General features: G+C 63.9%; 48 protein-coding genes and 1 tRNA gene (2 of these 49 cut by a window edge). 17 read left to right on the top strand and 32 right to left on the bottom strand.

Translation table 11 applies throughout. The annotated features are described in order from the left end of the window. From KVT37_RS10595 to KVT37_RS10585, 3 genes are all read left to right on the top strand, one after another. Window positions 1-1,006, top strand: partial view of a sodium:proton antiporter gene (locus tag KVT37_RS10595; RefSeq protein ID WP_217572440.1) — the 3' portion only. Its footprint begins 548 nt before the window's first position; the window shows 1,006 of its 1,554 coding nt (coding positions 549-1,554); its start codon lies beyond the left edge, outside the window; the stop codon is at window positions 1,004-1,006. A gap of 111 nt (window positions 1,007-1,117) precedes the next feature. Continuing rightward, a complete protein-coding gene (locus KVT37_RS10590) occupies window positions 1,118-2,035 on the top strand; it encodes an endonuclease/exonuclease/phosphatase family protein (RefSeq protein ID WP_217572438.1) in 918 nt (305 codons plus the stop codon). A gap of 7 nt (window positions 2,036-2,042) precedes the next feature. Next, entirely contained in the window at window positions 2,043-2,888 is an 846-nt protein-coding gene (locus KVT37_RS10585) for an EamA family transporter (protein WP_217572436.1), read from the top strand. A 77-nt stretch (window positions 2,889-2,965) separates the two neighbouring features. Here KVT37_RS10585 and KVT37_RS10580 read toward each other — a convergent pair whose 3' ends face one another. From KVT37_RS10580 to KVT37_RS10515, 14 genes are all read right to left on the bottom strand, one after another. Beyond that, a complete protein-coding gene (locus KVT37_RS10580) occupies window positions 2,966-4,213 on the bottom strand; it encodes an MFS transporter (protein WP_217572434.1) in 1,248 nt (415 codons plus the stop codon). A 93-nt stretch (window positions 4,214-4,306) separates the two neighbouring features. Beyond that, window positions 4,307-4,624 carry a Dabb family protein gene (locus KVT37_RS10575; protein WP_217572432.1) on the bottom strand — a complete coding sequence of 106 codons (318 nt, stop codon included), beginning with the start codon at window positions 4,622-4,624 and terminating at the stop codon, window positions 4,307-4,309. Between the two features lie 10 nt (window positions 4,625-4,634). After that, the gene (locus tag KVT37_RS10570; RefSeq protein ID WP_217572430.1) at window positions 4,635-6,263 is read right to left on the bottom strand and encodes a GMC family oxidoreductase; all 1,629 of its coding nucleotides are present in this window, start codon (window positions 6,261-6,263) and stop codon (window positions 4,635-4,637) included. A gap of 6 nt (window positions 6,264-6,269) precedes the next feature. Then, the gene (locus tag KVT37_RS10565) at window positions 6,270-7,031 is read right to left on the bottom strand and encodes a 3-ketoacyl-ACP reductase (protein ID WP_217572428.1); all 762 of its coding nucleotides are present in this window, start codon (window positions 7,029-7,031) and stop codon (window positions 6,270-6,272) included. A gap of 199 nt (window positions 7,032-7,230) precedes the next feature. Then, the gene (locus tag KVT37_RS10560) at window positions 7,231-8,733 is read right to left on the bottom strand and encodes an FAD-dependent oxidoreductase (protein ID WP_217572426.1); all 1,503 of its coding nucleotides are present in this window, start codon (window positions 8,731-8,733) and stop codon (window positions 7,231-7,233) included. A gap of 5 nt (window positions 8,734-8,738) precedes the next feature. Then, entirely contained in the window at window positions 8,739-9,854 is a 1,116-nt protein-coding gene (locus KVT37_RS10555; RefSeq protein WP_217572425.1) for an ABC transporter ATP-binding protein, read from the bottom strand. Between the two features lie 21 nt (window positions 9,855-9,875). Further along, window positions 9,876-10,820, bottom strand: coding sequence for a carbohydrate ABC transporter permease (locus tag KVT37_RS10550; protein ID WP_217572424.1), 945 nt, complete (start codon window positions 10,818-10,820; stop codon window positions 9,876-9,878). Beyond that, on the bottom strand, window positions 10,817-11,776 hold the full coding sequence (locus tag KVT37_RS10545; RefSeq protein ID WP_217572422.1) for a carbohydrate ABC transporter permease: 960 nt from the start codon (window positions 11,774-11,776) through the stop codon (window positions 10,817-10,819). Before KVT37_RS10545 ends, KVT37_RS10550 begins: the two co-directional genes overlap by 4 nt. Window positions 11,777-11,906: 130 nt before the next feature. Then, complete coding sequence (locus tag KVT37_RS10540) at window positions 11,907-13,160, bottom strand: ABC transporter substrate-binding protein (RefSeq protein ID WP_217572420.1); 1,254 nt, start codon at window positions 13,158-13,160, stop codon at window positions 11,907-11,909. A 58-nt stretch (window positions 13,161-13,218) separates the two neighbouring features. Further along, a complete protein-coding gene (locus KVT37_RS10535; RefSeq protein WP_217572598.1) occupies window positions 13,219-14,730 on the bottom strand; it encodes an aldehyde dehydrogenase family protein in 1,512 nt (503 codons plus the stop codon). 10 nt (window positions 14,731-14,740) lie between these two features. Beyond that, window positions 14,741-15,517, bottom strand: a complete 777-nt coding sequence (locus tag KVT37_RS10530; protein ID WP_217572418.1) for an enoyl-CoA hydratase/isomerase family protein — start codon at window positions 15,515-15,517, stop codon at window positions 14,741-14,743. After that, the gene (locus KVT37_RS10525) at window positions 15,510-17,111 is read right to left on the bottom strand and encodes an acyl CoA:acetate/3-ketoacid CoA transferase (RefSeq protein WP_217572416.1); all 1,602 of its coding nucleotides are present in this window, start codon (window positions 17,109-17,111) and stop codon (window positions 15,510-15,512) included. Before KVT37_RS10525 ends, KVT37_RS10530 begins: the two co-directional genes overlap by 8 nt. Next, window positions 17,108-18,124: a Gfo/Idh/MocA family protein gene (locus KVT37_RS10520; RefSeq protein WP_217572414.1), complete on the bottom strand. Its 1,017-nt coding sequence runs from the start codon at window positions 18,122-18,124 to the stop codon at window positions 17,108-17,110. Before KVT37_RS10520 ends, KVT37_RS10525 begins: the two co-directional genes overlap by 4 nt. Then, complete coding sequence (locus KVT37_RS10515) at window positions 18,121-19,164, bottom strand: LacI family DNA-binding transcriptional regulator (protein WP_217572412.1); 1,044 nt, start codon at window positions 19,162-19,164, stop codon at window positions 18,121-18,123. The genes KVT37_RS10520 and KVT37_RS10515 overlap by 4 nt, the downstream gene beginning before the upstream one ends. Window positions 19,165-19,407: 243 nt before the next feature. Between KVT37_RS10515 and KVT37_RS10510 the strand changes: the two genes are divergently transcribed. The 5 genes from KVT37_RS10510 (at window position 19,408) to KVT37_RS10490 (ending at window position 25,653) form a co-directional block, all read left to right on the top strand. Next, complete coding sequence (locus tag KVT37_RS10510; RefSeq protein ID WP_217572410.1) at window positions 19,408-20,562, top strand: dihydrodipicolinate synthase family protein; 1,155 nt, start codon at window positions 19,408-19,410, stop codon at window positions 20,560-20,562. A gap of 74 nt (window positions 20,563-20,636) precedes the next feature. Next, window positions 20,637-21,707, top strand: a complete 1,071-nt coding sequence (gene gmd / locus KVT37_RS10505; RefSeq protein ID WP_217572408.1) for a GDP-mannose 4,6-dehydratase — start codon at window positions 20,637-20,639, stop codon at window positions 21,705-21,707. A gap of 10 nt (window positions 21,708-21,717) precedes the next feature. Next, the gene (locus KVT37_RS10500; RefSeq protein WP_217572407.1) at window positions 21,718-22,686 is read left to right on the top strand and encodes a GDP-L-fucose synthase; all 969 of its coding nucleotides are present in this window, start codon (window positions 21,718-21,720) and stop codon (window positions 22,684-22,686) included. Continuing rightward, window positions 22,673-24,109, top strand: coding sequence for a hypothetical protein (locus KVT37_RS10495; RefSeq protein ID WP_254633920.1), 1,437 nt, complete (start codon window positions 22,673-22,675; stop codon window positions 24,107-24,109). Before KVT37_RS10500 ends, KVT37_RS10495 begins: the two co-directional genes overlap by 14 nt. Window positions 24,110-24,231: 122 nt before the next feature. Beyond that, window positions 24,232-25,653 carry a hypothetical protein gene (locus KVT37_RS10490; protein ID WP_217572405.1) on the top strand — a complete coding sequence of 474 codons (1,422 nt, stop codon included), beginning with the start codon at window positions 24,232-24,234 and terminating at the stop codon, window positions 25,651-25,653. Between the two features lie 4 nt (window positions 25,654-25,657). Here the strand turns inward: KVT37_RS10490 and KVT37_RS10485 are convergent, their stop codons facing one another. Then, on the bottom strand, window positions 25,658-27,937 hold the full coding sequence (locus tag KVT37_RS10485) for an alginate lyase family protein (RefSeq protein WP_217572403.1): 2,280 nt from the start codon (window positions 27,935-27,937) through the stop codon (window positions 25,658-25,660). A gap of 234 nt (window positions 27,938-28,171) precedes the next feature. Between KVT37_RS10485 and KVT37_RS10480 the strand changes: the two genes are divergently transcribed. Beyond that, window positions 28,172-28,279, top strand: a complete 108-nt coding sequence (locus KVT37_RS10480) for a hypothetical protein (RefSeq protein ID WP_308642601.1) — start codon at window positions 28,172-28,174, stop codon at window positions 28,277-28,279. A gap of 13 nt (window positions 28,280-28,292) precedes the next feature. Then, the gene (locus KVT37_RS10475; protein ID WP_217572401.1) at window positions 28,293-28,586 is read left to right on the top strand and encodes a DUF1330 domain-containing protein; all 294 of its coding nucleotides are present in this window, start codon (window positions 28,293-28,295) and stop codon (window positions 28,584-28,586) included. A gap of 61 nt (window positions 28,587-28,647) precedes the next feature. On the opposite strand, the gene KVT37_RS10470 is transcribed toward KVT37_RS10475, so the two are convergent. Both KVT37_RS10470 and cpdR read right to left on the bottom strand, forming a co-directional pair. After that, a tRNA-Val gene (locus tag KVT37_RS10470) sits at window positions 28,648-28,722 on the bottom strand. Between the two features lie 117 nt (window positions 28,723-28,839). Continuing rightward, the gene (gene cpdR / locus KVT37_RS10465) at window positions 28,840-29,202 is read right to left on the bottom strand and encodes a cell cycle two-component system response regulator CpdR (protein ID WP_006199474.1); all 363 of its coding nucleotides are present in this window, start codon (window positions 29,200-29,202) and stop codon (window positions 28,840-28,842) included. Between the two features lie 149 nt (window positions 29,203-29,351). On the opposite strand from cpdR, the gene KVT37_RS10460 reads away from it, so the two are divergent. Both KVT37_RS10460 and hisN read left to right on the top strand, forming a co-directional pair. After that, a complete protein-coding gene (locus KVT37_RS10460) occupies window positions 29,352-30,308 on the top strand; it encodes an N-formylglutamate amidohydrolase (protein ID WP_217572399.1) in 957 nt (318 codons plus the stop codon). A gap of 356 nt (window positions 30,309-30,664) precedes the next feature. Continuing rightward, window positions 30,665-31,438 (top strand): histidinol-phosphatase, encoded by a 774-nt coding sequence (hisN, locus tag KVT37_RS10455; RefSeq protein ID WP_217572397.1) that lies wholly within the window; start codon window positions 30,665-30,667, stop codon window positions 31,436-31,438. Here hisN and KVT37_RS10450 read toward each other — a convergent pair whose 3' ends face one another. Next, window positions 31,439-32,392, bottom strand: coding sequence for an alpha/beta fold hydrolase (locus KVT37_RS10450; protein ID WP_217572395.1), 954 nt, complete (start codon window positions 32,390-32,392; stop codon window positions 31,439-31,441). It lies immediately after the preceding gene. Window positions 32,393-32,905: 513 nt separating this feature from the next. Between KVT37_RS10450 and KVT37_RS10445 the strand changes: the two genes are divergently transcribed. Further along, window positions 32,906-33,373, top strand: coding sequence for an Hsp20 family protein (locus KVT37_RS10445; protein ID WP_042639398.1), 468 nt, complete (start codon window positions 32,906-32,908; stop codon window positions 33,371-33,373). Window positions 33,374-33,523: 150 nt separating this feature from the next. On the opposite strand, the gene KVT37_RS10440 is transcribed toward KVT37_RS10445, so the two are convergent. Together KVT37_RS10440 and KVT37_RS10435 are read right to left on the bottom strand one after the other, a co-directional pair. Next, the gene (locus tag KVT37_RS10440) at window positions 33,524-34,417 is read right to left on the bottom strand and encodes an MBL fold metallo-hydrolase (protein ID WP_217572393.1); all 894 of its coding nucleotides are present in this window, start codon (window positions 34,415-34,417) and stop codon (window positions 33,524-33,526) included. 25 nt (window positions 34,418-34,442) lie between these two features. Further along, window positions 34,443-35,492, bottom strand: a complete 1,050-nt coding sequence (locus KVT37_RS10435; protein ID WP_217572391.1) for a low specificity L-threonine aldolase — start codon at window positions 35,490-35,492, stop codon at window positions 34,443-34,445. Window positions 35,493-35,982: 490 nt separating this feature from the next. Here KVT37_RS10435 and gltB point away from each other — a divergent pair, with 490 nt between their 5' ends. Further along, window positions 35,983-40,719 (top strand): glutamate synthase large subunit, encoded by a 4,737-nt coding sequence (gltB, locus tag KVT37_RS10430; protein ID WP_217572389.1) that lies wholly within the window; start codon window positions 35,983-35,985, stop codon window positions 40,717-40,719. Window positions 40,720-40,861: 142 nt separating this feature from the next. Next, complete coding sequence (locus KVT37_RS10425; RefSeq protein WP_217572387.1) at window positions 40,862-42,316, top strand: glutamate synthase subunit beta; 1,455 nt, start codon at window positions 40,862-40,864, stop codon at window positions 42,314-42,316. A 19-nt stretch (window positions 42,317-42,335) separates the two neighbouring features. On the opposite strand, the gene KVT37_RS10420 is transcribed toward KVT37_RS10425, so the two are convergent. The 3 genes from KVT37_RS10420 to KVT37_RS10410 form a co-directional block, all read right to left on the bottom strand. Further along, entirely contained in the window at window positions 42,336-42,743 is a 408-nt protein-coding gene (locus tag KVT37_RS10420) for an MAPEG family protein (RefSeq protein ID WP_254633918.1), read from the bottom strand. Between the two features lie 87 nt (window positions 42,744-42,830). Then, window positions 42,831-44,051, bottom strand: coding sequence for a DUF459 domain-containing protein (locus tag KVT37_RS10415; protein WP_217572384.1), 1,221 nt, complete (start codon window positions 44,049-44,051; stop codon window positions 42,831-42,833). 103 nt (window positions 44,052-44,154) lie between these two features. After that, complete coding sequence (locus KVT37_RS10410) at window positions 44,155-45,375, bottom strand: lytic murein transglycosylase (RefSeq protein WP_217572590.1); 1,221 nt, start codon at window positions 45,373-45,375, stop codon at window positions 44,155-44,157. Between the two features lie 255 nt (window positions 45,376-45,630). On the opposite strand from KVT37_RS10410, the gene galU reads away from it, so the two are divergent. Then, on the top strand, window positions 45,631-46,536 hold the full coding sequence (gene galU, locus KVT37_RS10405; RefSeq protein WP_217572382.1) for a UTP--glucose-1-phosphate uridylyltransferase GalU: 906 nt from the start codon (window positions 45,631-45,633) through the stop codon (window positions 46,534-46,536). A gap of 32 nt (window positions 46,537-46,568) precedes the next feature. Here the strand turns inward: galU and KVT37_RS10400 are convergent, their stop codons facing one another. Continuing rightward, window positions 46,569-48,374, bottom strand: a complete 1,806-nt coding sequence (locus tag KVT37_RS10400) for an outer membrane beta-barrel protein (RefSeq protein WP_217572380.1) — start codon at window positions 48,372-48,374, stop codon at window positions 46,569-46,571. Between the two features lie 160 nt (window positions 48,375-48,534). On the opposite strand from KVT37_RS10400, the gene KVT37_RS10395 reads away from it, so the two are divergent. Then, window positions 48,535-49,536, top strand: a complete 1,002-nt coding sequence (locus KVT37_RS10395) for an SIS domain-containing protein (RefSeq protein WP_217572378.1) — start codon at window positions 48,535-48,537, stop codon at window positions 49,534-49,536. Between the two features lie 50 nt (window positions 49,537-49,586). Here KVT37_RS10395 and KVT37_RS10390 read toward each other — a convergent pair whose 3' ends face one another. The 8 genes from KVT37_RS10390 to KVT37_RS10355 form a co-directional block, all read right to left on the bottom strand. Then, window positions 49,587-50,051 (bottom strand): NfeD family protein, encoded by a 465-nt coding sequence (locus tag KVT37_RS10390; protein WP_217572376.1) that lies wholly within the window; start codon window positions 50,049-50,051, stop codon window positions 49,587-49,589. Between the two features lie 26 nt (window positions 50,052-50,077). Further along, complete coding sequence (locus tag KVT37_RS10385) at window positions 50,078-51,028, bottom strand: SPFH domain-containing protein (protein ID WP_217572374.1); 951 nt, start codon at window positions 51,026-51,028, stop codon at window positions 50,078-50,080. Between the two features lie 135 nt (window positions 51,029-51,163). Beyond that, window positions 51,164-52,228, bottom strand: a complete 1,065-nt coding sequence (gene hemH / locus KVT37_RS10380) for a ferrochelatase (RefSeq protein ID WP_217572372.1) — start codon at window positions 52,226-52,228, stop codon at window positions 51,164-51,166. 146 nt (window positions 52,229-52,374) lie between these two features. After that, window positions 52,375-54,462, bottom strand: a complete 2,088-nt coding sequence (locus tag KVT37_RS10375) for a bifunctional UDP-sugar hydrolase/5'-nucleotidase (protein ID WP_217572370.1) — start codon at window positions 54,460-54,462, stop codon at window positions 52,375-52,377. Between the two features lie 248 nt (window positions 54,463-54,710). Then, window positions 54,711-55,169, bottom strand: coding sequence for a hypothetical protein (locus KVT37_RS10370; protein ID WP_217572368.1), 459 nt, complete (start codon window positions 55,167-55,169; stop codon window positions 54,711-54,713). Between the two features lie 254 nt (window positions 55,170-55,423). Then, window positions 55,424-55,798, bottom strand: a complete 375-nt coding sequence (locus KVT37_RS10365; protein WP_217572366.1) for a hypothetical protein — start codon at window positions 55,796-55,798, stop codon at window positions 55,424-55,426. Window positions 55,799-55,986: 188 nt separating this feature from the next. Beyond that, window positions 55,987-57,432 carry a homospermidine synthase gene (locus KVT37_RS10360; protein WP_217572364.1) on the bottom strand — a complete coding sequence of 482 codons (1,446 nt, stop codon included), beginning with the start codon at window positions 57,430-57,432 and terminating at the stop codon, window positions 55,987-55,989. A gap of 132 nt (window positions 57,433-57,564) precedes the next feature. Continuing rightward, on the bottom strand, window positions 57,565-57,671 hold the 3' portion of the coding sequence (locus tag KVT37_RS10355) for a DUF3445 domain-containing protein (protein ID WP_217572362.1). It continues 823 nt past the right edge of the window; the window shows 107 of its 930 coding nt (coding positions 824-930); the start codon falls outside the window, past its right edge; its stop codon occupies window positions 57,565-57,567.

Raw genomic sequence — 57,671 nt, 5'->3', positions numbered from 1 at the left:
GACGATCGGCAGCGTCGTCGGCGGCTATCTGTTCGGCCGCCTCTCGCTGATCGCGCTCGAGCGCATCGAAGATGCGGCAAGCAGCACCGTGGTGCAGTTCGCCGGGACCTTCGCGGTGTGGATCATTGCCGACAAGCTCGGCCTCTCCGCCATCATCACCATCGTCGTCTACGCGATCACCATCGCGCGCCGCGCGCCGCGCCGCATGACGGCCAGACGCCGCGTCAGCACCTATTCGGTCTGGGAGTCGGCGGTGTTCGTGCTCAACGTTCTGGCTTTCGTTCTGATGGGCCTGCAGGCGCGGTCGATCGTCGGCCGGCTCTCCGGTGACGGACAGGGCGAGGCCTTTCTCTTCGCCGCGACGGTTCTTGCCGTCGTCATCGTGGCGCGCATCGTCTGGGTGGCGGGCTATGTCGCGGTCATACGCTGGTTTGCCCGCTACGCCAGCGAGGAAGAAAGGCGCGATGGCCCGACATTTCCCGGCGCGGTGCTGGTCGGCTGGTGTGGCATGCGCGGACTGGTGACGCTGGTCGCGGCGATTGCCTTACCTGCCAACTTTCCCGGTCGTGACCCGATCGTGCTTGCTGCCTTCGCCGTGGTGCTGGGCACGCTGGTGCTGCAAGGCATGAGCCTGAAGCCGCTGCTGCGCTGGCTCGACTTCCCGCGCGATACCACGGTCGACGGTGAGGTGGCCCAGGCGCGCGTCGCCATCATGCAGGCGGCGCTCGACGTGCTCAGCCGCAAGACGTCGGCGGCTGCTGCCGTGGTGCGCGAGCAGTATGAGGCGCAGCGCAAAGTCGCGGAAAACCCCGAGGATGCTCAAGCCGCGACCGAATACGACCGGCTTCGCCTCTATGCCATCAACCGCCAGCGCGACACGCTGGAGGAACTGCGCCGCAACGGCACGATCGGCGACGAAGCCTACCACCGGCTGGAAGAAGAGATCGACTGGGCGGAACTGGCCGCGTCGCCCGCCGGCAGCTACCAGCCGCTGACGACCTATTAGCGAGTGTCGGCTCGCCTGCCTTCGACTGGACTATTCCGCTTGCCCTCGCGGTCCATTGCAACGCTGACGGCGGAGCGCTACTGCGATCACCAAAAGTGAGCCGGTTAATCAATGAAGCTGATCAGCTACAACATCCAGTATGGCTATGGCAGCGACGGGCGCTACGATCTCACCCGCGCCGCCAGGCTGGTGGACGGCGCCGACATCATCGCGCTGCAGGAGGTCGAGCGGCATTGGCAGCGCAGCAATGAAGACGACCAGCCGGAGATCCTGTCCAGGCTGCTGCCCGACTATTACTGGGCCTATGGCCCGGCCTTCGACATGGATGCCAGTGGGACGCGCGACGGGCGTGTCGTCAACCGCCGGCGCCAGTTCGGCACGATGATCCTGTCGAGGCTGCCGATCGTCTGGTCGCGCCTGCACACGCTGCCGCTGCGGCGTACGAAGAGGCCGCTCAACACCCGCAACGCCGCGCTCGAATGCATGATCCGCACACCGGCCGGACCGGTGCGGGTGCTTTCGTTGCACCTGGCGCATATCGCGGCCGAGGAGCGGCTGGAGCAGATCGACTATCTCATTGCGGAGCATCGCCGCGCGCCGTCGGACGGCGGCCCCTGGAGCGGCGTCGACGACGAACCGCAGCGCAACTGGTCGAACGGCCAGCCGGAACCGGAGAACCCGCTGGCGGCGATCTGGTTGGGCGACTTCAATTGCGAGCCGGGCAGTGCCGAACACCGGCGCATCGTCGGCTCGACGCCCTATCATCGCGGCGCCGCCTATATCGACGGCTTCGTCGACGCCGCCGCCGTCGCGAGGGAGCCGGCTGTCGACTTCCACACACACGAAAAGATCATCGACGGCAAATTGGCAAAACGCCGGCTCGACCATTGCTTCGTCGGCGGCATGCTGGCCGATCGCGTGCGCTCGCTCAGTGCCGATATCGGCGAGGTCGCCTCGGATCATTTCCCGCTGAGGGTCGATATCGATCTGGAAACACCGGGTCTCGACTCAGGCCTTGCTGGCAGATGAACCGGGCATGACGCTTTTCGTCTTCCTTGCCGTGCTTGCCGCGGCCGCCATGCATGCGATCTGGAACGCGCTGGTCAAGGTGCATCTCGATCGCTTCCTGTCGATCACGCTGATGACGCTCGGCATGGGATTTGCGGCACTTTTCGCGCTACCTTTCGTCGAGGTGCCGAGGGCCGAAGTCTGGCCCTACATCATCGCCTCGGTGATCTTCCACATGGGTTACAGGACCTTCCTGATCGGGGCCTACAAGGCCGGCGATTTCGCCCAGACCTATCCGCTGGCGCGCGGCACCGCGCCGCTGCTGGCGGCGCTCGGCGGTATGGTCGTCGTTGGAGAAGTGCCGGCGCCGCTTGCCATTGTCGGCATCATGCTTCTGTCAGCGGGCACACTGGTGATGTCGTTTCGCGGCGGCGTCCATCTCGAACGTTTCAATCTCCGCGCGGTCAGTTTCGCGCTCGGCACCTCGATCTTCATCGCCAGCTACACGCTCTCCGACGGCAGCGGCGCCCGGCTGGCGGCCACCGCGCAAAGTTACGCGGCCTGGCTGTTCGTCTGCGACGCGGCGTGGGCGCTGGTGCTGTGCATCGTCTTCCGCGGACCGCAGTCGCTGCCCGTGCTGGCGCGCGACTGGAAGGCGGGGCTGTTCACCGGCGTGCTCAGCGGTGCCGCCTACTGGATCGTCATGTGGGCAATGACCAAGGCGCCGATCGCCTCGGTCGCGTCGCTGCGCGAGACCTCGATCCTGTTCGCCATGATGATCTCGGTCTTCGCGCTGGGTGAGAAGATGACGGGCTGGCGCGGCGCCGCCGCGCTCAGCATTGTCGCCGGTGTCGTAGCGCTCAGACTCGGATAGAGCGGTTCACCGTTTCACGGAAACGGCAAACCGCACTATGTCTTTTGTTTTGACGCAATTCCGGACGGAAAGCCGCTTCACACTTTTCCTGGAAATGCTTCGACTTCGTGGTCCAAGACCGTCATCACCTGGCCGCGCTTTTCGGGGCTGAAGCGGATGACGATGATGATGCAGACGGCGACCACGCCGGCAAACAGCGCCAGCGCGTAGCCATAGCTGCTGCCGGGTGCCTCGGCGATGCCCGCCTGGTAAGGACCGCCATAGGACGCCGCCAGATTGCCGGCCTGGTAGATGAAGCCGGGCAGGGTCGCGCGCACAGCGCCCGGCGAGAGCTCGTTGAGGTGCACAGGGATGACACCCCAGGCGCCCTGCACCGCGATCTGCATGACGAAGGCGCCGAGCGCCAGCATGAAGGGCGTGGTCGAATAGGCCCATAGCGGGAGCGCCGGCAGCGCGATCAGGCAGGCCAGCGTGATGGCGTTGATGCGACCGATCTTCTCCGACAACGCCCCGAAGGCCAGACCACCGACGATGGCGCCGAGATTGGCGACGATGGTGATCCAGCTCACCGTGTGCGGGTCGAAGCCGTGCTGCTTCTTCAGGAAGGTCGGATAGAGGTCCTGGGTGCCGTGGCTGAAGAAGTTGAAGAACATCATCAGCACCACGGCATAGAGCGCGATGCCCCAGTGCTTTTGCAGCGTTTCGAGCAGTCCCGGCTTCACGTGCTGGCGAGCCTCGACGAAGGCGGGCGATTCCGGCACATGCGAGCGTATGAAGAGCACGATCAGCGCCGGCACGAAACTCAAGAGGAACATGGCGCGCCAGCCGAAGGTGAAGTCGCCGATCTTCTGGCCGTAGAGCAGGCCATAGACCACCGCCGCCAGCAGATAGCCGGCCGGATAACCGCATTGCAGGATACCGGAGACCGTGCCGCGGGCGCTGGGCGGAATGGATTCCATGGCAAGCGAGCTGCCCAGGCCCCATTCGCCGCCCATGGCGATGCCGAACAGGGCACGCAGCGCCAGGAAGATGCCGAGATTGGGCGAGAAGGCGGCCAAGGCGCCGATCACCGAATAGCTGACGATGTTGAGCATCAGGATGGGCTTGCGGCCGTATTTGTCGGCAAGCATGCCGAAGAAGAACGCGCCGATGAAACGCGTCGCCAAGGTCAGGAACAGCGCTTTCGAGACCGCCGGCACGTCGGTCTGGAACTCAGCGGCAATATCGGTAAGCAGGAAAGTCAGAAGGAAGAAATCAAAAGCATCGAGCGTCCAGCCCAGGAACGATGCGAGTACGGTTTTCTTCTGCTCGGTGGTGAGGTTCAAGGCGGTCCTCCTTTTGCATCCCCCAGAGGAACGATATGTTCCAGGGCACGCAAAAGAGAACCGGACGGCTGCCGGTTTTAAGCCGGCGAGTGGTCACATTTGCGTCACCTCGAGATCGATCACCATCAGCCCCTCAGTGCCGCCGTCGAGTGCCGCGACCAGCCGGGCGCCGGCACGCTGATGCGCCTCATGCACCAGATAGGCGTCACGAGCGGCGGCATCGCGGAAGTCGATGGTGAAGCCGTGACCAAAACCGCGCGCGAACGGCTCGGGGCTGACATTGGCGCTGAAATGCACCTTGTCCATGCCGTCGATGACGGTGCGCAGCGCTTCGAGATCGGCGTGGATTGCCGCGCGCTCGGCAGTCGCAACGTCGTCGCGAAAACGGACAAAGACGCAGTGGCGGATCATCGCTTGTACCTCATGCCGCCTGATTGCCCTTGAACACGGCCGGCGGCAGCGGCTCGCGGCCGAGGATGAGGTCGGCGCCTTTTTCACCGACCATGATGGTCGGCGCATTGGTGTTGGAGGACGGCACGCGGGGCATCACCGACGCGTCGCAGACGCGAAGGCCCTCGATGCCACGCAGCCTCAAATCCGGCGTCACCACGGCCATCGCGTCATGGCCCATGCGGCAGGTGCCGACGGGATGATGGTCGGTCTTGGAGGTGCGGCAGGCATAGTCGAAGAGGTCGGCGTCGCTCTGCAGATTTGGGCCGGGCAGCACTTCGCGCAGCACGTAAGGGGCAAGCGCCTTCTGCCGCATGATCTCACGCGCCAGCCTGAGGCCCTTGATCGACAAGTCGCGATCGTAGGGATCGGACCAGTAATTCGGATCGATCAGCGGATGGTCGGCCGGATCGGCGCTTTTCAGCCGCACCGTGCCGCGCGAGCGTGGGCGCAGGAAGGCGGAGTTCAGCGTCACGCCCGGGTTCTTCAGCTTCTCGACGCCGGCCTCGATGCCCGAGCCGAGGCCGAGATGGAACTGGATGTCGGGCGAGGCGGCCGTCGGGTCGGCATACCAGAAGCCGCCGGTCTCGAAGAGACTCGAGGCAACCGGCCCCTTCTTCAAAAGCAGATATTGCAGGCCGGCCCACATCGTGCGGTGCAGCTTGGCGTAATTGTCGTAGGTGTGGTCGCCGGTGCACTCGGCAATCACGAAGAGGTCGAGATGATCCTGCATGTTGGAGCCGACGCCGGGCAGGTCATGCACCGGTGTGACGCCGACCGACTTCAGATGGTCTGCCGGGCCGATGCCCGACTGCATCAAAAGCTTGGGCGAGCCGATGGCGCCGGAGGAGACGATCACTTCGCGGTTCGAGCGCAGGATGGTCGTTTCGCCGCCCGGTCTGTCGACCACCTCGACGCCGATGGCGCGTCTCTTCTCGACGACGACGCGGGTGACCAGCATATCGGTCCGGACCGTCAGGTTCTTGCGGTCGCGGATCGGCTTCAGATAGGCGACCGAGGCCGATGAGCGCCGCGCGTTCTTCTGGGTTAGCTGGTAGTAGCCGACGCCCTCTTGTCTCTCGCCGTTGAAGTCCGGATTGAAGGGTATGCCCATTTCCTGCCCGGCGCGGAAATAGGCCTCGCAGATCGGCAGCGGCGAGATCGGGTTGGAGACGCCGAGCGGGCCCTGGTCGCCATGAAAATCGTTGGCGAAGCGCTGGTTGTCTTCGGCGCGCTTGAAATAGGGCAGCACGTCACGATAGCCCCAGCCGGCAAGGCCCTCCTCCTTCTCCCAGGCGTCGTAGTCGCGGGCATTGCCGCGCGTGTAGATCTGCGCGTTGATCGACGAGCCGCCGCCGACCACCTTGGCCTGGGTGTACCAGAAGACGCGGTCCTTCATGTTCTTCTGCGGCACTGTCGACCAGCCCCAGGAGGCGATGCCCTTGGTCATCTTGGCGAAGCCCGCCGGCATGTGGATATAGGGATGCCAGTCCTTGCCGCCGGCTTCGAGCAGCAGGACGGAATTGCCCGGATCCTCGCTCAGCCGGTTAGCGAGAACGCAGCCGGCCGGGCCGGCGCCAACAATGATGTAGTCAGCCATTGTTCCTCACAAACGCGGCACGGAAAGCGCGCCGTCGACATCGATGACCGAGCCGGTCGAAAAGCCGAATTTTCCGGAGGCAAGGGCGGCCACCACCGCGCCGATGTCGGCGGCTTCGCCCCAGCGTTTCGCCGGCACCAGGCCGCCCTCGATCAGCGCGTCATATTTGGCGGAAACGCCGGCAGTCATGTCGGTGCGGATGATACCCGGCCGCACCTCGAACACACCGATATTCTCGGCAGCGAGCCGCAGCGCCAGGTTCTTCACCCACATCGAAAGGCCGGCCTTGGAGATGCAGTAGTCAGCGCGCTCAGGCGAAGCCATCGCGGCGCTGACCGAGGTGATGGTGATGATTGATCTGGCGACCGCGGCCGGGTTCGCGAGCATTGCCTTGGCGACGGCCTGGCTGAGGAACACCGTGCCGCGCAGGTTGATGTCCAGCGCGCGGTCGAAATTCTCCGGCTTCAGTTCCAATAGGTCGCCGCGCACCACGGCGCCGACGCCGGCGTTGTTGACCAGGCAATCGATGCGGCCGAAGGTGCGCATGGCGGCTTCAACGAGCGGCGCGTGGCCGGCGAGATCGGCGATATCGCATTGGGCGTAGGCGAATTTCGCGCCGCGCGCGGTGATGTTGGAGGCGAGGCTATCGTCTTGTCTCCCGGCGAGATCGGCGATGAGGATGTCGAATCCTGCATCGGCCAGTGCCTCTGCACAAGCGAGCCCAATGCCGCGCGCGCCGCCGGTGATGATGGCCGCCGGGCGGGTCATAGGAGACTAGCCCTGTGAATGTCAGCGCTGCCCCTCATCGCCCTGCCGGGCACTTCTCCCCGTATAGTGACGGGGAGAAGGAAGCCTTCGCCGTCGGCTTCGCCAATCGCCAAAGAAGCGCCGAGGTTGCGGCCAGCCACCTTCTCCCCGTTTACGGGGAGAAGGTGCCGGCAGGCGGATGAGGGGCGGCGCAAACCTATCATGTCGCGAGCTCCGTCTTGCGAAGGTAGTCAGCTACGCGCAGCGCCTGCGCCGCGATCGACAGCGCCGGGTTGACCGCGGCGGATGTCGGCAGGAAGCCGCCGTCGACGACGAACAGGTTGCGGTGGTCGTAGGCGCGGCAGAACGGATCAAGCGGCGACGTGGCCGGATCGTTGCCCATCCTCACCGTTCCGCACTGGTGCGAGGGCGTGCGCTTGTCGAAGGGGCGCGACAGCACGATCGGGTAACCGCAGGCGCGGAAATTCTCGCGCATCACCTTGGTCAAGCCTTCGAGCGACTGCATGTTGGAGCGGCGCCACTGCATGACGATCCCCTTGCCGTCGACCATGATGCGACTTTCGGGATCGGGCAAATCCTCGCACATCAGGTACCAGTCGACGGCATGGCCGGCCATGAAATCGAGCGCCAATTTCGGCACCCGCTTCACATTGGCCTTCAGCATGTTGCCGTCGATCTTGCCGAGCAGTTGCACATTGCCGAGCGGCTTGCCGCCCTTGCCGTCCGACAAATAGTAATCGTTGAGCATCAGCGTCTTCTGGTAGACGGCATCGTTGCGGCGGCGTGGATCGATCGCCAGCATGGCGCTCGAATTGTGGTTCATGAAATTGCGGCCAACCTGGTCGGAGCTGTTGGCGAGACCCTTGCCTGTCGCGGATGGCGAGCGCAGCAGGATGACGGCGGAATTGACGGCACCTGCCGACAGAATGACGAGCTTCGGCGACAGCGTCTTTTGCGCGCCGTTCTGAGTGTAGTGGATGACGGCAATCGTCTTGCCGTCCGGCGCGGTCTCCAGCCAGTCGACATGGGCGCCGGTTTCGAGCCGGATATTCTGGTCCTTCAGCGCTTCGGTCAGCGGGCCAGTCTGGGCGTCGATCTTACCCTGGCCGGTGTTCGGGAACGCGTCCCAGCCGGTCCTGCCCTCCTTCAGCCAGGCCTCGATGTCGACGCCGAGCGGCAGCGAGGCGGGGTGCAGGCCGAGGCCCGTCAGTTCGGCGCGGGCGCGCGCGATCGGCGGCTCGTCGGGCACCGGCTTGAAGGCGTAGGGAAGCGAATGGAACGGCTCGGTCGGGTCCTCGCCGAGCGTGCCGCGCACGCGAAACAGCTGCTCGGCCTTCGAGTACCAGGGCTCGAACTCGTCATAAGAAAACGGCCAGGCCGGCGAGACGCCGCCGAAATGCTCGAGCTCGGAGAAATCCTCCTTGCGGTAGCGGATCAGCACCGCGCCGAAGAATTTCGAATTGCCGCCGACATAATAATAGTTGCCGGGGTTGAAGGCCGAGCCGCCGGCCTCGCGCCACATCTCCTTCGGCCGGTAATGCTCGTCGACAAAGATCGAGCGCGTCGAGCGCGCATGCGGCGTCGCGGGCAGCGGCTCGCCGCGCTCCAGGATCAGGATCGAGGCGCCGCTGCCGGCCAAGCCGGAGGCGATCGTGGCGCCGCCAATGCCGGAGCCGATGATGACGATATCCGGGTTTGTCATAGCTTTTAAAGGATGCGCTTCTCGGTCGCCGGGTCGAAGAACACCGCCTTGCTCAGGTTGAAAGCAAGCGGCGTGCTGGTGCCAGGCTGGATCCTCGCATCGGCCCTGAGCCGCGCCACGACGCCCTTGCCGCCGAGATTGGTGACGGCGAAGGTGTCGGAGCCGGCCGGTTCGACCACCTCGATGTGGCAGTCGGCGGTGGCGATGTTGGAGCCGTTGCGCTCGGCACCCTCCGGGTCGGTCAACGCTTCGGGGCGAACGCCGAAGATGACCTGCTTGTCCTTGAAGGCCGACAGTCCGGCCGGCGCGCCGGGCATGGGCAGCACGATCGGTTGGCGCGACTCGCGATCGAGCACCACCGAGACTCCATTGCCATTGCCGTCGATCTTGGCCGGGATCAGGTTCATCGCCGGCGAGCCCATGAAGTCGGCGACGAAGATATTGGTCGGGTTGTTGTAGATCTCCGCCGGCGTGCCGAACTGCTGCACCTCGCCGTCGCGCATGACGGCGATCTTGGTCGCCAGCGTCATCGCCTCGATCTGGTCGTGGGTGACGTAGACGATCGTCGTGCCGGTGGTGGCATGCAGGCGCTTGATTTCGATGCGCATGTCGACGCGCAGCTTGGCGTCGAGATTGGAGAGCGGCTCGTCGAACAGGAAGAGTTTCGGGTCGCGCACCAGCGCCCGGCCCATGGCGACGCGCTGGCGCTGGCCACCGGAAAGCTGGCTCGGCTTGCGCTGCAGCAGATGGCCGATCTGCAGGATCTTGGCGACCTTGTCGATCGCCGCCTGGCGTTCCGCCGCCGGAACGCCGCGCATCTCCATGCCGAAGGCGATGTTCCCGGCCACGGTCATATTGGGATAGAGCGCGTAGCTCTGGAACACCATGGCGATATCGCGCTTCGAAGGATGCAGGTCGTTGATCGCCCGGCCCTCGACGCGGATCTCGCCCTCGGTGATGTTTTCAAGGCCGGCGATGGTGTTGAGCAGCGTGGACTTGCCGCAGCCGGACGGACCGACGAGCACCAGGAAGCCGCCCTTTTCGAGCTCGACATTGATGCCCTTCAGGATCTCGACATTCCCGAAGCGCTTCTTCAGCCCATCAATTTCCAGAAAAGCCATGGTCGTTCCTTCCGAATGTGGTCAGCCCTTGACCGCGCCAGCCATCAGCCCGCGCACGAAATAGCGGCCGGCAACGACATAGACGATCAGGGTGGGGAGCGCGGCGATCATCGCCGCGGCCATGTTGACGTTGTATTCGACGACGCCGGTCGAGGTGTTCACGACATTGTTCAGCGCCACCGTCATCGGCATCACGTCGCCGGTGCCGGCATAGGCGGAGGCGAACAGGAAGTCATTCCAGATGTTGGTGAACTGGTAGATGACGGTGACGACGAAGATCGGCATCGAGTTCGGCAGCATGATGCGGCGGAAAATCTGGAAGAAGGAAGCGCCGTCGACCTGCGCCGCCTTGATCAGTTCGGTGGGGAAGGCCTCGTAATAGTTGCGGAAGAACAGCGTGGTGAAACCGAGGCCATAGACCACATGGACGAAGACCAGGTTCACCGTCGAATTGCCGAGGCCGAAGTTGAAGCCGGTGGCGTTCTGCAGCGTGACGCCGAAGCGGCCGATGCTGCCGAGGATGGTCGCCATCGGCAAAAGCACCGATTGGAACGGGATGAAGCAGGCGAACAGCATCATGGCGAAGACCAGCGTGTGGCCACGGAAGCGCCATTTGGTCAGCACATAGCCGTTGAGCGCGCCGAGCAGCGTCGAGATCAGCACCGCCGGCACCACCATCTTGATGGAGTTCCAGAAGTAGCCCTTGATGCCGGCGCAGGTGAGACCGACGCAGGTCTGGCCCCAGGCCTTGAACCACGGTTCGATCGTCGGCGACTGCGGCAGCGCCAGCATGTTGCCGTTCTGGATCTCGTCCATGGTCTTGAACGAGGTGACCAGCATGACGAAGAGCGGCATCAGGTAGAAGATCGCGAAAAGCGCGAGCAGGCCGTAGATGACGATGCGGTTGATGGTCCTGGCGCTGGCGCCGCTCGAGGCCGGACGGGCAGGTGAGGTGACGGCGCTCATCGCGGCTTCTCCCTGAGCTCGGAATAGAGATAAGGCACGATGATCGCGGTCAGCGTCATCAGCATGATCACGGCGCTTGCCGAGCCGACCGCCATCTCGTTGCGCTTGAAGGTGAACTCATACATGAAGTTCGACGGCAGCCAGGCCGAGCCGCCGGGGCCGCCGCTGGTCAGCGCCACGACCAGGTCGTAGGACTTGATGGCGAGGTGCGCGAGCACGATGAAGGCCGACAGGAAGACGGGCCGCAGAAGCGGAATGACGATGCGGCGGTAGAGCTGGAAAGTGGAAGCCCCGTCGATCTGCGCCGCCTTCATGATCTCGCCGTCGATGCCGCGCAGGCCGGCCAGGAACATCGCCATGATGAAGCCCGAAGCCTGCCAGACGCCGGCGATCACCACCGTATAGATGACGAAATCCTTGTTCTTGATCCAGTCGAAGTGGAAGCTCGTCCAGCCCCATTGATGCAGCGTCTGCTCGAGGCCGAGGCCAGGGTCGAGGAACCATTTCCAGGCAACGCCGGTGACGATGAAGGAGAGCGCCATCGGGTAGAGGTAGATCGGGCGCAGCACGCCTTCGCCGCGGATCTTCTGGTCGAGCAGGATGGCCAGGAACAGGCCGAGCGCCAGGCAGATGGCGATGTAGAGGAAGCCGAAAATGCCCATGTTGGTGATCGAAGTGTACCAGCTCGAAGGCGGGTCGCTCTCGAAGGTCCAGCGCCACAGCCGCTGATAGGCGCGGGCGCCGGTGATGTCATAGGACGGGAAGGTCTTGGAATTGGTGAAGGACAGGTAGATCGTCCAGAGGATGAAGCCATAGACGAAGACGATCGTCGCCGCGAAGCTCGGCGCCAGAACGATCTTCGGCAGCAGATCCTGCAGCCGCGACCGGACCGACGCGCCGGGGCGGGCGTCATGCTCCGGTGTCAGCTTGATCTGGGTTTCGGCAACTGTGCTCATCGGCTCATCCAGTACCGGTTGGCGGGAGCAGGCCGGCGCGCCATGCACGCCAGGAAGCAATCCCGGATATTGTCTCGACAGGAGACCTCCCCCGCCGAAGCGGGGGAGAGCCAATCTATGCCAAAAGGCCTTACTTGGCGTCGTCGATAGCCTTGACCAGCTCGGTCACGGCCTCGTCCGAGGTCTTGATCTGACCATGGACGAACTTCGACACGACGTCCTTGTAGGCGTTGGCGACGGCCGGCGGGGCGCCATAGCCCTGAGCCAGCGAGCCGAACAGCGTGCCGCCTTCATTGGCCTTCTTCAGGTCGGCGATGCCCTTCTTGCCGCAAGCGTCGAAGTCGGTGTCCGGCACGTCGGTGCGGGCCGGGACCGAACCCTTCACCACGTTGAAGGCCGACTGGAAGCTCTTCGACAAGGTGGCGGTGGCAAGCGCCACCTGGGCGGCCTTGCGGTCGTCCGGAACGTTGAACATGCCGAACATGTCGGAGTTGTAGATCACGGAGCCGTCGGTGCCCGGGAAGCGGTAGCAGAGGAAGTCGGTGCCCGGGGTCTTGTTGGCGGCGTGGAACTCGCCCTTGGCCCAGTCGCCCATGACCTGAACCAGCGCGTCGCCCTTGATGACCATGGCGGTGGCGAGATTCCAGTCGCGGCCCGAGAAGTTCGGGTCGACATAGGTGACGAGCTTGGCGAGGTTGTCGAACGACTTCTTCATCGTGTCGGACTTGAGCGAGGCCTCATCGAGGTCGTTCATCGCCTTCTTGTAGAATTCGGGTCCGCCGGTCGAGAGCACGACGGAGTCGAACATGGTGGCTTCCTGCCAGTTCTGGCCGCCCAGAGCGAGCGGGGTGACGCCGGCAGCCTTGGCCTTGTCGAGCAATGCCACGAAGTCGTCGAAGGTCTTCGGCTCGGTGCCGCCGATCTTGTCCATCACCGCCTTGTTGATCCACAGCCAGTTGACGGAGTGGACGTTGACCGGAGCGGCAACCCACTTGCCGTCATAGACCGAGAACTTCTGCAGGGCGGCCGGAACCGACTTGTCCCAGCCTTCCTTCTTGGCGGTCTCGGTCAGGTCGCCCATGACGCCGGCGGCGGCATAGTCGAGCACGGTGTAGCCGAGCATCTGCGAGGCGGTCGGATAGTTGCCGGCCGCGACCATGGCCTTCAGCGCGGTCATGGCGGCGTCGCCGCCGCCGCCAGCCACCGGCACGTCCTTCCAGGCATAGCCTTCCTTGGCCAGATCCTGCTTCAGCACGTTCAGAGCAGCCGCTTCGCCGCCCGACGTCCACCAATGCAGCATCTGCACTTCCTTGACGTCCGCGGCATGCGCCGAGAACGCAAAGCTCGTCGCAAGAGCCGTTCCGATAAGCAGTTTGCGCAACATGTACTACCTCCCTTGTTGCATGCACATAACCGGCGGGTGTCCGCCGGGGTCTCCCAACTCAGCCGACCCACCATCCGGTGCGCTGGCCGCGATGAAACTGGATCGTCTTTTCTTCGGTATAATCCTCGACGGCGCGTTTGCCGAGTTCGCGTCCGAGACCGGACTGCTTGTAACCCCCGAAAGGCAGCTCGGGGTAACCTTCCATGAACGTGTTCACCCAAACCGTCCCCGAACGCACACCGCGCGCCACCGACATGCAGGTGTCGATGCTGGCGCTCCACACCCCTGCGGACAAACCATAGGGCGTGTTGTTGGCAATGCGCAATGCCTTTTCAATCGTTTCAAAAGTGAGCACGGACAGCACTGGCCCGAACACTTCCTCACGCGCGATCGCCATATCCTCGGTAACGTTGCGGATGATGGTCGGATCGAGATATTGGCCGGCATTGGAAGCAAGCTGTGCGCCGCCGGCGAAAACATTGCCGCCGTCGGTTTTCGCCGCCGCAACATAGCCGGCTACCTTTGCCGTGTGGCCGGCGGAGATCATGGCGCCGACCTTGGTGCGGTCGTCGAGCGGATCGCCGACGCGGACCTTCTCAGCCAGTGCTTTCACCGCGGCCAGGAAATCGTCGGCGATCGCCGCATGCACGATCAGCCGGCTGCCGGCATTGCAGCATTCGCCTGCATTGAAGAAGCCGCCGAACACCGCGGCATCCGCCGCAGCCTCGAGGTCGGCGTCGGGGAAGACGATCTGCCCGTTCTTGCCGCCGAGTTCCATCGACACCTTCTTCAGCGAATCCGAAGCGGCGGCCATGGTCATCTTGCCGACGCGGGTCGAACCGGTGAAGGACACCATCTCGACCAGCGGATGGCTGACCATCGGCGCGCCGACATCGGCGCCGAAGCCGGCGAGGATGTTGACGACGCCCGCCGGTAGCCCGGCTTCGAGCAGGATGTCGCCAAGCACGAAGGTCGAGGCCGATGTCATCTCGCTCGGCTTCACCACCGCGGTGCAGCCGGCGGCGAGCGCGAAGGGCAGCTTCTGGCTGATGATCAGGAAGGGGAAGTTCCACGGCGTGATGAGCGAGACGACGCCGACCGGCTCGCGCAGCACCACGCCCAGCATGGAATCGCCGAGATTGGCGTAGCTCTCGCCATGCAGCGTGCGGGCAAGCGAGGCGGCGTAGCGCCAGATGTCGACGGCGCCGCCGATCTCGCCGCGCGCCTGGGCGATCGGCTTGCCGGATTCCAGCGCGTCGAGGCGGGCGATCTCTTCCAGGCGGCTTTCGATCAGGTCGGCGGCCTTGAGCAGCACGGAAGCGCGCTCGGCGGCCTTCATGCGCGGCCATGGGCCGGTCTCGAAAGCCTTGTGCGCGGCCTGCACGGCGGCCTCGACTTCAGCCGCACCTGCCTGGGCATAGCGCGAGACGATAAAGCCGTGGCCGGGGCTGGCGCGCTCGATTGTGCGGCCGTCACGGGCGTCGACATGCTTGCCGTCGATCAGCAGCTTATAGGCCTTCGGCGCCCGGGAGGCCTCGGCCGGCATGGCAATGTTGAGCGGTGCGTTCATCATTTCTTCTCTAGGATCTCGAAAAGGCCGGCTTCTGCTTGGCCTTGAAGGCGCCGACGCCGGTCTTCAGGTCGGCGGTGAACGCGATGAAGCCGCTGGCCAGCGCCTCGGTCGCGGCGGCGTCTTCCTCACCTTCGGCAACGCCGATCATCAGCTTGGCGGCCTCGGTCGCCAGTGGGCCGCGCTCGGCGATCTTTTCGGCCCAGGCTTTGGCTTCGTCGAAAGCCTTGCCGGTTTCGGCCAGACGGTCGACGATGCCGTGCGCGAGCGCGTCGGCCGCCAGGAAAATCTCGCCGCCAATCGCCATACGGCGCACGATCTGTGCACCGAAGCGGCGCACGGCGCGCTGCGTGCCGGACCAGCCCGGAACGACGCCGATCGAGGTTTCGGGAAAGCCGAGTTTCACCTGCGTTTCGGCGACGCGGAAATCGCAGGCCGCAGCGAGTTCCAGCCCGCCGCCGAGCGCGTGGCCGGAGAGCACCGCGATGGTCGGTTGCCTGAGCCGCGCCAGCCGGTCGAAGACGCGGTGGCCGTAGCGGACCCACTGCACCTGGAAATCGGCGGCGCTCATCGCACCCCAGGCCTCGACGTCGCCGCCGGCGCAAAAGCCCTTGCCTTCGCCGCGGATGAGCACGACGCGCACGCCCTCGGCCAGTTCAGCTTCGTCGAGCGCCGCTTCCAGCGCGCGCAGCATCGGGATGTCGAGCGCGTTGAATTTCTCCGGCCGGCGCAGCGTGACGATGCCGATGGCGCCGTCCTGTTCGAAGGTCACGAGACGCTCAGCCATGCGCGCCTCCGAGCGAAGCGCCGCCATTGAGCGACAGGCCGATCGGCTTGTCCTGATAGAGTGCTGCCGGCGTGACCTTGAGGTCGTTGGCGATGGCAAGCGGAATCTCCGACTGTGCCAGCACGTCGCGTTCGAGGTCGATGCCGGGCGCCAGTTCGGTGACCATCAGGCCGTCGGGGGTCAGCTTCATCACGCAGCGCTCGGTGACGTAGGTGATGTCCTGCCCTTGAGCGACGGCGCGCTTTCCCGAGAAGGAGATGTGCTCGACCGCCTCGACCACCTTCTTGACCTTGCCTTCCTGGTCGATGCGGATGGCGCCATCGGCCAGCGAGAGCTTGGCGCCCGCGTTGAAGAAACCGGAGAAGACGATCTTCTTCGCCCGCGACGTGATGTCGACGAAGCCGCCGGCGCCGGCGGTGACATGCGGCCGTGCCGAAAGTTTCGAGACATTGACCGAGCCGTGCCGGTCGATCTGCAGGAAGGACAGCAGCGAAGCGTCGAAGCCGCCGGCCTGGAAATAGATGAACTGGTGCGGCGAGGGCATGATCGCCTCGGCGTTCGAGGCGCAGCCGAATTTGAAGTCGAGCAGCGGCACGCCGCCGACCGCGCCCTGCTCGATCACCCAGGTGACCTTGCCGTGCTGACCTTCCTCGAGAAGGATGCGCGGCACGTTGGCCGAGATGCCGAAGCCGATATTGACGGCCATGCCGTCGCGCAATTCCATGGCGACGCGCCGCGCGATCACCTTCTGGATGTTCATCTCCGGCGTGCGGAAGGAGGATAGCGGCCGGAATATCTCGCCCGAGATCGCCGGGTCGTAGGCGGTCTGCGTCGTCTGCAACTGGTCAGGCGCCACCACGATGTGGTCGACCAGCACGCCCGGCACGCGCACGTCATGCGGCTTCAGCGTGCCGTTCTCGACGACGCGCTTCACCTGCGCGATGACGATGCCGCCATTGTTGCGGGCGGCGAGCGCCTGCTCGAGCCCGCCGAGATAGGCGCCTTCGTGCTCATAGGTGAGGTTGCCGCGCTCGTCGGCGGTGGTGGCGCGGATGATCGAGATGTTGGGGACGATCGAGCGGAAATAGAGCCATTCCTCGCCGTCGAACTGCTCAACCGAAACGATCGGCTCGCTGGCCGCGGCGTTCATGGCGCAGCCCTGGTGGCGCGGATCGGCAAAGGTGTCGAGGCCGACCTTGGTCAGCACGCCGGGACGCTTGGCGGCGGCCTCGCGGTGCATGTCGAACAGGATGCCGGACGGCACGTTGTAGGCGGCGACGGAATTATCGCCGATCATCTTCCAGATCTGCGGCGGTTCCGAGGAAGACGGGCCGGACGGATAGGAGCCGCACAGCGTGCGCTTCAACAGGCCGGGCTTGGCGAGATGATCGATGCCCTTGATGCCGTACATGTCGCCGGCGGCGATCGGATGCAGCGTGGTGATATTCTTCGGATGGCCTTCCGCATCGAAGCGCTCGCCGATCGCGGCAAGCACGGCGTCGGGGCAGCCAAGGCCGCTCGACGACGACACCGAGATGGTCATGCCGTCCTTGATCAGGCTGGCGGCGTGGGCCGCCGAGACGAGCTTGCTCAATTCATGCTCCCGAGTTCCGGGTCGATCTTGACGACCTTGCCTGATTTGGCCGACAGCAATGCTGCTTCGGCCGAGGCCAGCGACCAGATGCCGTCCTCGCCGGTGGCGGCAGGCTGGCCTTCGCCGCGGATCGCGGCATGGAACTGGCGCAGCGAGCGGGTGTAGAGGTCCTCGCGGTCGAAGCTCAATTCTTCATCTCCGGCTGCGGTGCGCAGCAGCACCGAGCCGACCGGCTTCTGCGTCATCACATTGGCGGCGATGAGCGAGCCTTCCGATCCGTGCACCTCGAAACCGGTGCCGGCGAACTTGGTCGTGAAGCCCTCATGCGACTGGGCGATGACGCCGGACTTGAAGCGCCAGATGCACATGGCGCCATCTTCCAGGCCTGAGCCGGCCATTCCGGCCGATTGCGTGAAAGCCGAGATCTCGACCGGATCGTCGCCGAGCACGAAGCGCAGCGTGTCGGCGTCATGCACGGTGATGTCGAGCACCACGCCGCCGCCAGCCTCCGGCCTGGTGATGCGCCAGCCCTGCAGGTTTTCCGGCAGGAAGACCGAGTGGAAGACGCGCGCGGCGATCGGCTTGCCGATCCGGCCCTTAGCAATCGCCTCGCGCATGGCGCGATGCGCGCCAGCGTTGCGCAGATGATGATTGGTGCCGAAGACGATGCCGGCGGCTTTCGCGGCGGCAACCAGCTTGCGGGCGTCGGCGCTGGTCAGCGCCAGCGGCTTCTCGCACATCACATGCTTGCCGGCCTTGATCGCCGCCAAGCCCTGTTCGAGGTGCAATTCGTTGGTGGTCGAGATGTAGACGGCGTCGATGTCCGTGCTGAGCAGCGCATCGAGGGTCGATACGGCGGCAGGGATGTTATTTTCGCGGGCATAAGCCTCGGCACGCTCGGCGTTGGAGCTCATCACGGCGACGACCTCGCCATCGGCTTGCGCGCGGATGGCATTGATCATGAATTGTTTGGCGATCGTGCTGGCGCCGATCAGTCCCCATCTCACGCTCATGCCGCGTCTCCCACCTGAGTATTGCGGTCGGGGCCGCTGCTTTCCCGCACGACGAGGCTGACGGCGCCGATATGGTCCTCGGCGCGCGTGGTGCGCGACTGGATCATCTTCAGCATGACATGGGCGGCGCGCTCGCCGAGGCCCGCGGTGTCGACGGCAACGCTGGTCAGCGCCGGGCTGTAATGCTCGGCCTCGGCGACATCGTCGAAGCCGACGACGGCAAAGTCCGTTCCCGCCTCCAGGCCGCGCTTGCGCAATGCCAGCATGACACCGAAGGCGACCGCGTCGTTGAAGCAAAGCGCGGCCGTCGGCGGTTCAGGTATGGCCAGCGCCGTTTCCAGGCAGGCCATGCCGCCCTTGCGGCTGGTCTCGCCTTCGACGATCAACCGGTCAGCCGCCGGGATGCCGAGCGTTTCGCAGGCTTCGAGGAAACCGCCCAGGCGTTCCTGGTAAACGACGAGGTCGGATGAGCCGCCGAAGAAGGCGAGGCGGCGATGGCCCTTACGGATCAGATGCTCGGTGGCCAGCACGGCGCCGCGATGGTTGTCCGGCGCGATCGCCGGTATGCGGCTCTCGGGCAGCCTGCGCATGGCGAACACCACGGGCACGCCCGCCGCCTCTATGCGCCGGAAAGCGCCGGGCGTCGTGCCGCGCGCCGGCGAGACGATCAGGCCGGCGACGCCCTGCTCCATCATCGACTTCAGCACTTCTTCCTGGCGCACCGGGTTCTCAGCCGTGTTGGCGATGAAGGGCACGACGCCCGCCGCCTGGAAGACGCGCTCCATGCCGACGGCAAGCTCGGCGAAGAAGGGATTGGTGAGATCGTTGATGACCATGCCGATGACGTTGGAATGAGCCTTGCGCAGATTGGCGGCGCCGCGGTTGTAGACATAGCCGACATCCTCGATGGCCTTGCGCACCTTGACCGCGGTTTCAGGCCGGATCAGCCCGCTGCCTTGCAGCACGAGCGACACCGTCGATTTGGACACGCCGGCCTCGCGGGCAATGTCCAGGATCGTCGCCTTGGCCCGGCTGGCCATCCTCGTTCCGTCCTCCACGGTTTTGAACGAATTTATTGGAACGTTCTAATCACTGTCCGAAATCGGAGTCAATCATGATTCTAGCGAGAAGTCGAAAAATTGATTGGAGCGGTTCAAATCTTCCCACAATGCAAGGGTTTCCGCATCGCGACGCAGCAGCCGGCCGGCTCGGATTCCTTGAATCATAAAGGTTCTTGATTTATTGGAACGTTCCATTTATAGGGGCCGCAACGGGAGAGTTCGATGGACATCACCTTGCCTGCGGAAAATGGCGACCGGGTCAGCTACCGGCTCATCGGCAAACCGGTCGCGCCGACCGAAGGCGCGCGTTTTTCGCGCATCGCCTATGCTGCAGCCCATATCGTTGCCGACCCAATCGCAATGAGCAATCCATGGTCGCAGCCAGTGGTCGACTGGGACAGGACCATGGCGTTCCGACACCATCTGTGGCGCCTCGGCTTCCGCATCGCCGAGGCCATGGACACGTCCCAGCGCGGCATGGGTTTCGACTGGACGAGCGCCAGGGAACTGATCCGCCGCTCGATCGCGGAGGCCAAGATGGTGCCGGGCGCCGATCTCGCTTCAGGGGCGGGGACCGATCACCTGGCGCCGGCGGCGGCCAAGACGCTCGACGACGTCATCCATGCCTATGAAGAGCAATTCGCCTTCATCGAAGGCGAGGGCGGCAAGGCGATCATGATGGCGAGCCGCGCGCTGGCGGCGGTGGCAAAAGGGCCGGACGACTATGCCCGCGTCTACGACCGCATCCTCTCACAGGCGTCAGGCAAGGTGATCCTGCACTGGCTGGGCGACATGTTCGATCCGGCGCTCAAGGGCTATTGGGGCAGCAACGATTTCGACGCGGCGCTGGATACGGTCGTGGCCATCATCGAGCGCCATGCGAGCAAGGTCGAGGGCATAAAAATATCGCTGCTCGATGCCGGCAAGGAAGTGCTGCTGCGCGATCGCCTGCCGGAGGCGGTGATGATGTTCACCGGCGATGATTTCAACTATCCGGAGCTGATCGCCGGCGACGGCAGGAAGCATTCGCACGCGCTGCTCGGCATCTTCGACGCCATCGCGCCGGTGGCCAACGCGGCGCTGGCGAAGCTCGCCGAAGGCGATCGTGCCGGCTATGAGGCGCTGATGGCGCCGACCGTGCCGCTGTCACGAAAAATCTTCGAAGCGCCGACCGAATACTACAAGGCCGGCATCGTCTTCATGGCCTGGCTGAACGGGCATCAGGATCATTTCACCATGGTGGGCGGCATGCAGTCAGCGCGCGGCATATGCCACTATGCCGATGTTTTCCGCCTCTCCGACCAGGCTGGTCTGCTGGCCGACCCCGATCTTGCCGCCGCAAGGATGAAGACCTTGTTGGCGATGGCAGGTCTCTGAACCGATCCCCGCGCGAGGGATTTGCGTTCCGCCGCTAAATCGTATTCGCTTGCCGAAAATCGGCGGGGACGAAGATGGCGAACAAAGTCGCCCTTATTACCGGCGTAACGGGGCAGGACGGCGCCTATCTGGCCGAACTGCTGCTCGGCAAGGGCTATGTCGTCCATGGGGTCAAACGCCGGTCGTCCTCGTTCAACACCGAGCGCGTCGACGACATCTATGTCGATCCGCATGAGAGCGGGGCGCGCTTCTTCCTGCATCATGGCGACCTAACCGACGCGACCAATCTGATCCGCCTCGTGCAGGAGACGAAGCCCAGCGAAATCTACAATCTCGGCGCTCAAAGCCATGTCCAGGTCAGCTTCGAAACGCCGGAATATACCGCCAATGCCGATGCGCTCGGGACGCTGAGGCTTCTGGAAGCGATCCGCATTCTCGGCCTGGAGAAATCGGTGCGCTTCTACCAAGCTTCGACTTCGGAGCTTTATGGCGAGGTGGCCGAAACGCCGCAGAGCGAGAGCACGCCCTTCCGGCCGCGCTCGCCTTACGCGGCGGCCAAGCTTTATGCCTACTGGATCACTGTCAACTACCGCCAGGCCTACGGCATGTTCGCCGCCAACGGCATCCTGTTCAACCATGAGAGCCCGACGCGCGGCGAAACCTTCGTCACCCGTAAGATCACCCGCGCCGTCGCCGCGATCCATCACGGGCTGCAGGAGACGCTCTATCTGGGCAACATCGATGCCCGCCGCGACTGGGGCCATGCGCGCGACTATGTCGAGGGCATGTGGCGCATCCTGCAGCATGGCGAGCCGGACGATTTCGTGCTCGCCACCGGCGAGGCTCATTCGGTGCGCGAATTCGTGGAGCTCGCCTTCGCCGAGGCCGGTCGAACCATAGGCTGGCAGGGCCAGGGCGCCGATGAAGTTGGCGTCGATGCGGCGACCGGCGCCGTGCTGGTGCGGATCGATCCGCGCTATTTCCGGCCGACCGAAGTGGACACGCTGGTTGGCGACGCCACCAAAGCAAGGAAGGTTCTGGGTTGGTCGCACACGGTCTGCTTCAGGGACCTGGTGGCGGAAATGGTTCGGACCGACCTGGCGCGCGCCGCCGGCGGTGCATGGCGGAAGGGCCGTTCAACCTAGGATCTGTGCCATGGACAAAAGCTTCGGCCTCAAGGGAAAGCGCATTTTCATCGCCGGCCATCGCGGCATGGTCGGCTCGGCGCTGGTGCGCCGCCTGGCCGGCGAGGATTGCGAGATCCTGGCCGTAGCACGCAGCGAACTGGACCTTCTCGACCAGGCCGGCGTGCGCCGTTGGATGGAGGACCGGCGGCCCGACGCAGTGATCATGGCTGCGGCCAAGGTCGGCGGCATCCTTGCCAATGACAGTTTCCCGGTGGATTTTCTTTACGAAAACCTCGTCGTGCAGACCAATGTCATCGAGGCCGCCTTCCGCAGCGAGGTGCAGAAACTCCTGTTCCTCGGCTCGTCCTGCATCTATCCGAAACTCGCGCCGCAGCCGATACCCGAAGACGCGCTGCTCACCGGTCCGCTCGAGCCCACCAACGAATGGTATGCCGTGGCCAAGATCGCCGGATTGAAACTCTGCCAGGCCTACCGGCGGCAGTATGGCGTCAATTACATTTCGGCCATGCCGACCAACCTTTACGGTCCGGGCGACAATTTCGACCTCGACAGCAGCCATGTCGTGCCGGCGCTGATGCGCAAGGCGCATGAGGCCAAGCGCGCCGGTCAAAAGACCCTGCCGGTGTGGGGCTCGGGCCGGCCGATGCGGGAGTTCCTGCATGTCGACGACGCCGCGGACGCGTTTGTCTGGCTTTTGAAGAATTATTCCGACGACAGCCACGTCAATGTCGGAAGCGGCGAGGACGTCACGATCGCTGAGCTTGCCCGAACCATTGTTTCGGTCGTCGGCCTGAACGCGGAGATCACCTTCGATGCGACGAAGCCGGACGGCACGCCCCGCAAGCTGCTGGATGTGTCACGGCTGTTCGCCACCGGCTGGCGACCGAAATATGCGCTGCCCGATGGGTTGGGGCAGACCTATGCGTGGTTTCTCGAGCATGTCGAGAAGGGCGGCATCCGTCTTGGCGCCGTCTGATCCGGCTTCGACGCTGATTGCCGCCACCAGGACTGACGGGCTGGGCGGCCGCCTTCTGGCAATGGCGAACGCCAAGGCGCTGGCCGACACTTTCGGCTACCGCTTCGGCTTCACCTGGAATCGCAAGCGCGCGGCCGACAAGGCGTTTCATATCGTCGACGTCGCCGACGGGATTTTTTCAGCCGATTTCATCGAGAGGCACTGGCTGGGCGAAAGCGTCAAGGCATCCGACTTCGGCATGCTCGATCTGGCCACCCTTGCCGGACGCAACCTCGCCGAAGTGGCGAAAGAGAAGAAGCTGCGCGGCTGGATCTGCGACGGCATCGACGTCCTGCAAAGCGATGCGCCGCAGCTTGCGAAGCGGGCGGAGACGTTGCGCGGTTTCGACTATGCGGCGCCAGTGAAGGAAGCGATTGCCGCCGCCGCCCGGAGCCGAATCCCTGGACCGATGGCAGCGCTCCATTTGCGCAGCGGCGATATCGTCCACGGCAAGCATCGCGCCAGCCTGGTCTTCGCCGACAAGGTCATCCCTTCCACGCTCGTGCGGGCGATCGTTTCGGAGCTTTCGTCGCGAGGCCTCGAGACGCTGCTGATAGGGCAGCACCGTCCGACGCTCGACTATCTCCGGGCAGAAACCGGGGCAATGCTGACCAGCGATTTCGGCGCCGACGCATTTACGGACGAGACCCTGAAATCGTTCTTCGAAATGTCGCTCGCGGCGCGCTGCCGGCAAATCTATTCGGGAAGCAGCGTCTTCGCCGAGATCGCGTCGCTGATGGGAGATGCGCCGCTCATGCGGACGACTGCCTTGTTCGACGCGCCAAAGGCCGCGGGGATCATCCTCGATGAACTGCGTGCTCGCCAGGCGGATTATCATCCGCGCGAAGCGGCCTTCGGCTATCAGTCCGCGTTCCTGGCGATGGAAGGCAAGCTTCCGGCTCCTAAGGCGCGTGAGATCCTGGACAAGGCCTATGCGCTCGATCCGCAAAACCATGCCTATGCCCTGAAGATCGCGTCGATCTGCTTTCGCGAACGCGACTATGCCGCGGGCGAAGCGGTGCTGAAATCCGTAATGACCCGGCAGTTTCGGGAACGCCCTAAAATCCCGCTGGCGATCATGCAACTGCTCGGCGAGATGCTGTTCCGCAGATATCCGTTCGCGGCGGATTTCGAGTTCTTCCATGCCGCCGGTGAAGCAGGCTATCCCTACGCAGCGGCATGTTCTGCCTGGATCCTCCAGCAAACGACGACGGACCAGGAGAGGGCGCTGGCGATGGCGCGTCGGGCGGTGAATGCCGCTCCGGCCGATCCGATCGTGAGGAAGGTCAGGCAACGCATCCTGCAAGGCAAGAGACCGAAGTCCGGCCTGATCGCCAAGGCAAGATGGCGGATCGCCTGGCTGCGTAGTCTTGGAGCGAGGTAGTCAGGGCCGCCGCCAGATCCAGAATGGCCGGATCGCGCAGTCCGGATGGAATTCCAATATCGCGGCTGGCGCGGTATCCAGCCATCGGCGATATGTGCCCCGGCATGCAGGGTTGATTAGGCTTGAGTGACTTCTCCACGAAGATCTTCGCGGCGACCAGGGAGGACGGCCTCGGAGGGCGTCTGGTCGCGATCGTCAATGCAAAATGCCTCGCCGACAATCTGGGATGCCGTTTCGGATTTACCTGGAACGGACAATCCATCGCGGACATGCAATTCCACGCGGTCGACCGGGTCGACAAGGTGTTTTCCGCCGCCTTCATCGAGAAGCACTGGCTGGGAGAGGAGATAGACGCGGCCCGGTTCTCCACTATCGAGGGCATCAGGTTCACCCGCAAGAGCCTCGAGGCAGAAGCGGCCCAATCCGATCTGCAAGGGTGGATCTGCAATGATTTCCAGATCCTGAAATCGCTGCGGCACGGCTGGTTCAAGGCCAGGATGGCGGCCAGCAGGCGGGCCAGATGGAGACATGAGGCATTCGCCGCGCTCGGCTTTTCCGCGCCCGTGGCGGCCGCCATCGCCGCCGCCAAAAAGCGGCGGTTTTCGCGGCCGATGGCGGCGCTCCATCTGCGCAGCGGCGACATCGTCTATGGTTCTTATCGTTCAAGGCTGGAATTCGGCGAAAAGGCCATTCCCGCCCCACTGGCCAGGGCGATCGTCTCGAAGCTTGCATCGAAGGGCCTTGCGACCCTGCTTGTCGGCCAGGACCGGGCGATGCTTGCCTATCTGAAATCGGAGACGGGCGCCTTCCTCGCCGAGGATTTCGGAGCGAACGAATTCGCCGATGAGACGCTCAGGGCGTTTTTCGAGATGGCGCTGATGGCGCTGTGCCGGCAAATCTACGCGGGAAGCAGCGTGTTCGCGACCATCGCCTCGGTGATGGGCGGCGCTCCGGTCCTGAGACCCAAGGCCCTGTTCAATGGACACCGGGCGGCGGGCATGATCCTCGAGGAATTGAAAGCCCGGCAATCCGACTACCATCCGCTGGAGGCGGCCTTTGGCTACCAATGGGCCTTCTACCTGCTGGAAGGCGGGATCAGCCCGGGTGAGGCCAGGGAAATCCTTGAAAAGGCCTTGGCACTCGATCCGGACAACCGTGCCTATGCGCTGAAGATCGCGGCGAGCCATTTTCGCGAAAAGAACTATGCGTCAGGCGATGCGATCCTGAGGAGGTTCATGACAAGGGAGTTCGATGCTTCCGGCGAAGCCCCGACCGAGATCATGAAGCTGTTGACCAGCCGTTCATGGCGCGGCTTTGTCATGGCGAACGACTTCGATCTTTACATTGCCGCGGGCAGCGCCTCCCATGCCTATGCAGCCGCATGCGCGGCCCATACCCTTCACGCGGCTCTGGGCAAAACGGAGGCCGCGCTGGCGATGGCCGCTCTGTCATTGCAGGCGGAGCCTGCCAACAGGCTCTTTCAAGAGAATGAGCTGGTGATCCGGTCGGCCTTGACGGCAAGGCGCGGTCCTGGAGCAAAATGAGCAATCAGGCCCGACGCCATATCCAGAATGGCGGGATCGCGCAGTCCGGATGGAAGAGCAGCTTGGCTGCTTCCGGTTGTTCGCCCGCCGGCACGGTTTCGTCGTCGGCACGATGCCGCGCCAGATCGTCCAGTAAGGGCCGGATGCGCTCCCGATCGAATGTTTCGCCTTCCATCGTGGCCAGCGTATCGGCATGTGCTGCCGCCCAGCGCAGAGCCTCGACAAGCCCCTGTCCGTCCTTCGCCCGATACGCCCAGAGATCGTCGCCGACCGAAGACAGGATTCGCGCCAGCGCTGTCCAGCCCTGCAAGGCAAACATAACGTAGTGCCTCGGGCGCGTGCGCGACAGTTCCTCGGGCAGGCGGCCGTCGGCCGCGATCTGCTCGGCGATCCGTTCGCGGGCATGGAGCCCCGCTTTCGCAAGCGCCGCGCCGTCGCCCAGGAACGCCGCGATGGCCGTCCGTTGCAGGTCGAAGAAAACGCCGTGATTGTTCAGCCGGTAGAATTCGAAAATCGCGGCCGGCGCTGTATCCAGCCATTGGCAATATGACCGCAGCCAGGCCCTGAAGGCCTGGCCGTCCCGTTCGTCCAGCGCCCCGCTTCGCTCGATCAACCTGACGGCATCGAGAACGAAGTACAGGTCCGCAAGCTCGAGGATGCCGTATCCCGGACCTTCATTGTGGTCGCGCCCCCACCGCACCTGCGCATAGCGCATGTTCGGGTTCATTCTGGTCGCCGGGTCCAAGAACCATGTGCGGATGAGCCGCGCGGCATGACTTGCGAATCGCGGCTCGCCGAGCACGGTCGCCGCCAGGGCAAGCACGGTGGTGTCGTCGAGAACCCGTTGCAGGCGCGTCCGGTCGTAGGCTTCGCTGCCCGCCGAATACAATGCGGTACCGGGGGCATGTTCGCCGTCGCGCCGGGTGAAGGGAAGGCCATCCGGCTTGCGAGGATCCGGCCACCAATAAGGGGCCGGCTGGAAATAATCGTGCGGGTCGCCGCTGGGGGCACGGCCGCTCTTGTCCATGACGCTGAACGGTCCGCGCAGAAGCGCCTGCTCGGCGTGGACGCGCAGCTCCTTTTGGACCTGCGGGCCTTGTCCCCGGCGCGCGGCGGCGAGCCTGTCCTCGTCATAAAAGGCCAGGCGCGCCGGATCGAGCTTTTCGGCGATCGCGCTTGCGTCGCATCGGTCGAGCATGCCGACGATCGCCTCGTCGCGCTTGCCCAGGCGGGCGCGGAAACCGGCGCGGCCGATTTCCAGATGCGCACGCCCCGAATCCAGGCGCGCAACCCAGCCCGCGGTTTGGAAAAGCCCGGCATCCTGCGCAAGGCGAGGGCGCGGGAAATCCCATGCGTCGTTGCGGAAGCGGTCCCATGGTCCGGGCACGCCGAGCCGCCACAGCATTTCGATCTTCGGCCGGCGCCCGTAGCCATATGTCTCGTCGAAAAGCTCGGTCGTATCGCTGCGGAAAATGATCTGCGGCTCTTCGCTCGCCTCCGGTCTGAATGTCGCGTCGAGAAGCAGCGCGTTGTCGACGATGCGCGCCATCGGCACGACGACATAGCGGAAATAGGGATGCTGCTCGATCGCCGTCCGGATCTGCTGGAAGGCGGCCTGTGTCAGATAGCAATTGCCGTCCCAGGGCATCAGCCATCTGGCACGCCCGCGGGCAATTTCCAGCGCCGCGTTGCGCGCGCCGTTGTTGTTCATCGCATAGAGGTTCTTGCGGCGCCGCAGATGCGTTTCGTAACGCGACGCATTCTGTCCGCCCGGCCGGTTGTCGGCGTTGGCGAACCGCGATTCGTTCGCCGCCAGCCCGTCGGTGTTCCAGGGAATTTGCCGATAGGCTTCGAGGTCGAACGGTATGAGGTGAAAGCTTTGACCGCGGCTCTGCAGCAGGTCGACGAGGCGCGCTTCCTCGTCGGGGTCGATGATGCGGTTGACGATCCAGACTTTCCCGCAGTCCAAAAAGGCCGGTTCGTTGTCCAGGATGAACCGGACATTGTCGTAGGACTGGCCTTTCCTGTGGCGCGGTTCCAGATCGTTGCCGATGATGCGGACGAGCATGAAGCTGTCCTCCGCCGGCTCGGATTGCGACGCCTGATAGGCCTTGCGTGCGGCATCGACGCGCTGTCGTATCAGACGATTGCGCGCGGCTTTGCTTACCGCCCGTTCGCGCAGCCGGGCGAGGGTGGCAAGCGGCGCACCGGCATATCTGCCCGCCCGCTTGAGCTCACGATAGACGCGCACCCAGACCGGGCGCTTTTCGCGGCCAGCGCTCATGGATCGGGACTGGCGGTTGGCGGTCCGCTTGATATGGCTGGCTGACCGAAGAGCTGGATCCTTGTCGGAATAAGAACGATCCCCCCCGAATTTGGCCTTGCGTAGCGTTATATTAGGATCGTGTCACGTTTCTATTCAATCGCCGCGCTGCGAATGGGGTTCAGGCAATAATGCAAGCACGTCCGAGGCAAGCGGACAACGGCAGCTTGCGTCCTGGCTGGGACCGCCGAGGACGTGGCCAATGCCTGCCTCGATCTCGCATCGGACAAGGGCAAGTTCGTCACCGGACATTTGTTGCACATCAATGGCGGCGCGTTCATGGTGCAGGACTGCAATCATTGAGGAGCGCTTCAGCGTGAAGGGATACTGGCTCATCGTCGGCACCGAGATTTCGGACCAGGAGGCGCAGGCCGAGTATGGCCGGCTCTGGAAGCCGATCGGCGAAAAATACCAGGCAAGGACGAACACGACGAAGCAGCCGCCGCTGCTGATCGAGGCGCGCGACGCCAAGCGCATGATTCTGGTGGAATTCCCGTCGCTTGAGATCGCCAAGGCCTGCTACGCCGACCCGGCCTATGAGGAAGCCATGCGCTTCGCGGTCAAGGCATCGAATCGCACGCTTGTGATGTTCGAGGGGGATCTCGGCTAGCAGCCATAAGCGGCTCTGCAGAGAATACTGTTGCCAGACGGGGACTGACTTATTGAAAGGATGGTGGGCGTGACAAGGATTGAACTTGTGACCCCTGCAATGTCAATGCAGTGCTCTCCCGCTGAGCTACACGCCCATCCGAAGCCGCGCATACACCACTTTTGATCCGGCACGTCAATAGCGGGAATGTGGAAAGACGGCTTCTGTTTGTCGCATCGGCGAAACGCTCGCCGACGCAAGCCGTAAGGGCGGCTCAGGCCGCCTGCAGCATCTTCTCGACCTCGTTGACGAGATCGCGCAGGTGGAAGGGTTTCGACAGCACCTTGGCGTCCTTGGGCGCCTTGGAATCGGGATTGAGCGCCACCGCGGCAAAGCCGGTGATGAACATCACCTTGAGGTCCGGGTCGATCTCGGTGGCGCGGCGGGCAAGCTCGATGCCGTCCATTTCCGGCATGACGATGTCGGTCAAAAGCAGCGAGAAAGGCTCCTCGCGCAGCCGCTCATAGGCGCTGGCGCCATTGTCGAAATCGCTCACCTGGTAGCCGGCGCGCTCCAGCGCCTTGACGAGGAAGCGGCGCATATCGTCATCGTCTTCCGCCAGCAGAATGCGTGCCATCATGTCCCGTCCGAATCACCCGCCCCAAGCCTGCCGCCGGGCAAGGCCGTTAACCATCCTGTATATGAGGATGCGTCGGTAAACATCAAGTGAATGAAGGGCATGCCGCATGACGTTCGCGGCGCAGTTTTGCCGCTGAAATGCTGGACATGCAGAGCGCAAGGTGGCAAGTTTTGCATCATGATGCAGTGCTGTTTCCTGGTTCGTGCAAATTGAAGACGGCAGCCGAGGATTTTTCGGTCGTTCCACCCTTCGAAATCCGATCGGGCGCTGAACAGCGCGTTCCTTTCTTGTTCAATTCGCCGCATAGCGGCCGCCACTATCCGGAGCGGTTCCTCGCCATGGCGCGGCTCGACCGCAACGCCATCCGCCGGTCGGAGGACTGCTACGTCGATGAGCTTTTCGGCGGCGCCGTGCCGCTCGGCGCGCCGCTGCTGGCGGCCAATTTTCCGCGCGCCTATCTCGACGTCAACCGCGAGCCCTGGGAACTCGATCCGCGCATGTTCGCGGAACCGGTGCCGTCCTTCTGCAACATCCGCTCGGCGCGCGTCGCTGGCGGGCTGGGCACGGTGCCGAAGCTGGTGGGCGAAGGGCTCGACATCTATCCCGGGCGCTTGCCGCTCTCTGAGGCCGTTGGGCGCATCGAGGCGGTGTACAAGCCTTACCACGAGACGCTGAAGCGGCTCTTGACCAGAACGCATGCCAGGTTCGGCTATGCCGTGCTGATCGACTGCCACTCGATGCCGGCCAGCATCCGCGTCGGCGACAATGGCGCGCGGCCCGATTTCATCATCGGCGACCGCTTCGGCATTTCGGCCTCGCCGGCGCTCACGGAAATGGCGATCAGCCTGCTTGTCGGGATGGGCTATACGGTGGCGCACAACAAGCCATATGCCGGCGGGTTCATCACCGAGCATTACGGGCGGCCGGCGCGGCATCTGCATGCGCTGCAGGTCGAGGTCAATCGCGGGCTTTACATGGACGAGCGGACGTTCCGGAAATCGGCTGGCTTCGACGCCTTGGCTGACGACCTGACCCGCTTCGCGGCCGATCTGATGTCGATGCCCGACCATCATTTCGTCGATCTGCCGCTCGCGGCCGAATGACGGCGCGGCCGGCGCCGAGTTCTTTAATAAACGCAATCCCGGACGGAAAACCGCTTCACACTTTTCCTGGAATTGCTCGAAAAAAAGACCGCATCGTTTTCACGACACGGTCGAAGTCTAGGGAGGAAACGCCCAAGGAGGGCATGGACAGGAAAACCTGTCCGATGACAAAATTATTGTGCGGCGCACAAATGTCAATCGACATCAGGGTTTTTTAATTCAATATGATGTGGAAACTCCGCTTCGGCGGTTCGAATGTGACATTCAGGCAACAGAAAACTGGTGGCTGACGAATTCTCAGCGTGCCGGTTCTGCGAGAAAGAGCGGCCGGCAAGGGCCGCAATGGGGAGAGCGACTTGGACATCAGCATCGATTTCATGCGGCGCATCGCGCATGCCGCCGCCGCGGAGACCTTGCCGCGCTTCCGCAGCCAGGGCGCGGTCACCAATAAGGAGGCGGGGAGCTTCGATCCGGTAACGGAGGCCGATCGCGAAGCCGAACGCGTGATCCGGGCGCTGATTTCCACCGAATTTCCCGAGCATGGCATCCTCGGCGAAGAGCATGGCAGCGAGAATATCAACAGCCGGCATGTCTGGGTGATCGACCCGATCGACGGCACCCGCGCCTTCATTTCCGGCCTCCCGGTCTGGGGAACGCTGGTCGGGCTAACCGTCGACGGCGAGGCGGTCGCCGGGATGATGTCGCAACCTTTCACCGGCGAGCTGTTTTATGCCAACGCGTCCGGCTCGCACTATGAAGGGCCTGGCGGCCCGCGCAGGCTTGCCACCCGCAAGACGACCGAGCTCGCGCAGGCGACGCTGTTTACGACCACGCCCGCCTTGTTCAAGGGCGATGCGCGCAAGCGCTACGACCAGTTCGAAACAAAGGTCCAGCTCGCCCGCTACGGCACCGACTGCTACGCCTTTGCCATGCTGGCGGCGGGCAGCATCGATATCGTCGCCGATCCCGGTCTGAAACCCTACGACATCGTCGCGCTGATTCCGATCATCGAGAAGGCCGGCGGCGTCATCACCACCTTCGAAGGCGGGCCGGCGGAGAAGGGCGGCGACATATTGGCGGCCGCGACGCCCGAGCTGCATGCCGCGGCCATGGCGGCGCTGCGCGGCTGATCAGGCGTCGCCGGTGCCGGGGATGAAGGCGTCGAAGGCAGCCAAGAGCTGCTCGCGATAGATGTCCTTCTCCTGCAGCAGCTCGTGCTCGGCGCCGTCGATCATCAGCAGCGAGCCGACGCGCAGCTTCCTGGCATAGGCTTCCACCGCCTTGGTCGAGACCACCCGGTCTGCGCCGGCGGCGACGATCAGCATCGGCACCTGAACCCTTGCCATGAAATCCGGATCGCTGACGGCCTCCGCGGCCGCGGCGGCGGCCCTCAGCCAGCGAATGGTCGGGCCGCCGAGCGCGAGATGCGGCCAGGCCTCGTAGATTCCGACATTGCGCCGATAGCGCTCCGGGTCTGAGGTCACCTTGTTCACCTCGAAGGGCGGCGGCAATTTCGGCCGCGGGCCGAGCGCGGCATAGAGTCGGCCGAGACCCAGCGCGCAAAAGACCGCGCATACGCGCCGGACCGTGCTTATCGAAACCGGCAGATCGGGCACGGCGAGGAAGGGCGTCAGCAACACCATGCGCCGCACGCGGTTGACCATCGACGGCGAGGCGAGCAGCGCGATCACGGCTCCGGTCGAGTGGGCGAGAATGTAATAGGGACCGCGACAGTCCGGCAGCACGATCTCCTCGAAGAACTGCTCGAGGTCGCGCGTATAGTCGCGGAAGCTGCGGACATAACCGCGCTGGCGGTCTTTCAGCAGGCGGCTGGAATCGCCCTGGCCGCGCCAGTCGAGGACGGCGACGCCGAAGCCGCGGTCGGTGAGGTTGCGGATGGTCTCGAAATATTTCTCGATGCATTCGTTGCGGCCGGTCAGCAGAACCACCGTGCCCTGCAGCGGACGGGTGACGGCGGCAAACACGCCGTAGCGGATCTTCTTGCGATCACGCGTGGTGAAGAAGCCAGCCGCCGCATTCTGCGGCGCGGGATTGTCCTCGGTGTGATGGAAAAGATCCGTCATTCGGCGCGTCGTTGATTGTCCTTCGCCCGGAGGCGTAGGCATGGTGATAGACGGGCAAGCGGCAAAAGCAAAGGTGTTGCGGGGATTTACGCGGCGGCCACAAGGGTAAGGCCGGAAGTGCCTGCGGTGCACTTCCGGCCTTTGTCGATCCGGGAGGAAGGGACGTTGCACCCGGTTCGGCCTCGACGCGGCGCAGGGGAAAGCGCCGCCGCTTGTCTCTCTGTCTTGACGCAATTCCAGACGGAAAACCGCTTCACACTTTTCCTGGAATTGCTCGAACTTGACCAAAGCCTAATGCCGGCTGGCTGAACGGATGCCGAAGCGGCGGTTCATCCGCCGTTCATGAACGTGGCCGCATTGCGGCCGTCGAAAAAACCTTGAAATGGGTTTTTGAGCTTCCCAAATGAGGGTTGCGGCCGCCGATTGTCGGGGCCGCTGGCCTATCCGAGACGCCTTTCGAGGGTTTCGCACCGGGTCACACGCAAACCATGTTGCTCAACAGGAGAACACCTCATGCGTCACGTTGATTTTTCCCCGCTTTATCGCTCGACCGTCGGCTTCGACCGGCTGTTCACCATGCTCGATTCGCTCGGCCAGCCCGAGACCGCGCAGACCTATCCGCCCTACAACATCGAGCGCACCGGCGAGAACGCCTATCGCATCTCGATGGCCGTTGCCGGCTTCTCGGAAGACGAGATTTCGATCGAAGCCCACCGCAACGTCCTGACCGTCAAGGGCGAGCGCAAGGAAGAGGGTAATGGCGAGGGTTCCGAGCTGCTCTATCGCGGCATCGCCTCGCGCGCCTTCGAGCGCCGCTTCCAGCTGGCCGACCACGTCGAAGTGGAAGGCGCCACGCTGAAGAACGGCCTGCTCTTCGTCGACCTCAAGCGCAACATTCCCGAGGAGCTGAAGCCGCGCAAGATCGCGATCACCCAGTCCTCGGACAAGGCCAAGCAGATCGAAGCGAAGGCCGCCGCGTAACCCGCGGACTCCATTGTAGACGACGTCTCCCTCCCGAGACGAAAGCGGCGCCGAGAGGCGCCGCTTTTTTGTTGTGCCATCGGCAAGCGGCCTTTCTGGCCCTTTTGACGCTGGCACCAGCCGGTCATGATTGCTCAGCCGCCACGCATCTTATTGGCCATTTGCCGAGATCACCGCCTCGACATTCTGTCGGTGAACGGGTTCATAAGGCGCAAAATACTCAACCGCCGTTTCTGCAAACATGTCGGCGCCGAAGGTTTTCAAATCCTGTTTCGCCAGCTCGGAATCTTGCCGGCAGGCAAGCAGCTTTCGGACATAGGCTTCGGTCGCGGCGATGAAGCTTCTGTCGTAGCCGCCGGCTTCGATCGCCTCCAAGGAACCGTGGTTGGGCAGGATCCGATCGAACTGCCAGCCGGACATGCGCCCGAGGTCCACTAAGTGGGCCGCCAGACGCTCCGGTTCCGAAACATAGGTGACGGAGTCTTCCAGCGTGTCGCCGGCCAACAGCAGGCCGGCGTCGGGCATCAGCAGCACCGTGCCGTCATGGCTGTGGATTTCGACCTGGCGCAGCTCGACCGGGATCGCCCCGACCGTCAGGCTGAGGCTGTTCTCGAATGTCCTGTTGGGCAGCACCAGCGGCTTGATCGGCGGATTGCCACCCTCGATGTCGGCCCGGCCGCGTTCGAGCGCGGAGGCGGTGAGGCTGTTGGCGATGATCTCGCAATCCTGGAACACCTCATTGCCGGCAATATGGTCGTCATGAAAGTGGCTGAGCACGACGCGGATCGAGGTCACGCCCATCTCTTCGAGCGTCCGCCGGATGATGCGGGCATGCGGCAGAGAGATGTGGGTGTCATAGACCAGCGCCTGCGACCCATCGACGATGGCGTAGGTGCAGACGCCGAGCGTATAGGCGCCGTCGTCGAGCCAGTTCGGCTCGTCCGACCAGATGCGCACGCCCTCGACGCGGCCATCGTAGAAGCCCAGCACGTTCGGCGCCGGGCGAACCAGCCGCATCGTCGAGCCCAGGGATGGTCTGGTCATCCGGTTGCCCTGGACTGTCGCAAGCTCAACCAAGCAGCTGGCCGAGACGGTCGATCTCTTGCGTCGTGGTCGCGAAGCTGGCGACGAAGCGGTAGATCGCTTCGTTGTCGCCGAGATGGCCGTCGAACCCAGACGGCACGCCCCATTCATAGAATTTGGCGCCGGCAGCCTGCAGCTTCTCGGCTGTCTCGCGGTTGAGGATCGCGAACACCTCATTGGCCTGCGGCAGCCAGGCGAGCCTGCCGGCCGGCGCATCCTCGATGGTCTCGGCCAGATGCGCGGCCATCTGATTGGCATGCCCGGCCATCCGCAGCCACAGATCATCGGTGAAATAGGCTTCGAATTGGGCCGAGATGAAGCGCGCCTTGGAAAAAGTCTGCCCGGCACGCTGGCGCAGCAAACGCAGCTCCTTGCCGACATCCGGATTGAGGATGACGACCGCGTCGGCCATCCAGCAGCCGTTCTTGGTGCCGCCGAAGGAGATGAGGTCGACGCCGCTCTTCCAGGTCATTTCGGCCGGGCTGACGCCGGTCGCCGCAATCGCATTGGCGAAGCGCGCGCCGTCCATATGCAGCGGCAGCTTGTGGCGGCGGCTGACCTCGGCGATCGCCTTGACGTCGTCGACGCTGTAGACCGTGCCGACCTCGGTCGCCTGGGTGACGGTGACCGCCATCGGCTGACCGGCGGGAGCCAGATCCTGCGAATAGCGCTTGATGGCGCGGTCGAGCGCGTCCGGATTGATGCGCCCCAGCGGTCCGGGCACCGGGGCCGTGCGCGCGCCGCCGGTGTAGGAACCCATCGCGCCGAACTCGTCGACATTCATATGCGCCTCGGAATGGCAAAGGGCGATGCCGCCGATACGGTTCAGCCCGGCCATCGAAAGCGCGTTGGCCGCGGTGCCGGTCGCGACGAAGAAGACCTGCACCTCGCGTTCGAAGATCTCGTTGAAGCGGCGATAGACGGCCCGGTCCAGATCGCCGTCGCCATAGGCGGTGGCTATCCCGGCGGCGTGGCGGGAAAGGTTGGCCGAAATGTCGGGATGCACGCCCGCCCAGTTGTCGGATGCAAAGAACATCGAGAGGTCCATATGTGATTGGCAAAAGCGGCGCGACTTGATCGCTTCGGCAAGCGAAGCGCAAGGGCCAATGATCGGCAAAGCGGTAAAGCCAGCCTGTTCATAGCCAAGCGCCTGGACCAAAGCTTACGTTTGTGGACCTTGTCACGAATTTTTGTGTCGCGTCGCCGCCAAGATTTTTGTGAATCGGTCTTGTGCGGCTGCCGGATTTCTGCCATAAAAAATTTAGGACAGTAGTGCTGTCTTATTTTGTCGCACAAAACAGGCTGGACTGGCATATAATCGCTGCCATTCCGGCCATTGTCGCGAGCGGCGGGTAGACGGCCCGGCTCTGGCCTGTACGATACCGGATGCGAACCGGGCGTATGGCCTTATGGTTCGTTTGATTTCGCGAGACGTGCAGCAAGGATGAAGGGAAGCATCATGCTTCCCAAGGCAAACCAGCGCCCTCAGACAGTCAGGGCCAAGGTGGAGAACGGAGGATAGGACGATGACGGAACTGACGCCATCTGCGATCAACGGCCAGGCCGCGCAGACGAAAGCGGCAGCCGTTAAAACGACCGTCCCGACCAAAGAGCTGCGAACTGCCAGCGGCATGACCGCGCAGGGCCTCTACGATCCGCGCAACGAGCATGATGCCTGCGGCGTCGGCTTCATCGCCAACATGAAGGGCGTGAAGTCGCACCGGATCGTCGAGGACGGTCTGGCGATGCTGGAAAACCTCACCCATCGTGGCGCCGTCGGCGCCGACCCGCTGGTCGGCGACGGGGCCGGCGTGCTGGTGCAGATCCCGGACGGCTTTTTCCGTGAGGAAATGGCGGCCAAGGGCGTCGAACTGCCGCCGTCCGGCCAATATGGCGTCGGCCACTGGTTCATGCCGCAGGACGCCGCGCTTCGCGCCCATATCGAAGAGATCATCGCCGAATCGGCGCAGTCGGAAGGGTTGCCGCTCATCGGCTTCCGCGATGTGCCGGTCGACAATTCGTCGCTGTCGAAGGCGCCCGACATCGTCGCGTCGGAGCCGTTCCATCGGCAGGTGTTCATCGGCCGCACGGCCGACATTCCCGACGACGAGGAATATGAGGCGCGGCTCTATCTGCTGCGCAAGGTGATCTCGGGCCGCATCTACGCCGAGAACGACAACAAGGATATCGGCGCCTATTGCGTGTCGCTGTCGGCGCGCACCATCGTCTACAAGGGCATGTTCCTGGCCTATCAGGTCGGCGCCTATTACAAGGACCTCAAGGATGCGCGTTTCGAGACGGCGCTGATCCTGGTCCACCAGCGCTTCTCGACCAACACCTTCCCGTCGTGGAAGCTGGCGCATCCCTACCGCATGGTCGCGCACAATGGCGAGATCAACACGGTGCGCGGCAACAACAACTGGATGGCGGCGCGCCAGGCTTCCGTCGATTCCGAGCTGTTCGGCAACAACATCTCGAAGCTGTGGCCGATCTCCTATGAGGGCCAGTCGGACACGGCGTGTTTCGACAACGCGCTCGAGTTCCTGTTCCAGGGTGGCTATTCGCTCAGCCACGCCATGATGATGCTGATTCCGGAAGCCTGGGCCGGCAACAAGCTCATGGATGCCGACCGCAAGGCTTTCTACGAATACCATGCGGCGCTGATGGAGCCGTGGGACGGCCCGGCCGCGGTCGTGTTCACCGATGGCCGCCAGATCGGCGCCACGCTCGACCGCAACGGCCTGCGCCCGGCGCGCTACATCGTCACCGACGACGACCGCGTCATCATGGCTTCGGAAGCCGGCGCGCTGCCGGTGCCGGAGGAAAAGATCGTGCAGAAGTGGCGGCTGCAGCCGGGCCGCATGCTGCTGATCGACCTCGCCAAGGGCCGCATCGTTTCGGACGAGGAGATCAAGTCGGAGATCGCGACCAGGCATCCCTACAAGACCTGGCTCGCCAACACGCAGTTGATCCTGGAAGACTTGAAGCCGGTCGAGCCGCGCGCGCTGCGCAAGGATGTCAGCCTGCTCGATCGCCAGCAATCTTTCGGCTACACGCAGGAAGACACCAAGCTTCTGATGGCGCCGATGGCGACCACCGGCCAGGAAGCGGTCGGCTCGATGGGCACCGACACGCCGATCTCGGCAATGTCGGACAAGTCGAAGCTGCTCTACACCTATTTCAAGCAGAACTTCGCCCAGGTCACCAACCCGCCGATTGATCCGATCCGCGAGGAGCTGGTGATGAGCCTGGTGTCCTTCATCGGGCCGCGGCCGAACATCTTCGACCTGGTCGGCACGTCGCGCCGCAAGCGGCTCGAGGTGCGCCAGCCGATCCTGACCAATGGCGATCTCGAGAAGATCCGCTCGATCGGCCACACCGAGGACCGCTTCGACACCAAGACCATCGACATCACCTACGGCTCGAACGAGGGCGCTGCCGGCATGCAGGGCGCCATCGACCGGCTCTGCGAGCGCGCCGAGGCGGCGGTCGCCGGCGGCTACAACATCATCATCCTGTCCGACCGCCAGGTCGGCCCCGACCGCATCGCCATTCCTTCGCTGCTGGCGACGGCGGCGGTGCACCATCACCTGATCCGCAAGGGACTGCGCACGTCGGTTGGCCTCGTCGTCGAATCCGGCGAGCCGCGCGAAGTGCATCACTTCTGCTGCCTCGCCGGCTACGGCGCCGAAGCGATCAATCCCTATCTCGCCTTCGACACGCTGCTCGACATGCACAAGCGCGGCGAGCTGCCGGAAGAAGTCGACGAGTACGAGGTGGTCACGCGCTACATCAAGTCGATCGGCAAGGGCATCCTCAAGGTGATGTCCAAGATGGGCATCTCGACCTACCAGTCCTATTGCGGCGCGCAGATCTTCGACGCCATCGGGCTGAAGTCGGATTTCGTCGAGAAGTACTTCACCGGCACGGCGACGCTGATCGAAGGCGTCGGCCTGGACGAGATCGCCACCGAGACGCTCAGCCGCCATGGCGATGCCTTCGGCAGCGATCCGGTGCTGCGCAACAACCTCGAGGTCGGCGGCGAATATATGTACCGCATGCGCGGCGAGGCGCATATGTGGTCGCCCGATGCGGTCGCCAGCCTGCAGCACGCCGTGCGGCAGGGTTCATGGGACACGTTCAAGGACTATTCGGCGCAGATCGACAGCGCGACCGCGCGAGCGCAAACCATCCGTGGCCTGTTCAAGATCAGAACAGCGGACGAGACCGGGCGCACGAAGGTTGCCATCGACGACGTCATGTCGGCGGCCGAGATCGTCAAGCGCTTCTCGACCGGCGCGATGTCCTTCGGCTCGATCTCCCGGGAAGCGCACACCACGCTGGCGCGCGCCATGAACCAGATCGGCGGCAAGTCGAACACCGGCGAGGGCGGCGAAGAGGCCGACCGCTATCTGCCGCTGCCCGGCGGCGGCAAGAACCCGGAACGCTCGGCGATCAAGCAGGTCGCTTCGGGACGGTTCGGCGTGACGGCGGAGTATCTGGTCAATTCCGATGTCATGCAGATCAAGGTCGCGCAGGGCGCCAAGCCCGGCGAGGGCGGTCAGCTGCCCGGGCACAAGGTCGATGCGACCATCGCCAAGGTCCGGCACTCGACGCCCGGCGTCGGCCTGATCTCGCCGCCGCCGCATCACGACATCTATTCGATCGAGGATCTGGCGCAGCTGATCTACGATCTGAAGAACGTCAATCCGGCGGCCGACGTCTCGGTCAAGCTGGTGTCGGAAGTCGGCGTCGGCACGGTCGCGGCGGGCGTCGCCAAGGCGCGCGCCGACCACATCACCATCTCGGGCTATGACGGCGGCACCGGCGCTTCGCCGCTGACCTCGCTCAAGCATGCCGGCAGCCCGTGGGAAATGGGCTTAGCCGAAACGCACCAGACGCTGGTGCTCAACGGCCTGCGCAGCCGCGTGGCACTGCAGGTCGATGGCGGCCTGCGCACAGGGCGCGACGTCATCATCGGCGCGCTGCTCGGCGCCGACGAGTTTGGCTTCTCGACCGCGCCGCTGATCGCGGCCGGCTGCATCATGATGCGCAAGTGCCACCTCAACACCTGCCCGGTCGGCGTGGCGACGCAGGACCCGGTGCTGCGCAAGCGCTTCAAGGGCACGCCCGAGCACGTCATCAACTTCTTCTTCTACGTGGCGGAAGAGGTGCGCGCGCTGCTCGCCGAAATGGGCTACACCCATATCGACCAGATCATCGGCGACACCGATCTCCTGGAGAAGCGCGACGTCATCCAGCACTGGAAGGCGCGCGGGCTCGACTTCTCGAAGATGTTCTTCAAGCCGGACGCGCCGCATGAGGCGCTGCACTGGACCGAGCGGCAGAAGCATCCGATCGACGACGTGCTCGACCGCAAGCTGATCGAGCTGGCGAAGCCGGCGCTGGACGCCAGGCAGGCCGTCACCATCGAGCTGCCGATCCGCAATGTCGACCGCTCCGCCGGCGCCATGCTGTCGGGCGAAGTCGCCAAGCGCTTCAAGCACAAAGGTCTTCGGGAAGACACGATCCAGGTGAAGCTCACCGGCACCGCCGGGCAGTCTTTCGCTGCTTTCCTGGCGCGCGGCGTCTCGTTCGAGCTGATCGGCGCCGGCAACGACTATGTCGGCAAGGGCCTGTCGGGCGGCCGCATCGTCATCCGTTCGCCGGAAGAGGCCAAGATCGTCGCGGCGGACTCGATCATCGTCGGCAACACCGTGCTTTACGGCGCGACCGAAGGCGAGGCCTACTTCGCCGGCGTCGCCGGCGAGCGCTTCGCGGTGCGCAATTCCGGCGTGGCCGCCGTCGTCGAAGGCGTCGGCGACCATGGCTGCGAATACATGACCGGCGGCATCGTCGTGGTGCTCGGCAAGACCGGGCGCAACTTCGCGGCCGGCATGTCGGGCGGCGTCGCCTATGTGCTGGACGAGAAGGGCGATTTTGCCGAGCGCTGCAACATGGCGATGGTCGAGCTCGAGCCGGTTCCGGAAGAGGACGACCTGATGGAGAAACTGCTCCATCACGGCGGCGACCTCGACCATAAGGGCCGTGTCGACGTGTCGGGCGACATGACCAGCCATGACGAGGAACGGCTCTACCAGTTGATCTCGAACCACGTGCATTTCACCGGTTCGGTGCGCGGCCGCGAGATCCTCGACGACTGGCAGAATTTCAGGCCGAAATTCCGGAAAATCATGCCGGTGGAATACCGCCGCGCGCTGATCGAGATGGAACGCATGCGCATGAGCGTGGCGGCGGAATAGCTTCGGGCATGGCCGGGAAGATGATTTTCCGGCCGCCATCCTCACCAACAATCCTGACCCCGGACTGCGGTTGCCATGGCGGCCTTATGGGGTTAACGGGTGCGCGACGAAAAGCGTGCCTTCGGACAGCAGGGACTGGACTATGGGCAAGGTAACAGGCTTTCTCGAAATCGACCGGCAGGTGCACAAGTACCAGCCAGCTTCCGACCGCATCCGGCATTTCCGCGAATTCACGCTGCCGATGTCGGACAAGGAGGTCGAGAAACAGGCCGCGCGCTGCATGGATTGCGGCATTCCGTTCTGCCACGGGCCGACGGGCTGTCCGATCCACAACCAGATCCCGGACTGGAACGACCTCGTCTACAATGGCGACTGGGACAGCGCGATCCGCAACCTGCACTCGACCAACAATTTCCCGGAATTCACCGGCCGCATCTGCCCCGCGCCCTGCGAGGAAGCCTGCACGCTGAACCTCGAGGACATTCCGGTCGCCATCAAGACGGTCGAGCAGGCGATCGCCGACAAGGCCTATGAGACCGGCCATATCCGGCCCTATCCGCCGGAGAAGAAGACCGGCAAGCGGGTCGCCGTCATCGGCTCCGGCCCGGCCGGCATGGCGGCGGCGCAGCAGCTCGGCCGCGCCGGTCACGACGTGCATGTCTATGAGCGCGAGAGCCGCCCGGGCGGGCTGATGCGTTACGGCATTCCGGACTTCAAGATCGAGAAGCACTATATCGACCGGCGCATCGAGCAGATGCAGGGCGAGGGCGTCACCTTCCATTGCGGCGTCAATGTCGGCGTCGATATGAAGGTCGCCGATCTCATCGAGGAATTCGACGCCGTGCTTTATTGCGGCGGCTCCGAAACGCCGCGCCCGGCCGGCATTCCGGGCAGCGAGTTTAGCGGCGTCTATGACGCGATGCCTTATCTGGTGCAGCAGAACCGCCGCGTCGGCGGCGAGCCGATCCAGTCGGTCGCCTGGCCCTCGCACCCGATCATCGCTGGCGGCCAGCATGTCGTCGTGGTCGGCGGTGGCGACACCGCGTCAGACTGTATCGGCACCGCCTTCCGCCAGGGCGCGGTGCGCGTGACGCAGCTCGACATCCGCCCGCAACCGCCCGAGAAGGAAGACAAGTTGTCGGTATGGCCCTACTGGGCGACCAAGATGCGCACCTCCTCCTCACAGGCAGAGGGCGCCGAGCGCGAGTTCCAGGTGGCGACGCTCGAATTCATCGGCGAGGAAGGCCAACTGACCGGCGTGCGCTGCTGCGAGGTCGACGACAAGCGCAAGCCGATCGCCGGCACCGAATTCGTCATCCGCGCCGACCTCGCCTTCATCGCCATCGGCTTTGCCGGACCGGCGAGCGACAGCCTGATGAAGGAGCTCGACGGCAAGATCAATGTCGTCACCGACAGCCGCCGCTCGAACAATGTCGAGGCGAATGACCGCGACTACCGGACCAGCGTCGACAAGCTCTATGCGGCGGGCGACGTGCGCCGTGGCCAGTCGCTGGTGGTGTGGGCGATCCGCGAGGGCCGCCAGGCGGCGCGCTCAATCGACGAGGCATTGATGGGATCGACGGTGCTGCCGCGTTAAAGTGGGCGCGAAGTGCGCCCTAACCAAGCAGCAGCTTTACCGCCCAATAGAGGCCGATAGCCATCTGAACCGCGAACGCGGAAAATCGGGCCTTGACGGCGGTCGGACTTGTCGACGTCAAATGAATGGCCGACTGGATCAGCCGCGCGCCGAGAAACCAATAGGCAAGCGGATCAGTAATCGAGGCGCGCGAACTCATCATCGCCAGCGCCATGAGACCTCCGAAAATGGGGAGGCCCTCCAGGCAGTTGGCGTGGGCTCGCGCCAGCCGCTGCAAAAAGGGTGAAAAACCGGCGTTGTCCGGGGTGAAGCCATTAGCGAGGGTGCGGCCGCTCACCACAAGATGGGTGCGCAGGATTTCCATCCATATGAGCAATAGGAGGGTCCAGGTTACGAACCCAAGCAAGGCATAACCAGTTGCCGACATATTCGCCCCCGACTTTGATTCCGGCCAAAATCCAATGATGCCATCGTTCGGACTTGGCGCGAAACCGCTGCTACGCAGGAACGTCGATCAAGGGGCCGGAGGCGTCGAGCTGGGCTCGGCCGCCGCCGTCGCCGGCGGCTGAGTCTTCGGCGGCCAGGAAAAATCGTCGGCGCGGCCCGGTGATGCCGCCGGCGCCTTGCCTTCGATAATCAATTTTTCGCCCGGCAGGTTCGGATCGGCCTTGGTCGGCTGCGCGGCGCCAAGCAGCTCCGAGCCGCCGTCGAGCGCCGGATCGCCGAGCAGCATCGGCGCGGTGCGGTCGACGATGACGGGCGCGGCGGCAGGCTTCGATGCCTCGACCGGCTCTCCCGCCGGCGCCGACACGGTGGTGATGCTTCCGGGTGCGGCCAGGCCGAGGATCTTGGCCAGCGGCTTTTCGGTATAGAAGGCAAGCTTGCGCTTGCCGGCCTTGGTGACGTTGATGCCGTCGTCGGAGCGCAGGCGCACCGGCTGGCCGTTGATGTCGGGACCGGAGGTGACGAAAGCGCCGTTCTCGTCGACGAAGCCGTCCCAGACATCGACGAACTCGCCGCCATGGCTTTGCGCGGCCGAGTGATAGATGTCGTTGAAGGCAAGCATGTCCGAATTCATCTTCGACACGCGGAAAGCCGGCATGCCGACCCACAGGAACGGCACCTTGCTGTCCTGCAGGGCCTTGCCCAGCGCATCGGTGCGGCGCTCATATTCCTTGGTCCAGTTCTCCGAGCGCGGCTGCTCGCGCACGTCGCCGACCTTCATCTGCTGCCGATCGTTGGAGCCGAGCATGACGACTACCGCGGCCGGCTTCTCCGTTTCGATCAGCGATTTGACCTCGACCGGCCAGTTATAGACGTCGTCGCGCACGAAGCCGGACGAACCGTTGGCGCGCGCGACGATCTTGACAGCGGGATTGTCGGCAAAGGCGGTGTCCAGGCCTTCGGCCAGCCCGCCCGCCAGGAAATCGCCGACCACCAGCACGACCCGGGCGTCGTTCGCCTTCTCGACGATCGGCGTTTCCGGCTCCGCCGGCGGACGCGGCTTGGGTTTCTTCTTCGGTTTCGGCCTCGGTTTTTCGACGTCCACCGGCGGCTCGACGCGCTCGCTGCGGCGCGGGAACAGAAGGTCGCGCAGCGACCAGCCATGGCTCTGCTCCTGCGCGAAGGCGGGCGCGTGGAAGGCGCCGGCGGCGGTGACGGCAAGCACGGCAAGGGCGAGAATCAGGATCGGCGCCCGGCGAATGCCCTGCCTGATACGCGCGACCGAAACCAAACACCTCTCCATCCCTTGGCGCATGGCCCAAGGCCACGCACAGGTGCGAAGCCGCTACAGCATCCGTGCCGTCTTTAAAGGACGCTTGGCGCTTCCGCTGGCCCTACCGCTTGCGGAGCCATTTGAGCACTTCCATGCTCGGATAGCCATCCTGGGTCAAGCCGACCTTGGCCTGATAGGCCATGATGGCGGCTTTCGAGCCATCGCCGATCTTGCCGTCGAACTTGCCCTCATAATAGCCGTGCTCGGAAAGCCGCTTCTGCAGTTCCTGCCGCTCCTCGAAGCTGAGCTTGGTGAAAGGCCGCTGCCAATCCTGCACCAGGCCGGTGCCGCCGGCGATCTCGTCGGCCAGAAGGCCGACGGCCAAAGCGTATTTGTCGGCGTTGTTGTAGGCCTTGATGACCGAGAAATTCCTGATCATCAGGAAGGCCGGGCCGCCCCTGCCGTCCGGCACTTTCAGCGTCGCCTTGTCGGTCAGGTTCTTGAACGGCTTGCCGCTGGCCCGGACGACGCCGAGCGCCTGCCACTGGGCGATCGTCTTGGCTCCGCCAGGCAGTTTGCCGGCCGGAATGGTGACCTCGTAACCCCAGGTCTTGCCCGCCTGCCAGCCGTTCTTCTTCAAAAGGTTGGCGGAGGTCGCGAGCGCATCGGGGATCGAATTCCAGATATCACGCTTGCCGTTGCCGTCCATGTCGACGGCATAACGCTGATAGCTGGTCGGGATGAACTGCGTCTGGCCCATCGCGCCGGCCCAGGAGCCCATCAGATGGCTCTCGTCGATGTCGCCGGTCTGCAGGATCTTCAACGCCGCGATCAATTGGGTACGGGCATATTTCGAACGTTTCGGATCACCATAGGCAAGTGTCGCCAGCGATCGGACGACGTTGCGCATGATGTCGTCGCGCTTGAGCGTCTCGCCATAGTTCGATTCCATCGACCAGATCGCCAGCAGGATGTTGCGGTCGACGCCGAACCGCGCCTCGATACGATCGAGCCACGGCTTCCATTTCTTCGCCATCGCCTGGCCGTTGGCTACCGACTGGTCATGCACGCGGTTGTCGAAATAGTCCCAGGCCGGCGCGGTGAATTCCGGTTGCGTTTGGGCCTTTTCAAGAACGACCGGGTCGGGCTCGATGCCTCTCATCGACTGATCGTAGACAGCGCCCGAAACGCCGCCCGCGACGGCGGTGGCGCGGAAGCCCGCGACCCACTGGCGAAACCCGGCATCGGCGAAAGCGGGGCCGGCGGGCATCAGCAGGGCCAGTGTAAGGCCGGCAGCCGTTGCGAGGGCCGTCAGGCGCCTGGCCGTGTTTCGAACCGACATCATTTCCTCCTTCGTCAAATCAGGAAGGATCATTCAACGCCGAACCGGGTTAGTATTTAGTTTACCATAGGTGCCGCGGGGAACGAAAAGAGGTGCCGCGGCTTTTAGCTCTCACATTCAACTTGGCGGTTCGTAGTCCAACATTCCGGCACGAAAATGATTCTCGCGTGAAAATGAATCCGCCGGGAAAATGTCCGGGGGGATTGCGGAGCACATCGCCGAGCGGATAATTGGCCGAAACGCAGGGGTGTAAGCATGAAGCGCGTTCGCAAGGCAGTTTTCCCGGTTGCAGGTCTCGGCACGCGGTTCCTCCCGGCCACCAAGGCCATTCCGAAGGAGATGCTGACCGTCGTCGACCGGCCGGTCATCCAGTATGTGGTCGATGAGGCGCGCGAGGCTGGCATCGAGCATTTCATCTTCGTGACCGGGCGCAACAAGGCGGTCATCGAGGACCATTTCGACGTCCAGTTCGAGCTCTATGACACGCTCGCCCAGCGCGGCAAGGACGACCAGCTTGCCCGGCTGCAGCGGCTGCAGCCGGCGCCGGGACAGACGAGCTTCACGCGCCAGCAGGTGCCGATGGGCCTCGGCCACGCCGTCTGGTGCGCCCGCGAACTGGTCGGCGACGAACCCTTCGCGCTGCTTTTGCCGGACATGATCATGCAGTCGGAAAAGAGCTGCATGAAGGACATGGTCGAGCTCTATGCCGAGACCGGCAACAACATCATCGCCGTGCAGGAATGCGATCCGGCCGAGGCGCACAAATATGGCATCGTCGGCCGCGGCGAGGACACACATCACGGCTTCCGCATCACCCAAATGGTGGAAAAGCCGAAGCAGGGCACGGCGCCCTCCAACCTCTTCATCAACGGCCGCTATATCCTGCAGCCGGAAATCTTCGGCATCCTGGAAAGCCAGGAACGCGGCGCCGGCAACGAGATCCAGCTGACCGACGCGATGCTGAAGCTGGAAAAGCAGCAGGCTTTCTACGGCTATCACTACAAGGGGCGCACCTTCGATTGCGGCTCGCCGGAAGGGTTCGTCGAGGCCAATGTCGCCTTCGCGCTGTGGCGCAGCGACATGAATGGAAGCATGGCCGGCGTCATCCGCACGCTGCTGGACGAGGTGCAGCCGTCAGAGCGCCGCGGCGCCGCTTCCTAGGGCACGCCGACAGGCTTGGCCGTCGCTGCCGCTCAGCGCTGGACCTTCAGCCCGAGATAGACGCTGTTGGCGGTGTAGTCGCGGCCGGGCAGGTTGCTGGTCAGCTTTTCGGTCCTGACCCTTGTGGTGAGGCCGGCATAGCGGTTCAGCCACCAGGTCAGTCCGGCCTCGGCGCTCAGGATCATGTCGTGGCCGTCGGAGCCGGTGTAGTCGCGCCAGTCGAGGCCGAGTGCGGTATTGGCCGTCAGATTGGCGCGGATCTGGCGCTCGCCGGTCAGACGGCCTGAATAGAGGATGTCGCCGCTCTGGCCCGCCGTGGTGGTCGTTTCGACATTGGTCTTTCCGGTGAGCCCTATCGTGGTGCCGCGCTCGGGCGACCATTTGAGATCGGCATTGATGCTCGGGCCCGCCACAGCCGGAAGGCGGTTGTCGTCAATCGCCTCGCGCAACCAGCCGGCGGAAAACTCGCCGGACAGCTTCTCGCCCATGTCGAGCTCGAGGCCGGCGCGGGCGCCAAGCCTGGTCGAGGATCGCTCGAAGCCGTCGGTGTCGACGCGCAGGTCATAGATGCGCCGTCCAGCCTCGACTTCCGTGAAGGGCGTCAGCGCCGGCGATACCTGATAGCCGGTGCGCAAGGTCGCCGTGTAGAGCGTGGAGTCGCGATCCTTCTGCGACACGGTCGTGCCGTTGGAGAGCTCGGCATCGCCGTAGAAATCATGCGAGACCGCGCCGGTCAGCGCGTAACGCATCTTGCCGACGCTCTTTTCGAGGCCGAGGCTGCCGTCCACGGTCTGGCGCAGCGGCTGCGAGGTGACGCCGGCGATCGCGTCGGGCGAGGAGGCCGATTCGGGCGCCGCTTCGTAGCCCAGCTTGGCGATCGCGCGCAGCTCGTTGTCGAGATCGACATTGAGCTGGCCTTCGATGCGGCCCTGCGCGTCGTTGATCTTTTCGCCCGAGACGGTGTTGCGGAACTGGCCGTAGCCGGTGATCAGAGCCGAATTCTCGCGCCAGTCGGAGGTCGCGGTGAAACGCAGCGCCGTCTCGGACAGGACGGCCGATTTGCCGGTGCTGCTGGCGTCGGCGTTGGACGTCGCTGTGAAACCCTGCTCGAGCGTCGGCCGGAACAGAAAGGTGCCGATCTTGACGCCGGGGGCGGCGAACGGATCGTCCTCGGGCTTGACCTTCTGCCCATCGATCGATCCGGTGCGCTCCTGGCCCGGGTCGAGCTTCTGCTTGTCGACGCTGTCGATGGTGACGGCGCGGCGGTTGGCATCCGTCTCATCAGTGGCGGTGGTGTCGGTCTGGCCGCCTGTGGCGGCGGTCGCGGCCGTGGTCGTGCTGTCCGTCGCCGTGCCAGGCTTCTTCTTGGCCTTTTTCTTATCGGCGGTCTTGGTGCCGGCTTTGGTGTCCTGAGTGCCGGTCTTGGAGTCCTGAACACGCTGCTTCGCCGTCGAAGGCCGCCGAGGCTTTGCCGGCGTTATGGTGTCGGCCGGGGAGGCGTCGGTTGCTTGCGGCTGGTCGAAGATGCTGTCGGCCGCCGTCTGGTCGTCGTCCGGAACGGCGCCGGGGCTTACCGGCTGGTAAGTCGTCGGCGCCGTGTCCTGGGCGGCCGCGGCCGCGGGCGCGTTCTGATCCAGCGCACCCTGCGCCCGCAATTGCCTGGCCTTGCGCTGCTGGTCGGCGAGGATGGCCGATTCGGAGACCTCGCCGCGCAGCTCGGTCTCCTGGGAAAATGCCGGCGCCGGGCGCAGCATTGCAAGCGCGCTTGCCGTCAGCAGCAGTGCTGCAACGGCAATGCCCCTTCGACCTATTTTCGTTTCAGGCTGGCCCCCGGACATCGTCACCACTGCTTGCGCGGCGCGGTTGCGCCATACTTACCGAACCGTAAATGCGGATGGTTAACGGAGGGTTGAGACCGACGGCCTGTGTCGCCCACAAATGAGCGCAAACGGCAATTCCGTTGGACAGGCGGGCGACATGGCGCTAATGGCTTCTGCCATGCATGCGGGGTCCCCAGAAAGAAAGCAGCCGGACGGGCAGGCTGCGATCGAATCGGCGCTGAGAACGGTGGCGACGGAGCAGGCCGGTGTGGCGGCGCTTGGCGCCGCGCTCGCAGACGGGCTGGCCGAGCCATTCGCACGCGCCATCGACCTGATTTCCCATATCGAAGGCCGTGTCATCGTCACCGGCGTCGGCAAGAGCGGCCATATCGGCTCAAAAATTGCCGCGACGCTTGCCTCGACCGGCACGCCCGCCTTCTTCGTCCATTCGGCGGAGGCCAATCACGGCGATCTCGGCATGATCGCCAAGGACGACGCAATCATCGCCATGTCCTGGTCGGGCGAGACCAAGGAACTGATGGGTATCGTCGCCTATTCGAGGCGCTTCTCCATTCCGCTGATCGCCATCACTTCCGGGGAGAACTCGGCACTGGCGCGAGCGGCGGATGTTGTTTTGCTGCTGCCGATCGTGCCTGAAGCCTGTCCGCACGGGCTGGCGCCGACGACGTCGACGCTTCTGCAACTGGTCATGGGGGATGCGCTGGCGATCGCCCTGCTCGAGGCGCGCGGTTTCACGCCGGATCACTTCCGAACCTTGCACCCGGGCGGGCAGCTTGGCGCCAATCTGACGCTGGTCTCGGAGATCATGCGGACCGGCGACCAGATTCCGCTCGCCCTGCTCGGCACCAAGATGCCGGAAGCGGTGATGACGCTGTCGCAGAAGAAAGTCGGCTGCGTCTGCATCGTCGATGCGAACGGCAAACTGGTCGGCATCGTCACCGACGGCGACGTCGCGCGCAATCTGCATCGCAATCTCGCCGACGTCACCGTCGACGAGGTCATGACCCGCACGCCCAAGACGATCGATCCGCAGACGCTCGCGGGCACGGCGATCGCCATGCTCAACGAGCACAATATCGGCGCGCTGGTGGTGATCAAAAACAAAATGCCGGTGGGCGTGGTCCACTTCCACGACCTGCTGCGCATCGGCGCTGCCTGAAGCCGGATGATTTCAGGTCGAATCGACCTGAAATCTCAATCCTTCTCTGCTCAAACAGCCTCGACTGTCAGCTCCAGATCGGTGTCCGCCGCTCCGGTCACGCGCACCTGCGTGCCGACCGGCAGGTCAGGGCCGGAGACGCGCCACAGCGTGTCGCCGAGCCGGATGCGGCCGCGGCCGTTCTTGATCGGCTCGGCCAGCGTCGCCGTGCGGCCGACCATCTGCGCGCCGCGGCGGTTGAGCAGCGGCTGGTCGACGCTGCCCTGGCGCGAGACCATGATCTGCCTGCCGACATAGGCCGAGACCACGGCCAGCACGAGAAAGGCCAGGACCTGGACCTGCCAGGCCCAGAAGGCGGCGTCCCAGATCGCCAGCGATACCGCGCCGATGATCAGCGCCGCGATGCCGATCCACAGCATGAACACGCCGGGCGCCACGACTTCCATCACCAGGAGCACGATGCCGAGAACCATCCAGTTCCACGGGCCGAGTTCCGAAACGATGCGGTCGATCATTGATGGTCTCCCACAGAGTTAGATGATCAGCTGTCGGACTGCCGCACGACCGGCGGGCGCGAGTTTTGACGCTGCGTGCCGGAAGGGCTGTCGCCCCTGAAGACTTCCTTGGCGATCTCGCCGATGCCGCCGAGCGTGCCGATCAGCGACGAAGCCTCCAGCGGCATCAGCACCACCTTGCTGTTGGTGGCCGAGCCGATCCTGGTCAGCGCCTCAGTGTATTTCTGGGCGATAAAGTAGTTGAGCGCCTGAACGTCACCCTTGGCGATTGCCTCCGACACCACCTGTGTGGCCTTGGCCTCGGCTTCGGCGGAACGCTCGCGCGCCTCGGCGTCGCGGAAGGCGGCTTCCCTGCGGCCCTCGGCTTCGAGGATCTGCGATTGCTTCAAGCCCTCGGCGGCGAGGATCTGGGCGCGCTTGTTGCGCTCGGCGGTCATCTGACGGCCCATCGACTCGATCAGGTTGGCAGGCGGGTTGATGTCCTTGATCTCGACGCGGGTGATCTTGATGCCCCACGGATGCGCCGCCTCGTCGACGACGCGCAGCAGGCGCTCGTTGATGGCGTCGCGGTTGGAGAGCAATTCGTCGAGATCCATCGAACCCATGACGGTGCGGATGTTGGTCATGGTCAGGTTGAGGATGGCGTTCTGCAGGCCGGCGACCTGATAGGCGGCCTGGGCGGCATTCAGGATCTGGTAGAAGGCGATGCCGTCGACGCCGACGATGGCGTTGTCGCGGGTGATGATCTCCTGCGTCGGGACATCCAGCACCTGCTCCATCATGTTCATCTTGGCGCCGACGCGCTCGAAGATGGGGTTGATGATGTTGAGGCCAGGGGTCAGCGTCTTGGTGTACCGCCCGAAGCGCTCCACCGTGTAATTATAGCCTTGCGGCACCGTCTTGATGCCTTTGAAAAGAAGAATGATGACAAGGAATACAAGGACAATGATGGCAATATCGAAACCGCTGAAGCCCATTTCGTATCTCCCTCAATAGGCACCGACTTCACGAAATCACTTAAGTGTGTTTCCGCAACGTTACAATCAGGTGATCGCGAATATTGGTTAGCGGCGGGTTTTGCGCACCGGTTTCAAGCCTGCCGGTGACGCAGGTCACACCCAGCCGGAAAGCTCGCGCCGAACCAGCGCCTCGACCACCGCCATGCCATCGACGCTGTCGTTGAGACAGGGGATGTGGGCGAAGTTCTTGCCGCCGGCGTGATGGAAGGTTTCGGCCGCCTCGCGGCCGATCTCGTCCAGCGTCTCGATGCAGTCGACGGAAAAGCCGGGATTGACGATGGCGATCGATTTCACGCCGTCCTTGGCCAGCTTCTCGACCGTGACGTCGGTATAGGGCTGCAGCCATTCCTGCGCGCCGAAACGCGACTGGAAGGTGGCGATCAGCTTCTTTTCGTCCCAGCCGAGCCTTGCCCGCAGCAGCCGCGTCGTCTCCAGGCAATGCGCCCGGTAGGGATCGCCCTTGTCGGAATAGGGTTTCGGGATGCCGTGGTAGGAGGTGATCACCACCTCCGGCTCGAAATCGAGCGTCGCCAGGTGCTTCTCGATCGAACGGGCCAGCGCCTCGATATAGACGGGCTCGTCATAATAGGGCGGCACGCTGCGGACGGCCGGCGCATGCCTGATCTTCATCAGCGCGCGGAACAACTGGTCGTTGGCGGTTGCCGTCGTCGTCGCCGAATATTGCGGGTAGAGCGGAAAGGTGAGGATGCGCTCGCAGCCCTGCTCGACCAGTCTTTGCGCGACGCTTGCGGTCGAGGGATTGCCGTAGCGCATCGCCCAGTCGACCACCACGTCGGGCAGGTCGGTGAGCGCAACCGCGAGCTTCTCGGCTTGCGCGCGGGTGAAGGTGCGCAGCGGCGACTCGTTCTTCTCCCGGTTCCAGATCTTGGCGTAGTTCGCGCCGGATTTCTTCGGCCTCGTGGTCAGCACCAGCCCGTAGAGGATCGGGTACCAGATCGCCTTGTTGAGCTCGATGACGCGCGGGTCGGAGAGGAATTCCCTGAGATAGCGCCACATCGGCTTGAAGTCGGTGCCGTCCGGCGTGCCGAGATTGACCAGCATGATGCCGATCCTGCCCGGCCGGACAGGCGCGGCATCGGCGGGCAGCGGACCGACGGCCTTGGCGGCTTTGGCATCGGTGGGGCTGGCAAGCGTCATGAACGGTCTCCGGTAGCGCCGCGAAACTAGCGATGCCCTGCCGGTTTTCAATGCTGCGTCTGGCCGCACCTTATCGCGTTTGGACCTGGAAAAGGAACACCCGCCCGGTTGCCCGGGCGGGTGCCATGAATGCCGGGTGGGGTCGATTACTTCGCGGCCGGCGGAATCGTCAGCGTCGCGCCAAGCGGCAGGCGACGCGGCTTATAGTCCTTGTTGGCCTCGGAGATGAGCTTCCACTTGGTGGCGTCGCCATAGGCCTTCTTGGCCAGGTCCCAATAGGTATCGCCGGCGGCGACGGTGTGGCTGGTCTCGGCGGGCTTCGCTTCCGCAGGTGCTGCCTCAGCCGGTTTGGCCGGTTCGGCGGCCGGGGCAGGGGTCGGCGTTGCCGGAGCAGCTTCGGCGGGCTTGGCGGGTTCCGGTGCGGGCGCCGCAGGCGCGGTCTCGGCCGGAACGGCTGGCGGCGTGCCGGCAATGTCGCTTGAACCGGAAGGCATAGCCGGCATCGCAGATTCACCGGTCGCCGGTGCAGCCTCGGCCGGCTTTGCCGGTTCCGCCGCGGGGGCTGGCGCCGTCGTGGCAGGCGCCGGTTGCGCGGGTTTGGCGGGTTCCGCCGCCGCTGTCGTCGCCGCGATTTCGGTGATGCGGCCGTCGAGCTTCGGCGTATAGGGCCGATGCGCGCCGAGATAATCGGCCACCACCTGTTCGAGGCCCGGACCGTAGTCATAGGCGTCGGTGGCCTTCTCGGCGAAGACCTTGTAGCCGTCGCCGCCCTGGCGGACATAGTTGTTGGTGGCCACCAGATACTGCTTGTCCGGATTGATCGGCGCCCAGACGCCGTTCTCCATCACCTCGACCGATTTGACGCGGCCGGCATTGGGCGCGACCGATTTGTCGAAGGAATATTTCAGCCCAGCGACCTGCGGGAAGCGGCCGGCGCCGTCCTCGATCTGGCTGAGGCCGCCTTCGAGACCCGCAACCAGATCCTTGCCCGAGATCTTGAAGGTCGCCAGCGTGTTCTGGAACGGCAGCACGGTCAGCACCTCGCCCATGGTCACCGTGCCCTGGTCGATCGAGGCGCGCAGGCCGCCGCCGTTCGAGATGGCGATTTCGACGCCCTGGCCCTTGGTGCGGTCGAGGATGGCGTCGGAGACGAGATTGCCCATCTCGCATTCACGCGCGCGGCAATTCTCGCGGCTGCCGTCGATCGCCTTGGTGGTCTCGGCCACCTCCTTGTTCTTCAGCGCCTCGATCGGCGCGCCGAGTTCCTTGATGCGGGCGAGCACGGCTGGATCGGGCGTGATCGACTTGTCGAGATAGATCGGCGCGCCGCTGGCTTCCTTGACCACGCCGTTGTCGTCGAACACGACCTTGAACTCGCCGAGATATTTCGAATAGGACGCCGCCTGTACCACCGGCACCTTGGAGCCATCGGGGTTGTCGACCATCGTCGGATACGGCCCCTCGGCTTTCGGATCGGTGTTGGACAGAAGCGTATGGCTGTGGCCGCCGACCACCACGTCGATGCCGGGGATTTTCGCGATGACGTCGCGCTCGCGCCTGTAGCCGATATGGGTGACCGCGATGATCTTGTTGACGCCTTGCGCCTTGAGCTTCTCGACCTCCGCCGTGATCGACTTGACGTCGTCGGCGATGGCGATGTTGGGGCCGGGCGAGGCGAGCTCGGGCGTGTCGTTGGTGACGGCGCCGATGATGCCGATCTTCTGGCCGCCGACCTCGACGACGATCGACGGCTTGATCTTGCCTGAGGCCCCGGACTTGTCGTTGGGCACGACGTTGGCGCTGACGATCGGGAACTTCGCCTTGTCGAGGTAAGGCACAAGCGCTGTCTCGCCGTCGTCGAATTCGTGGTTGCCGAGCGTGACCGCGTCGGGCTTGATCTGGTTGAGGAATTCCTCTTCCACGGCGCCCTTGTAGGTGGTGTAGAAGAGCGAGCCCTGGAAGCTGTCGCCGGCATTGAGCAAGAGCACGTTCTGCCCTTCGAGCTTCTTGCGCTCCTCAGCGATCGCGGTGATCAGCCGGCCGGCGCCGCCGATGCATTCGCCCTTGGTCTCTTCGTCGGCCGAACAGGTCGACTCGTATTTGTTGTTGCCTTCGATGCGGCTGTGCCAATCGTTGAAGTGCAGGATGTTCAGCGTGTAGTCGGCAAAGGAAACGCCCGCCGACAGGCCGAGCGTCGAGGCGGACAGGGCTAGGATCGCGGCAATCTTCTTCATCTTCGTCTCCAGGATGAGCTGACTTCGACGGTGCTTAAAGCCCCTGCTTGACTGGAAAATAACAGTCAGCTTCGGGTCATGTTCACATCGGGTTCCGGCCGATGCAAGCAAAAATCAGGCAGATGTTTGCCGGCATAAAAAGGGACGGCGGCTCGCGCCGCCGTTCTTTCGGATAGCGATATCGGCATCGATGATGTGCGCGCTAAGATACGTTGCGAGAACTATGAAACCGACGGCGTCAGCGCTCTTTAACCATCCAGGTTAATGCCAGGCGTGCACTGATAATCGTTCGGATTGGTGGGCTGCGGTGTAATCGCCGCCTTCTGTCGGGCCTCTGCCGACGCACATGCTGGCCGAACGATAATGGAATAGCCTTTTTGCATCATGCAGCTGGAAATATATCTGCCGCGCAGGCCGTCATTGACGTCGTAGGTCGACGCTGTTGCGGGAATATTGAGACCGCCCATCTCATTGCAGTAGGTCGATGAGCCAATGGTGTTGCAAGTCACCGTGCCTGGTGTGTGGACACCAGGATTGATTTGAGTCGCCATGGCCTGCGGTATTTCCTTCAGAGAGGCGATCTTGCATTGGTCATAATCGAACTGCCGTTGCGAGAAAGTAGAGCCAGGCTTGAAGGCGCTCGGCATCGGGCCGGTCTGACAGCCAGCGACGACCGCGACGGCGGCAAGAATGAAACGTTTGCGCATTGTGAAGATCCCCCTGCTCGCAATCAAAAACAATTTTGTTCGCTAAGCAACGGCAAAAAAATGCCGCCAACTGATCTTCACAATCACGCTAAAGCGCGTCACGTCTGAACGGCCTCATGCGACGCGCTTTAGGTTGTTGTTTTTATGCATGTCGTTGTCCCAAAACCGCTGCGCACTTTTGGGCGACATGCATTAGGCAAGCATTCGCCAGAGTTCGCTGCCATCTGAACTGGCGCGGCCTGCTTTGCGGCTGTTCAAGAGCGTCGTGTAAACACGAAGTTCTTGCCGGCCGCGTCCGTGCAGTTGAGCTGGCTGAGGGATATCAGCAGGCAGTTGGTATGGATCGGCGTCTGGCGGATCAACGATGTGCCTGTAATCTCAAGCGATGTCGCACCGGTCATCGTGTAGGTTCCCTCCGCGAATTTCTCCCCGGTTTGGGCAGCGACCGTCGTGTACTTTCCGCCATTGAATGTCGAGACGGCTTGGCCTGTGGCGTCGACCCAAGAACCTTCCACTCCCTTGGGCGCGGCAGCGGCCGGTGGTTCCGAAGGTCCGGTGGTGGTGCAGGCGGCGGCGGCCAAAAGGCTTGCCGCGGCGCCCAGCGAAAGCAGTTTGCGCGCAATCGTCATTGTGAAAAATCCTCTCCTCAGTCCGCTCCCTCTCAATCGCCCGATTTCCGGGCGATTGCAAGGCGGAGAGGTAGAGCGCCTCGCCGTTTCACGGAAACGGCGAACCGCTCTATCTCCTTGTTTTTACGCAATTCCGGACGGAAAACCGTTTCACGCTTTTCCTGGAATTGCTCTGGCAGGACCAGCTGCTATCGCACCAGAATGTTGCGGAACTGCCACGGATCGTCCTTGTCCAGGTCCTCCGGGAAGAGGCCCGGCCGGTTATCGAGCGGCGTCCAGTCGGTGTAATAGCCCCTGACCGGCCCGAGATAAGGCGACTGCACTTCCAGGCAACGCCGGTAGTCCATCTCGTCGGCTTCGACGATGCCGGCCGCCGGATTTTCCAGCGCCCAAACCATGCCGGCAAGTACGGCCGAGGTGACCTGCAGGCCGGTGGCGTTCTGGTAGGGGGCAAGCTTGCGCGCCTCGGCCAGCGACAGCTGCGAGCCGTACCAATAGGCGTTCTTGTCGTGGCCGTAGAGCAGCACGCCGAGCTCGTCGACACCGTCGACCAGCTCGTTCTCGTCGAGCACGTGGTGGACCGGCTGCGGCTTGCCGGCGGCGCCGAACATCTCGTCCAGCGACAGCAAGGCGTCGTTGCAGGGGTGATAGGCGTAGTGGCAGGTCGGGCGGTATTGAAGCTTGCCCTTCTTCGAGCGCACGGTGAAGAAATCGGCGATCGAGATCGCCTCGTTGTGCGTCACCAGCAGGCCGTATTGCGGGCCTGGCGTCGGGCACCACGAGCGCACGCGCGTGTTGGCGCCAGGCTGTTCCAGATAGATCGCCGCCTTGGAGCCGTGCTTGTGCTTCTTGCCGTTCTTCGGCATCCAGTTTTCATGCGTGCCCCAGCCGAGCTCGGCCGGTTGCAGGCCTTCCGAGATGAAACCCTCGACCGACCAGGTGTTCCAGAACACGTCCATCGGCTTCGGCTTCTTGGTGCGTTGGGTATCGCGCTCGGCGATATGGATGCCCTTGACGCCGGCCTTCTTCATCAGCCTAGCCCAGGCTTCGCGGTCTTCCTGCGCGGGCTCGGAAAACTCGAGACCCAAATCGGTTGCGAGGTTGACCAGCGCCTTTTTGACGAACCACGAGACCATGCCCGGATTGGCGCCGCAGGTGGAGACCGCCGTCGGCCCGCCCGGCTTGTCGTGCTTTTCCTTGATCATCGCCTCGCGCAGCGCATAGTTGGTGCGGCTGGCATTGTCGGCGGTGGCGTCGAAATAGAAGCCGAGCCACGGCTCGACGACGGTGTCGATGTAGAGCACGCCGAGCTTGCGGCACAATTTCATCAGGTCGACCGAGCCGGTGTCGACCGACAGGTTGACGCAAAAGCCCTGGCCGCCGCCATTGGTCAGAAGCGGCGTGAGCAGCTTCTTGTAGTTCTTCTCGGTGACCGCTTCCTGGACGAAGGCGATGCCGCGCTCGTCGAGCAGCTTGCGGTCGGTGTCGAGCGGATCGACGACCGTCATGCGCGACTTGTCGAACTTGAAATGGCGCTCGATCAGCGGCAGCGTTCCCCGCCCGATCGACCCAAAGCCGATCATCACGACAGGTCCGGTGATCTCACCGTAAACGGGCCAGTTTTCATTCGCCATTTTTCCGCGCACTCCTTCAAAACACATGCAAAACCGGGCATTTCCGCCCGACGGCCAAGCGCTACACCACAGATCATTGTCATAAACCAGCGAAAAGCGCCAACCGCTGGACAAGCCGGTTTGGTGGTGTGGTTAAGCCGATCCGGCCATGCCATCGAGGAATGCGACCAGCCGGTCGCGGTCGGCGGTCAGGCCTTTGTAGTCGAGCTGGGCCTGGTCGAGCGCCTTGAGCTGCTCGG

This window comes from Mesorhizobium sp. GbtcB19 (genome assembly GCF_019091085.1).
In the GTDB taxonomy this organism is placed as follows: Bacteria; Pseudomonadota; Alphaproteobacteria; order Rhizobiales; family Rhizobiaceae; genus Mesorhizobium.
This window is presented reverse-complemented; position numbering and strand designations above follow the sequence as displayed.

Bases quoted from the DNA above. Each gene is read 5' to 3' on its own strand.
- KVT37_RS10590 (WP_217572438.1), top strand. From the start codon at position 1,118: ATGAAGCTGATCAGCTACAACATCCAGTATGGCTATGGCAGCGACGGG.
- KVT37_RS10585 (WP_217572436.1), top strand. From the start codon at position 2,043: ATGACGCTTTTCGTCTTCCTTGCCGTGCTTGCCGCGGCCGCCATGCAT.
- KVT37_RS10575 (WP_217572432.1), bottom strand. From the start codon at position 4,624: ATGATCCGCCACTGCGTCTTTGTCCGTTTTCGCGACGACGTTGCGACT.
- KVT37_RS10570 (WP_217572430.1), bottom strand. From the start codon at position 6,263: ATGGCTGACTACATCATTGTTGGCGCCGGCCCGGCCGGCTGCGTTCTC.
- KVT37_RS10565 (WP_217572428.1), bottom strand. From the start codon at position 7,031: ATGACCCGCCCGGCGGCCATCATCACCGGCGGCGCGCGCGGCATTGGG.
- KVT37_RS10560 (WP_217572426.1), bottom strand. From the start codon at position 8,733: ATGACAAACCCGGATATCGTCATCATCGGCTCCGGCATTGGCGGCGCC.
- KVT37_RS10555 (WP_217572425.1), bottom strand. From the start codon at position 9,854: ATGGCTTTTCTGGAAATTGATGGGCTGAAGAAGCGCTTCGGGAATGTC.
- KVT37_RS10550 (WP_217572424.1), bottom strand. From the start codon at position 10,820: ATGAGCGCCGTCACCTCACCTGCCCGTCCGGCCTCGAGCGGCGCCAGC.
- KVT37_RS10545 (WP_217572422.1), bottom strand. From the start codon at position 11,776: ATGAGCACAGTTGCCGAAACCCAGATCAAGCTGACACCGGAGCATGAC.
- KVT37_RS10540 (WP_217572420.1), bottom strand. From the start codon at position 13,160: ATGTTGCGCAAACTGCTTATCGGAACGGCTCTTGCGACGAGCTTTGCG.
- KVT37_RS10535 (WP_217572598.1), bottom strand. From the start codon at position 14,730: ATGAACGCACCGCTCAACATTGCCATGCCGGCCGAGGCCTCCCGGGCG.
- KVT37_RS10530 (WP_217572418.1), bottom strand. From the start codon at position 15,517: ATGGCTGAGCGTCTCGTGACCTTCGAACAGGACGGCGCCATCGGCATC.
- KVT37_RS10520 (WP_217572414.1), bottom strand. From the start codon at position 18,124: ATGAGCGTGAGATGGGGACTGATCGGCGCCAGCACGATCGCCAAACAA.
- KVT37_RS10515 (WP_217572412.1), bottom strand. From the start codon at position 19,164: ATGGCCAGCCGGGCCAAGGCGACGATCCTGGACATTGCCCGCGAGGCC.
- KVT37_RS10510 (WP_217572410.1), top strand. From the start codon at position 19,408: ATGGACATCACCTTGCCTGCGGAAAATGGCGACCGGGTCAGCTACCGG.
- gmd (WP_217572408.1), top strand. From the start codon at position 20,637: ATGGCGAACAAAGTCGCCCTTATTACCGGCGTAACGGGGCAGGACGGC.
- KVT37_RS10500 (WP_217572407.1), top strand. From the start codon at position 21,718: ATGGACAAAAGCTTCGGCCTCAAGGGAAAGCGCATTTTCATCGCCGGC.
- KVT37_RS10485 (WP_217572403.1), bottom strand. From the start codon at position 27,937: ATGAGCGCTGGCCGCGAAAAGCGCCCGGTCTGGGTGCGCGTCTATCGT.
- cpdR (WP_006199474.1), bottom strand. From the start codon at position 29,202: ATGGCACGCATTCTGCTGGCGGAAGACGATGACGATATGCGCCGCTTC.
- KVT37_RS10460 (WP_217572399.1), top strand. From the start codon at position 29,352: ATGCAGAGCGCAAGGTGGCAAGTTTTGCATCATGATGCAGTGCTGTTT.
- KVT37_RS10450 (WP_217572395.1), bottom strand. From the start codon at position 32,392: ATGACGGATCTTTTCCATCACACCGAGGACAATCCCGCGCCGCAGAAT.
- KVT37_RS10445 (WP_042639398.1), top strand. From the start codon at position 32,906: ATGCGTCACGTTGATTTTTCCCCGCTTTATCGCTCGACCGTCGGCTTC.
- KVT37_RS10440 (WP_217572393.1), bottom strand. From the start codon at position 34,417: ATGACCAGACCATCCCTGGGCTCGACGATGCGGCTGGTTCGCCCGGCG.
- KVT37_RS10435 (WP_217572391.1), bottom strand. From the start codon at position 35,492: ATGTTCTTTGCATCCGACAACTGGGCGGGCGTGCATCCCGACATTTCG.
- gltB (WP_217572389.1), top strand. From the start codon at position 35,983: ATGACGGAACTGACGCCATCTGCGATCAACGGCCAGGCCGCGCAGACG.
- KVT37_RS10425 (WP_217572387.1), top strand. From the start codon at position 40,862: ATGGGCAAGGTAACAGGCTTTCTCGAAATCGACCGGCAGGTGCACAAG.
- KVT37_RS10420 (WP_254633918.1), bottom strand. From the start codon at position 42,743: ATGTCGGCAACTGGTTATGCCTTGCTTGGGTTCGTAACCTGGACCCTC.
- KVT37_RS10410 (WP_217572590.1), bottom strand. From the start codon at position 45,375: ATGTCGGTTCGAAACACGGCCAGGCGCCTGACGGCCCTCGCAACGGCT.
- galU (WP_217572382.1), top strand. From the start codon at position 45,631: ATGAAGCGCGTTCGCAAGGCAGTTTTCCCGGTTGCAGGTCTCGGCACG.
- KVT37_RS10400 (WP_217572380.1), bottom strand. From the start codon at position 48,374: ATGTCCGGGGGCCAGCCTGAAACGAAAATAGGTCGAAGGGGCATTGCC.
- KVT37_RS10395 (WP_217572378.1), top strand. From the start codon at position 48,535: ATGCATGCGGGGTCCCCAGAAAGAAAGCAGCCGGACGGGCAGGCTGCG.
- KVT37_RS10390 (WP_217572376.1), bottom strand. From the start codon at position 50,051: ATGATCGACCGCATCGTTTCGGAACTCGGCCCGTGGAACTGGATGGTT.
- KVT37_RS10385 (WP_217572374.1), bottom strand. From the start codon at position 51,028: ATGGGCTTCAGCGGTTTCGATATTGCCATCATTGTCCTTGTATTCCTT.
- hemH (WP_217572372.1), bottom strand. From the start codon at position 52,228: ATGACGCTTGCCAGCCCCACCGATGCCAAAGCCGCCAAGGCCGTCGGT.
- KVT37_RS10375 (WP_217572370.1), bottom strand. From the start codon at position 54,462: ATGAAGAAGATTGCCGCGATCCTAGCCCTGTCCGCCTCGACGCTCGGC.
- KVT37_RS10370 (WP_217572368.1), bottom strand. From the start codon at position 55,169: ATGCGCAAACGTTTCATTCTTGCCGCCGTCGCGGTCGTCGCTGGCTGT.
- KVT37_RS10365 (WP_217572366.1), bottom strand. From the start codon at position 55,798: ATGACGATTGCGCGCAAACTGCTTTCGCTGGGCGCCGCGGCAAGCCTT.
- KVT37_RS10360 (WP_217572364.1), bottom strand. From the start codon at position 57,432: ATGGCGAATGAAAACTGGCCCGTTTACGGTGAGATCACCGGACCTGTC.